At 68.9% G+C, this 57,174-nt stretch carries 58 protein-coding genes (2 of these 58 only partly in view); 15 read left to right on the top strand and 43 right to left on the bottom strand.

Going from position 1 to position 57,174, the window contains the following annotated elements; genetic code table 11:
* The 19 genes from secA to C8K38_RS06870 all read right to left on the bottom strand — a co-directional run.
* A protein-coding gene (gene secA, locus C8K38_RS06960; protein WP_097210563.1) for a preprotein translocase subunit SecA crosses the window boundary here: on the bottom strand, nt 1-2,541 show its 5' portion. It extends 252 nt beyond the left edge of the window; the window shows 2,541 of its 2,793 coding nt (coding positions 1-2,541); the start codon lies at nt 2,539-2,541; its stop codon lies off the left edge, out of view.
* 111 nt (nt 2,542-2,652) lie between these two features.
* Entirely contained in the window at nt 2,653-3,327 is a 675-nt protein-coding gene (gene hpf, locus C8K38_RS06955; RefSeq protein ID WP_097210562.1) for a ribosome hibernation-promoting factor, HPF/YfiA family, read from the bottom strand.
* A gap of 171 nt (nt 3,328-3,498) precedes the next feature.
* Entirely contained in the window at nt 3,499-4,158 is a 660-nt protein-coding gene (locus C8K38_RS06950) for a ComF family protein (RefSeq protein ID WP_097210561.1), read from the bottom strand.
* A gap of 30 nt (nt 4,159-4,188) precedes the next feature.
* Nucleotides 4,189-5,940, bottom strand: coding sequence for an MtrAB system accessory lipoprotein LpqB (gene lpqB, locus C8K38_RS06945; RefSeq protein WP_097210560.1), 1,752 nt, complete (start codon nt 5,938-5,940; stop codon nt 4,189-4,191).
* Complete coding sequence (mtrB, locus tag C8K38_RS06940; protein WP_097210559.1) at nt 5,937-7,670, bottom strand: MtrAB system histidine kinase MtrB; 1,734 nt, start codon at nt 7,668-7,670, stop codon at nt 5,937-5,939. The genes lpqB and mtrB overlap by 4 nt, the downstream gene beginning before the upstream one ends.
* Nucleotides 7,667-8,344 (bottom strand): MtrAB system response regulator MtrA, encoded by a 678-nt coding sequence (mtrA, locus tag C8K38_RS06935; RefSeq protein ID WP_097210558.1) that lies wholly within the window; start codon nt 8,342-8,344, stop codon nt 7,667-7,669. Before mtrA ends, mtrB begins: the two co-directional genes overlap by 4 nt.
* A gap of 65 nt (nt 8,345-8,409) precedes the next feature.
* The gene (locus C8K38_RS06930; RefSeq protein WP_097210557.1) at nt 8,410-9,051 is read right to left on the bottom strand and encodes a dTMP kinase; all 642 of its coding nucleotides are present in this window, start codon (nt 9,049-9,051) and stop codon (nt 8,410-8,412) included.
* Between the two features lie 11 nt (nt 9,052-9,062).
* Nucleotides 9,063-10,544 carry an adenosylhomocysteinase gene (gene ahcY / locus C8K38_RS06925; protein WP_097210556.1) on the bottom strand — a complete coding sequence of 494 codons (1,482 nt, stop codon included), beginning with the start codon at nt 10,542-10,544 and terminating at the stop codon, nt 9,063-9,065.
* 67 nt (nt 10,545-10,611) lie between these two features.
* Complete coding sequence (locus C8K38_RS06920) at nt 10,612-11,250, bottom strand: TetR/AcrR family transcriptional regulator (RefSeq protein WP_097210555.1); 639 nt, start codon at nt 11,248-11,250, stop codon at nt 10,612-10,614.
* Nucleotides 11,251-11,258: 8 nt separating this feature from the next.
* The gene (locus C8K38_RS06915; protein WP_257017107.1) at nt 11,259-12,497 is read right to left on the bottom strand and encodes an NAD(P)/FAD-dependent oxidoreductase; all 1,239 of its coding nucleotides are present in this window, start codon (nt 12,495-12,497) and stop codon (nt 11,259-11,261) included.
* Nucleotides 12,494-12,667: a rubredoxin gene (locus tag C8K38_RS06910; RefSeq protein WP_027500191.1), complete on the bottom strand. Its 174-nt coding sequence runs from the start codon at nt 12,665-12,667 to the stop codon at nt 12,494-12,496. Before C8K38_RS06910 ends, C8K38_RS06915 begins: the two co-directional genes overlap by 4 nt.
* Complete coding sequence (locus C8K38_RS06905) at nt 12,667-12,831, bottom strand: rubredoxin (protein ID WP_097210552.1); 165 nt, start codon at nt 12,829-12,831, stop codon at nt 12,667-12,669. Before C8K38_RS06905 ends, C8K38_RS06910 begins: the two co-directional genes overlap by 1 nt.
* Before the next feature lie 2 nt (nt 12,832-12,833).
* A complete protein-coding gene (locus tag C8K38_RS06900) occupies nt 12,834-14,048 on the bottom strand; it encodes an alkane 1-monooxygenase (RefSeq protein ID WP_097210551.1) in 1,215 nt (404 codons plus the stop codon).
* 204 nt (nt 14,049-14,252) lie between these two features.
* Entirely contained in the window at nt 14,253-15,782 is a 1,530-nt protein-coding gene (locus tag C8K38_RS06895) for an amino acid permease (RefSeq protein WP_097210550.1), read from the bottom strand.
* 83 nt (nt 15,783-15,865) lie between these two features.
* Nucleotides 15,866-16,786, bottom strand: coding sequence for a cation diffusion facilitator family transporter (locus C8K38_RS06890; protein ID WP_097210549.1), 921 nt, complete (start codon nt 16,784-16,786; stop codon nt 15,866-15,868).
* A gap of 65 nt (nt 16,787-16,851) precedes the next feature.
* A complete protein-coding gene (manA, locus tag C8K38_RS06885; protein WP_097210548.1) occupies nt 16,852-18,084 on the bottom strand; it encodes a mannose-6-phosphate isomerase, class I in 1,233 nt (410 codons plus the stop codon).
* On the bottom strand, nt 18,084-19,196 hold the full coding sequence (locus C8K38_RS06880; protein ID WP_097210547.1) for a tobH protein: 1,113 nt from the start codon (nt 19,194-19,196) through the stop codon (nt 18,084-18,086). Before C8K38_RS06880 ends, manA begins: the two co-directional genes overlap by 1 nt.
* 59 nt (nt 19,197-19,255) lie before the next feature.
* Nucleotides 19,256-20,620 (bottom strand): phosphomannomutase/phosphoglucomutase, encoded by a 1,365-nt coding sequence (locus C8K38_RS06875; RefSeq protein WP_097210546.1) that lies wholly within the window; start codon nt 20,618-20,620, stop codon nt 19,256-19,258.
* Nucleotides 20,621-20,691: 71 nt separating this feature from the next.
* Entirely contained in the window at nt 20,692-21,084 is a 393-nt protein-coding gene (locus tag C8K38_RS06870) for a DUF3499 domain-containing protein (RefSeq protein WP_097210545.1), read from the bottom strand.
* An 81-nt stretch (nt 21,085-21,165) separates the two neighbouring features.
* Here C8K38_RS06870 and C8K38_RS06865 point away from each other — a divergent pair, with 81 nt between their 5' ends.
* The gene (locus tag C8K38_RS06865; protein WP_077041018.1) at nt 21,166-21,660 is read left to right on the top strand and encodes a metallopeptidase family protein; all 495 of its coding nucleotides are present in this window, start codon (nt 21,166-21,168) and stop codon (nt 21,658-21,660) included.
* Between the two features lie 29 nt (nt 21,661-21,689).
* Here C8K38_RS06865 and C8K38_RS06860 read toward each other — a convergent pair whose 3' ends face one another.
* The gene (locus C8K38_RS06860) at nt 21,690-21,923 is read right to left on the bottom strand and encodes a WhiB family transcriptional regulator (protein WP_179800471.1); all 234 of its coding nucleotides are present in this window, start codon (nt 21,921-21,923) and stop codon (nt 21,690-21,692) included.
* 475 nt (nt 21,924-22,398) lie between these two features.
* On the opposite strand from C8K38_RS06860, the gene cofD reads away from it, so the two are divergent.
* The 3 genes from cofD to C8K38_RS06845 are packed head-to-tail and all read left to right on the top strand — an operon-like array spanning nt 22,399 to nt 25,258.
* Nucleotides 22,399-23,373, top strand: a complete 975-nt coding sequence (gene cofD / locus C8K38_RS27540; RefSeq protein ID WP_097210543.1) for a 2-phospho-L-lactate transferase — start codon at nt 22,399-22,401, stop codon at nt 23,371-23,373.
* Entirely contained in the window at nt 23,370-24,713 is a 1,344-nt protein-coding gene (locus tag C8K38_RS06850) for a coenzyme F420-0:L-glutamate ligase (RefSeq protein ID WP_097210542.1), read from the top strand. Before cofD ends, C8K38_RS06850 begins: the two co-directional genes overlap by 4 nt.
* Nucleotides 24,710-25,258, top strand: a complete 549-nt coding sequence (locus C8K38_RS06845; RefSeq protein WP_097210541.1) for an NUDIX hydrolase — start codon at nt 24,710-24,712, stop codon at nt 25,256-25,258. The genes C8K38_RS06850 and C8K38_RS06845 overlap by 4 nt, the downstream gene beginning before the upstream one ends.
* Before the next feature lie 25 nt (nt 25,259-25,283).
* On the opposite strand, the gene C8K38_RS06840 is transcribed toward C8K38_RS06845, so the two are convergent.
* Nucleotides 25,284-25,931, bottom strand: a complete 648-nt coding sequence (locus C8K38_RS06840; RefSeq protein ID WP_097210540.1) for a CoA transferase subunit B — start codon at nt 25,929-25,931, stop codon at nt 25,284-25,286.
* The gene (locus C8K38_RS06835) at nt 25,928-26,674 is read right to left on the bottom strand and encodes a CoA transferase subunit A (RefSeq protein WP_097210670.1); all 747 of its coding nucleotides are present in this window, start codon (nt 26,672-26,674) and stop codon (nt 25,928-25,930) included. Before C8K38_RS06835 ends, C8K38_RS06840 begins: the two co-directional genes overlap by 4 nt.
* Nucleotides 26,675-26,875: 201 nt before the next feature.
* On the opposite strand from C8K38_RS06835, the gene pcaH reads away from it, so the two are divergent.
* From pcaH to C8K38_RS06805, 6 genes are read left to right on the top strand one after another with little or no spacing between them, the layout of a single operon-like run.
* On the top strand, nt 26,876-27,598 hold the full coding sequence (gene pcaH / locus C8K38_RS06830; protein ID WP_097210539.1) for a protocatechuate 3,4-dioxygenase subunit beta: 723 nt from the start codon (nt 26,876-26,878) through the stop codon (nt 27,596-27,598).
* Complete coding sequence (gene pcaG / locus C8K38_RS06825) at nt 27,591-28,238, top strand: protocatechuate 3,4-dioxygenase subunit alpha (protein ID WP_097210538.1); 648 nt, start codon at nt 27,591-27,593, stop codon at nt 28,236-28,238. The genes pcaH and pcaG overlap by 8 nt, the downstream gene beginning before the upstream one ends.
* Before the next feature lie 13 nt (nt 28,239-28,251).
* Nucleotides 28,252-29,592 (top strand): lyase family protein, encoded by a 1,341-nt coding sequence (locus C8K38_RS06820; protein ID WP_097210537.1) that lies wholly within the window; start codon nt 28,252-28,254, stop codon nt 29,590-29,592.
* Complete coding sequence (gene pcaDC / locus C8K38_RS06815) at nt 29,589-30,764, top strand: bifunctional 3-oxoadipate enol-lactonase/4-carboxymuconolactone decarboxylase PcaDC (RefSeq protein ID WP_097210536.1); 1,176 nt, start codon at nt 29,589-29,591, stop codon at nt 30,762-30,764. The genes C8K38_RS06820 and pcaDC overlap by 4 nt, the downstream gene beginning before the upstream one ends.
* A 2-nt stretch (nt 30,765-30,766) precedes the next feature.
* On the top strand, nt 30,767-31,579 hold the full coding sequence (locus C8K38_RS06810; protein ID WP_097210535.1) for an IclR family transcriptional regulator: 813 nt from the start codon (nt 30,767-30,769) through the stop codon (nt 31,577-31,579).
* 22 nt (nt 31,580-31,601) lie between these two features.
* A complete protein-coding gene (locus tag C8K38_RS06805) occupies nt 31,602-32,813 on the top strand; it encodes an acetyl-CoA C-acetyltransferase (protein WP_097210534.1) in 1,212 nt (403 codons plus the stop codon).
* A 140-nt stretch (nt 32,814-32,953) separates the two neighbouring features.
* On the opposite strand, the gene C8K38_RS06800 is transcribed toward C8K38_RS06805, so the two are convergent.
* From C8K38_RS06800 to rfbD, 4 genes are read right to left on the bottom strand one after another with little or no spacing between them, the layout of a single operon-like run.
* Nucleotides 32,954-33,742 carry an SGNH/GDSL hydrolase family protein gene (locus C8K38_RS06800; RefSeq protein WP_097210533.1) on the bottom strand — a complete coding sequence of 263 codons (789 nt, stop codon included), beginning with the start codon at nt 33,740-33,742 and terminating at the stop codon, nt 32,954-32,956.
* A 43-nt stretch (nt 33,743-33,785) separates the two neighbouring features.
* Nucleotides 33,786-34,880, bottom strand: coding sequence for a sugar phosphate nucleotidyltransferase (locus tag C8K38_RS06795; protein ID WP_077041012.1), 1,095 nt, complete (start codon nt 34,878-34,880; stop codon nt 33,786-33,788).
* A complete protein-coding gene (locus C8K38_RS06790; protein ID WP_097210669.1) occupies nt 34,870-35,763 on the bottom strand; it encodes a glycosyltransferase family 2 protein in 894 nt (297 codons plus the stop codon). Before C8K38_RS06790 ends, C8K38_RS06795 begins: the two co-directional genes overlap by 11 nt.
* A gap of 10 nt (nt 35,764-35,773) precedes the next feature.
* Entirely contained in the window at nt 35,774-36,634 is an 861-nt protein-coding gene (gene rfbD / locus C8K38_RS06785; RefSeq protein ID WP_097210532.1) for a dTDP-4-dehydrorhamnose reductase, read from the bottom strand.
* Nucleotides 36,635-36,740: 106 nt separating this feature from the next.
* Between rfbD and C8K38_RS06780 the strand changes: the two genes are divergently transcribed.
* Complete coding sequence (locus tag C8K38_RS06780; RefSeq protein ID WP_097210531.1) at nt 36,741-38,243, top strand: LCP family protein; 1,503 nt, start codon at nt 36,741-36,743, stop codon at nt 38,241-38,243.
* A 38-nt stretch (nt 38,244-38,281) separates the two neighbouring features.
* Complete coding sequence (locus C8K38_RS06775) at nt 38,282-38,986, top strand: TIGR03089 family protein (protein WP_097210530.1); 705 nt, start codon at nt 38,282-38,284, stop codon at nt 38,984-38,986.
* On the opposite strand, the gene C8K38_RS06770 is transcribed toward C8K38_RS06775, so the two are convergent.
* From C8K38_RS06770 to C8K38_RS06720, 11 genes are all read right to left on the bottom strand, one after another.
* Nucleotides 38,970-39,221, bottom strand: coding sequence for a hypothetical protein (locus tag C8K38_RS06770; RefSeq protein WP_209928834.1), 252 nt, complete (start codon nt 39,219-39,221; stop codon nt 38,970-38,972). The two genes, C8K38_RS06775 and C8K38_RS06770, sit on opposite strands and share 17 nt — an antisense overlap.
* 106 nt (nt 39,222-39,327) lie before the next feature.
* Entirely contained in the window at nt 39,328-39,657 is a 330-nt protein-coding gene (locus C8K38_RS06765) for a hypothetical protein (protein WP_097210529.1), read from the bottom strand.
* A 96-nt stretch (nt 39,658-39,753) separates the two neighbouring features.
* Nucleotides 39,754-42,204, bottom strand: coding sequence for an ABC transporter permease (locus C8K38_RS06760; protein WP_097210528.1), 2,451 nt, complete (start codon nt 42,202-42,204; stop codon nt 39,754-39,756).
* On the bottom strand, nt 42,198-42,953 hold the full coding sequence (locus C8K38_RS06755; RefSeq protein ID WP_097210527.1) for an ABC transporter ATP-binding protein: 756 nt from the start codon (nt 42,951-42,953) through the stop codon (nt 42,198-42,200). The genes C8K38_RS06760 and C8K38_RS06755 overlap by 7 nt, the downstream gene beginning before the upstream one ends.
* A gap of 103 nt (nt 42,954-43,056) precedes the next feature.
* Nucleotides 43,057-43,752 carry a response regulator gene (locus tag C8K38_RS06750; protein ID WP_097210526.1) on the bottom strand — a complete coding sequence of 232 codons (696 nt, stop codon included), beginning with the start codon at nt 43,750-43,752 and terminating at the stop codon, nt 43,057-43,059.
* Nucleotide 43,753: 1 nt separating this feature from the next.
* Nucleotides 43,754-44,944, bottom strand: a complete 1,191-nt coding sequence (locus C8K38_RS06745; RefSeq protein ID WP_097210668.1) for a sensor histidine kinase — start codon at nt 44,942-44,944, stop codon at nt 43,754-43,756.
* 68 nt (nt 44,945-45,012) lie between these two features.
* Nucleotides 45,013-46,173, bottom strand: coding sequence for an acyl-CoA dehydrogenase (locus C8K38_RS06740; protein WP_077041003.1), 1,161 nt, complete (start codon nt 46,171-46,173; stop codon nt 45,013-45,015).
* A gap of 124 nt (nt 46,174-46,297) precedes the next feature.
* Nucleotides 46,298-46,972, bottom strand: a complete 675-nt coding sequence (locus tag C8K38_RS06735; RefSeq protein WP_097210667.1) for a TetR family transcriptional regulator — start codon at nt 46,970-46,972, stop codon at nt 46,298-46,300.
* Between the two features lie 81 nt (nt 46,973-47,053).
* Nucleotides 47,054-48,160 (bottom strand): hypothetical protein, encoded by a 1,107-nt coding sequence (locus C8K38_RS06730; RefSeq protein ID WP_097210525.1) that lies wholly within the window; start codon nt 48,158-48,160, stop codon nt 47,054-47,056.
* Between the two features lie 99 nt (nt 48,161-48,259).
* Entirely contained in the window at nt 48,260-48,778 is a 519-nt protein-coding gene (gene purE / locus C8K38_RS06725) for a 5-(carboxyamino)imidazole ribonucleotide mutase (protein ID WP_097210524.1), read from the bottom strand.
* Nucleotides 48,762-50,042, bottom strand: coding sequence for a 5-(carboxyamino)imidazole ribonucleotide synthase (locus C8K38_RS06720; protein WP_097210666.1), 1,281 nt, complete (start codon nt 50,040-50,042; stop codon nt 48,762-48,764). Before C8K38_RS06720 ends, purE begins: the two co-directional genes overlap by 17 nt.
* A 71-nt stretch (nt 50,043-50,113) precedes the next feature.
* Between C8K38_RS06720 and C8K38_RS06715 the strand changes: the two genes are divergently transcribed.
* Nucleotides 50,114-50,674 carry a GtrA family protein gene (locus tag C8K38_RS06715; protein ID WP_097210523.1) on the top strand — a complete coding sequence of 187 codons (561 nt, stop codon included), beginning with the start codon at nt 50,114-50,116 and terminating at the stop codon, nt 50,672-50,674.
* A gap of 2 nt (nt 50,675-50,676) precedes the next feature.
* Here C8K38_RS06715 and C8K38_RS06710 read toward each other — a convergent pair whose 3' ends face one another.
* From C8K38_RS06710 to C8K38_RS06690, 5 genes are read right to left on the bottom strand one after another with little or no spacing between them, the layout of a single operon-like run.
* Entirely contained in the window at nt 50,677-51,960 is a 1,284-nt protein-coding gene (locus C8K38_RS06710; protein ID WP_097210522.1) for a sensor histidine kinase, read from the bottom strand.
* Nucleotides 51,961-51,972: 12 nt separating this feature from the next.
* Nucleotides 51,973-52,650, bottom strand: a complete 678-nt coding sequence (locus C8K38_RS06705) for a response regulator transcription factor (RefSeq protein ID WP_097210521.1) — start codon at nt 52,648-52,650, stop codon at nt 51,973-51,975.
* Nucleotides 52,651-52,659: 9 nt separating this feature from the next.
* On the bottom strand, nt 52,660-53,199 hold the full coding sequence (locus C8K38_RS06700; RefSeq protein ID WP_077040997.1) for a PH domain-containing protein: 540 nt from the start codon (nt 53,197-53,199) through the stop codon (nt 52,660-52,662).
* A 16-nt stretch (nt 53,200-53,215) separates the two neighbouring features.
* Nucleotides 53,216-54,427, bottom strand: a complete 1,212-nt coding sequence (locus tag C8K38_RS06695) for an AI-2E family transporter (RefSeq protein ID WP_097210520.1) — start codon at nt 54,425-54,427, stop codon at nt 53,216-53,218.
* Nucleotides 54,424-54,885 (bottom strand): DUF6069 family protein, encoded by a 462-nt coding sequence (locus C8K38_RS06690; protein WP_097210519.1) that lies wholly within the window; start codon nt 54,883-54,885, stop codon nt 54,424-54,426. The genes C8K38_RS06695 and C8K38_RS06690 overlap by 4 nt, the downstream gene beginning before the upstream one ends.
* Before the next feature lie 155 nt (nt 54,886-55,040).
* On the opposite strand from C8K38_RS06690, the gene C8K38_RS06685 reads away from it, so the two are divergent.
* Entirely contained in the window at nt 55,041-55,442 is a 402-nt protein-coding gene (locus tag C8K38_RS06685) for a DUF7144 family membrane protein (protein WP_097210518.1), read from the top strand.
* 53 nt (nt 55,443-55,495) lie between these two features.
* Here C8K38_RS06685 and C8K38_RS06680 read toward each other — a convergent pair whose 3' ends face one another.
* A complete protein-coding gene (locus C8K38_RS06680; protein ID WP_097210517.1) occupies nt 55,496-56,338 on the bottom strand; it encodes a biotin--[acetyl-CoA-carboxylase] ligase in 843 nt (280 codons plus the stop codon).
* A gap of 136 nt (nt 56,339-56,474) precedes the next feature.
* Here C8K38_RS06680 and C8K38_RS06675 point away from each other — a divergent pair, with 136 nt between their 5' ends.
* Nucleotides 56,475-57,174, top strand: partial view of an acyl-CoA carboxylase subunit beta gene (locus C8K38_RS06675; protein ID WP_097210516.1) — the 5' portion only. The gene runs 941 nt beyond the window's last position; only the first 700 of its 1,641 coding nucleotides appear in the window; it begins with the start codon at nt 56,475-56,477; its stop codon lies off the right edge, out of view.

Raw genomic sequence — 57,174 nt, 5'->3', positions numbered from 1 at the left:
CGAGTGCTCCGGTTCGGCCGCGGGCGCGGCCTCGACCTGAAGGTTGAACAGGAATCCGACCGACTCCTCCTTCAGCCCCTCCAGCATTGCGGTGAACATGTCGAAGCCCTCGCGCTGGTATTCGACCAGCGGGTCACGCTGGGCCATCGCCCGCAGGCCGATGCCCTCCTTGAGGTAGTCCATCTCGTAGAGGTGCTCACGCCACTTGCGGTCGAGAACCGACAGCAGCACGCGACGCTCGAGTTCACGCATCCCGTTCTCGCCTGCGATCTCGTCGATCTGTCGCTCGCGCGCGTCGTAGGCCGCCCGCACGTCCGCCAGCAGCGCCTCGCGCAGTTCCTCGCGGGTGAGATCGCCGCGCTCGCCGATCTCGGTCTCGCCGGTCAGCTCCTTGTGGTCGATGCCGACCGGGTACAGCGTCTTGAGCGCCGTCCACAGCTGCTCGAGGTCCCAATCCTCCACATAGCCCTCAGCAGTGGCGCCGTCGACGTAGGCGGTGACCACGTCGGTGATCATGCCCTCGACCTGGCCCTCCATGTCCTCGCCCTCGAGGATCTGGCGACGCTCGGCGTAGATGACCGTGCGCTGCTGGTTCATCACCTCGTCGTACTTCAGGACGTTCTTGCGGATCTCGAAGTTCTGCTGCTCTACCTGCGTCTGCGCGCTCTTGATGGCCTTGGAGACCATCTTCGCCTCGATCGGCACGTCGTCGGGAAGGTTGAGGCGCGTCATGATCGACTCCAGCGCGGCACCGTTGAACCGTCGCATCAGCTCGTCGCCGAGCGACAGGTAGAAGCGGGACTCGCCCGGGTCGCCCTGGCGGCCGGAACGGCCTCGGAGCTGGTTGTCGATGCGGCGCGACTCGTGCCGCTCGGTGCCGAGCACGTACAGTCCGCCGGCCTCGCGCACATCCTCCGCGTCGGCCTTGACCTGGGCCTTGACCTCCTCGAGGGCGGGCTCCCACGCGGCCTCGTACTCGTCGGGGGTCTCGACCGGGTCCAGCCCCTGCTTGCGCAGATGCAGGTCGGCGAGGATGTCGGGGTTTCCGCCCAGCACGACGTCGGTGCCACGGCCGGCCATGTTGGTGGCCACGGTGACCGCACCGGTGCGGCCGGCCTCGGCGACGATGGTCGCCTCCTGCTCATGGAACTTCGCGTTGAGGACGCTGTGCGCGACGCCGCGCTTGGTGAACTGCTTCGACAGGTACTCGGAGCGCTCGACGCTGGTGGTACCGATGAGGACCGGCTGGCCCTTCGCGTGGCGCTCGGCGACATCGTCTACGACGGCGGCGAACTTCGCCTCCTCGGTCTTGTAGATCAGGTCGCCCTGGTCGACTCGGACCATCGGACGGTTCGTCGGGATCGGGATCACGCCGAGGCCGTAGGTCTGGTGCAACTCGGCGGCTTCCGTCTCGGCCGTACCGGTCATGCCCGAGAGCTTGTCGTAGAGACGGAAGTAGTTCTGCAGGGTGATCGTGGCGAGCGTCTGGTTCTCGGCCTTGATCTCGACCTTTTCCTTGGCCTCGATGGCCTGGTGCATGCCCTCGTTGTAGCGGCGTCCGACCAGGATGCGTCCGGTGAACTCGTCGACGATGATGACCTCGCCGTCGCGGACGATGTAGTCCTTGTCCTTCTGGTAGAGCTCCTTGGCCTTGACGGCGTTGTTCAGGTAGCTGACCAGCGGCGAGTTCGCGGCCTCGTAGAGGTTGTCGATGCCGAGCTGATCCTCGACGAGTTCGACGCCCGCCTCGTGCACGCCGACAGTGCGCTTCTTGATGTCGACCTCGTAGTGCACATCGCGCTTGAGCAGCGGCGCGATGCGGGCGAACTCGCCGTACCACTTGCTGGAGGCGTCGGCCGGGCCGGAGATGATCAGCGGCGTGCGGGCCTCGTCGATGAGGATCGAGTCGACCTCGTCGACGATGGCGAAGTTGTGGCCGCGCTGCACCAGGTCGTCGAGGCTGTGCGTCATGTTGTCGCGCAGGTAGTCGAAGCCGAACTCGTTGTTGGTGCCGTAGGTGATGTCGGCCGCGTACGCCGAGCGCCGCTCGGCCGGGGTCATCCCCGACAGGATCACGCTGGTGTCGAGTCCGAGGAAGCGGTGCACACGGCCCATCCACTCGGAGTCGCGCTTGGCCAGGTAGTCGTTGACCGTGACCACGTGCACGCCGTCGCCCGCGATCGCGTTGAGGTAGGCCGGGAGCACACAGGTGAGGGTCTTGCCCTCACCGGTCTTCATCTCGGCGACGTTCCCGAAGTGCAGCGCCGCGCCGCCCATGACCTGGACGGTGTAGTGCTTCTGGCCGAGCACCCGCCAGGAAGCCTCCCGTGCCGCGGCGAACGCCTCGGGCAGCAGCTCGTCGAGGGTCTCCCCGCGGGCGTACCGCTCCCGGAACTCCGCAGTCTTCGCGTGGAGTTCGGCGTCGGACAGGGCCTCCACGTCGGGCGAGAGGGTGGATACGTGCTCGGCGATGTGCTTGAGCCGCTTGACCATGCGACCTTCACCAACACGGAGCAGCTTCGAAAGCGACAACGACGGCACGGGCTTAAACGTCCTCAATCCTCGGCGGGCAGGTGGTGTACATGGTGGAGCCGGTCGGGAGAGTTCTCTCCCAACCGGCTCCATGGTAGGCGTTAACTCAATTGACCGGGGTCAGGCCAGTCGGATCAGGCCATAGTCGAACGCGTGTCGCCGGTAGACGACAGAGGGCCGATCCGATTCCTTGTCGTGGAACAGGAAGAAGTCGTGGCCGACCAGTTCCATCTCGTACAGGGCGTCATCGACGCTCATCGGTGCTGCGGTGTGCACCTTGGTCCGCACGACCTGACCTGGGCCGTCGGGCGGCGCGGTCTCGGATTCGAGTGACAGGTCGGGCGAAATCGCCAGGGAATCGTCCTCGGCGAGCGCCGCGGTCGCCTCGGCCACCGAGACCGGTGTCTTGTCGCCGTAGTGGACGCGGCGCCGATCCTTGGTGCGGCGCAGTCTGCTCTCCAGCTTGGTGGTCACGCCCTCGAATGCCGCGTAGAAACTGTCGGCGGTGGCCTCAGCCCTGGCGACGGGGCCCTTGCCCCTGGCGGTGATCTCGACGCGCTGGCAGCTCTTGGCCTGCCGTCGATTGCGCTCGTGATAGAGCTCCACATCGAAGAGGTAGATCGTGGGATCGAAGCGCTCGAGCCGAGCCAGCTTCTCTGAGACATACACACGGAAGTGGTCGGGGACCTCGACATTGCGGCCCTTCACCACAATGTCGGCGCGCGGGCCGTCAGGCTGCCCGGCCGAGTCCGTCTCTTCTTCGAAAAAAACCGAGGCTTTTGAAGGGTTCGTCACGGTACCTCCAGGTTACGGCCGTGTCACCGCGGTGACAGTCGGCGGGTGATCTGCGCCGGGAGGGGACCGCCCGGCGCCAGGTTTGGGGTATCACCTCCCGCCCGTGTCGTCGGTTGTGTTGGCGACGCTAGTCCGAGTTGGACGCGAGTGCCAGCGTTCTCCCCGATTGATTCATGCGGCGCCGATCACAAGCACGGCATCGACCCTGACACCGCTCCCGGCGAGCACCCGCACGGACTCCGCGGCCGTCGCCCCGGTCGTCAGAACGTCGTCGACGAGCACCACGCAAGCAGACCGGCCGGTTCGCGCACCGGGGGCCACCACGATCCGACCCGACAGGTTCTCGACGCGCGCCCGCGCCGAGAGTCCGACCGAATCCCGAACTCCCCGAGCAAGTTTCAGAATCGGCAACACCGCAACCGGTTCGGGCGACAGCGCCGACACCGCCGCGAGCGCCGCCCGGGTCACCGGGTCTCCCCCACGCACCCGCGCCGCCCTCGCCCGGGTCGGCGCCGGCACCAAGGCCAATCCGGCGAGTTCCGGCGGGTCGATCTCGCCGAGTTCTCGAAGCCGCCCAAGAGCACCGGCCAGCGCCTGCCCCAGCGGCCTCGCCAGGTCCCGGCGTCCGCGCTCCTTGGCGGCGATCACCGCGCTCCGTCGCGGACCCGTGTACCGCCCCAGCGCCCAGGCCGGAACCCCCGGATCGAGCCGGGGAGCGAGCCGCACCGGATCGCCCGACAGCTCCGCCCGGCAGCGGTCACACCAATCGGTGCCGACCGCCCCGCAGCCGCCGCACTCGCGGGGCAGGATCAGGTCGACGAGCGCGCGCATGCACCGCAGTGTGCACCCGCGCTACGACAGTCAGCCGGGCAGCACGGGGGTGGCCTTGACACCGGTCAGTCCGGGCACCTCACGCCAGTACCGATCGGACGCCGGGTCGTTGTTGTTGAGCTGGAACACCCCGCGCGCGTCTCCGACGAACACCGTCGTCGGGGAGGCGTCGACGGAGTCCACCGGCGACGTCAGGTTCCGGCTCGGCAGCGCGTCCATCCGGGAGCCGTCCTGCGACACCATGACCACCGGGATCTCGGACGCCGCCCGGACCACCACCACGGAGTCGGCACCACTCCAGTCCAGAGCCACCGCCGGGCTGCCGAGACCGACCGCGGCCGGCCGTGGATTCGTGAGCTGATACTGGCCGTCCGGACGACGCTCTGCGGTCGCCACGTACACCTTGCCGTCGACGATGATCGCCGCCCGCACCCCGTCTCGGGACAGCCGCAGTTCGGTGATGGACCCGCCCAGCCCGGCGATCGCGGCCGAGTCGACGGGCTGAACGGACATCTGGCCTGCCGGGTCCCGCTCGGCGCGCACCACCCGGGAACCGTCCACCACCGCCCAGATGGACCCGTTGTCGGGCGACCAGGTGGGCCTGGTGATGGACCCGCCCTGGAGCAGCGGCACCGCGTCACCGTCGATCGGTCCCGCCATCAGCGTCCGGACCGTCCCGGACGCCCGTCCCGCCGCCGACACGCCCGCAGCCCATCTGCCGTCCCGGGACAACGCGATCGACTCGAGGCTCGTCGCCGAGCCGAAGTAGCCGGGCCTCGGCGACACGCCGGTATCGGTCACGCTGACCAACGCCCCGTCCCGCAGCGCGTTCAGCCCGACGACCCCGCTCACCGAGGCGGTCGGGTTGGTCGAGGCGACGTCGGCGGTGCTCCATCCCTGCGGGAACCGCTCGTCGAGCGGCTTGCCGTCCGCGAGCAGCACATACGGCCCGGAGATCTCGGCCGTGGCGAGGGTCCACACGACCTGCGCCGCCAGCAGCTCGCGCTGGTGCTGGTCGAGTCCCTGCGCGCCCTGGAAGTCGATGCGGACGCCGCCGAACCCGATGCCGACGCCCTCGGTGCGGCCGTCGGCCTTGGTGACCGGCCCGCGCCGCGACAGGCCTGCCAGCTCGTTCTCGACCGCGTTCGCCAGCACCGCCTTGGGGCCCGCGATCAGCAGGTCCACCAGCCGCTCCGGGAGGTTCTCCTGGCGCGCCGAGATCCAGCGCAGGTCGGGAACCACCATGTTCTCGCCGGGAGCGACGAAGTACAGGGCGTTGCGCTGATAGGTCTTGAGAAACTGCGGCCGGTCCATGATCACGCCGGGCGGGAGTTCGTCGATCCGCCACTGACCGTCGGTTCGGTGCAGGTGGACCTTGGCCTCGAAACTCCCCTCGGTCGCCTGATAGGAGCCGCCGGGTTCGAGCTGACCGACCTTGTTCGCGCGGATGGTGAAGGTGGCCGTGTCGCCATTGCGCTGTTCCTCGAGCACGTCCACCTTGTCGACGATGGTCGTGCTCGCGGCGTCGTCCCAGCGCTCCGCCGCAGCCGGGGTCAGGAACTGGCGTGCCGCGGCATGCCGGTTCAGCGGGTCCGTGCTGGCCGCGAAGAAGTCCCGCAGCAGCAGGTTCGGCTCGCGGCCGGGCAGCGGCACCGGCACCTCCCCGGTGACAGGGCTGGGCGCGATGGTGCCGATCGCCTGCGGGGTGGACGAGTCGGGGAGGCTGGCGCAGCCGGCAAGCAGGAAAACCGACGCCAGCGCCGCGGCGATTCGTACCCTCATGGCCGCTCCCTGAGCATCGGCACGCTGCTCGCCTCATCCGGGTCGAGCGACTCGCTCCGCGTCTCGAGCCCGTCGTTGGATCGGGCGGTCCCCGGAATCGGCTGACCCTGAGCGTGTTTGCGGGTCGACGGCTTCAGCGGCAGCGGACTGCTGGTGATCTTGTGGCCGCGCACCAGGGGCAGCGTCAACCGGAAGCATGCGCCCTCCCCCGGCTCGCCCCACGCCTCGAGTCGGCCGTCGTGCAGCCGCGCGTCCTCGAGGCTGATGGCCAGGCCGAGCCCGGTTCCCCCGGAGCGGCGCACCCGGGATGGGTCCGACCGCCAGAACCTGTTGAACACCAGCTTCTCCTCGCCTGGGCGAAGTCCGATCCCCTGATCCCGCACGATGAACGCCGCCGCGTCGGCATCCGCGCGCAGCCGCAGCAACACCGGCTTGCCCTCCCCGTGGTCGATCGCGTTGGCGAGCAGGTTCCGCAGGATGCGCTCGACCCGGCGCGGATCTACGGACGCGATCACCGGCTCGTCCGGCAGATCGAGGATCAGCTCGGTCGAGGACTCACGGGCGAGATGACGGATCGTCGACACCGCGGCCCGCGCGCTCATCCGCAGGTCGAGTTGTTCGTTGGACAGCTCGGCGACGCCCGCGTCGTGGCGGCTGATCTCCAGCAGGTCGTTCAGCAGCGACTCGAACCGGTCCAGCTCGGCGACGAGCAGCTGGGAGGAACGCCGCATCGCCGGATCCAGGTCCGCACTGCCGTCGTGGATCAACTCGGCGGCCATCCGCACGGTGGTCAGCGGGGTCCGCAGCTCGTGGCTCACATCCGAGGTGAACCGCTTCTGCAGGTTGCCGAACTCCTCGAGCTGAGTGATCTGTTTGGACAGGCTCTCCGCCATGTCGTTGAAGGAGACGGCCAACCTGGCCATGTCGTCCTCGCCGCGGACCGGCATCCGTTCCTTGAGCCTGCCGTCCGCGAAGCGCTCCGCGATCCGCGAAGCCGACCGGATCGGGAGCACCACCTGACGCGCGACCAACATCGAGATCGCGGCCAGCAACACCAACAGCACCGCGCCGCCGATGAGCATCGTGCCGCGCATCAGCGACAGGCTCTTCTCCTCGGCCGCCAGCGGGAACACCAGGTACAGCTGCAGGCCGGCAACGTCGGACGCCACCGGGCTGCCGACGATCAGCGCCGGACCGGAGTAGCCCTCCGGATCCGAGACCGTCGCGAACTGGTAGCTGACCTGATCCTTCCTGACGAACTCTCGGAGGTTGTCCGGGATCTGCCCGATCGGGCCGCTCGACTCGGTTTGATGTGGCGGCACAGCCGGTGCCACCAGGACGGGAGTGAAGGTGCCCGCGGCGCCCGAGGCCGCGCCCGCATCACTCTCCCGATTCGTCAGCGCCGCGCGCGCCCCGTCGAGCTGGGTCTCGAGCGAGGTGCCGTCGTCGGCTCCCGCCAACTCGTTCTGCACGGTGCTTCGCGCACGGTCCATCTCCTCGGTGGCGGCGGTGATCTTCGCCTCGAGCAGCCGATCGGTGATCTGGCTGGTCAGCACCACGCCGAGAATGGTGATGACCACCAGCGACAGCGTCAGGGTCGAGACCACGACCCGGAGCTGCAGGGAACGCCGCCACAGATGCCCGAGCAATTGACTCAGGTCCTTGCAACGACGCAGCAGCGGCGTGAACGTTCCGTTGATACGCCGCCGCGTACGAGAGAATCGGATCACGGCGGTCCGGCCTTGTAGCCGACCCCCCTGACCGTGAGCACCACTTCGGGATTCTCAGGATCGGTTTCGACCTTGGCGCGCAGCCGCTGGACGTGGACGTTGACCAGGCGGGTGTCGGCGGCGTGGCGATATCCCCACACCTGCTCGAGCAGGACCTCGCGGGTGAAGACCTGGCGGGGCTTGCGGGCCAGGGCGACGAGGAGGTCGAACTCGAGGGGCGTGAGGGCGATGAGCTGGCCCTCACGGGTGACCTTGTGGGCGGGCACGTCGATGACGATGTCCGCGATGCTGAGCAGCTCGGCCGGCTCGTCCTCGGTGCGCCGTAGCCGGGCCCGCACGCGGGCGACGAGCTCCTTCGGCTTGAAGGGCTTCATGATGTAGTCGTCGGCACCCGACTCGAGCCCGAGCACCACATCGACGGTGTCCGTCTTGGCGGTCAGCATCACGATCGGGACCCCGGAATCGGCACGCAGCACCCGGCACACGTCGATGCCGTTCATCCCCGGCAGCATCAGGTCCAGGAGCACCAGGTCGGGTCGGATCTCTCGGACCGCGGTCAGCGCCTGCGTGCCGTCCCCGACGACGAAGGGCTCGAAGCCCTCCCCACGGAGCACGATGGTGAGCATCTCGGCCAGAGCCGTGTCGTCATCGACAACCAGAATGCGTGGCTTCATATCCCTATCGTGTCATCTCGGGACGCCGGAACCCGTCGTTGCGTGGGGTCCGGCGCAGTGTGTCGTCATATCCACTGTGCCAGATCCGCGGCGAGTGCCGCCGGATCGACGTTCGGGTCGATCAGCTTCCAGCTCGAGACCCACTCCCGCTTCGCCAGTCCCCGGTACACCGCACCGGTCCTGGTCTGCAGGTCCGAGTCCCGCTCATAGGCGTCGAGTTCGCGGGTCGAGTCGGAGGCCTCCCTGGCCAGCGCCCGCGCCCGCGCCAGTTCGACCGGCACGTCGAGCAGCATCTGCAGCGCCGGCCGCGGCAGGCCGAGGCGATCGAACTCCAGCTCGCGCACCCAACGGACGAACTCGCCGTCCGGCCCCTGCCGCAGGCGGGCCGCACCGTAGGCCGCGTTGGAGGCCACGTACCTGTCGAGCAGCACGATGTCGTGTCGCTCAAGCAGGTCCGTCAGTTCCGCCACCGCGCCGCCTCGGTCGAGTGCGAAGAGCACGGCCATCGCGTTGACCGACTCGGCCAGGTCACCGTGGGCGCCCTTCAGCGCCTCGGCGGCGAGATCCGCGTGGATCGAGACGCCGTAGCGGGGAAAGGTGTCCACAGCGACGCGGACGCCGGCCGACGTGAGCTCGGAGACGAGCTTGTCGACCAGCGTCCGCTTGCCCGCGCCATCGAGACCCTCCAGCGCGATCAGTGTTCCCACTGCGGTGTTGCTCAGTACCGGTAGTGCTCGGGCTTGTACGGGCCCTCGACGTCCACGCCGATGTACTCGGCCTGGTCCTTGGAGAGCTTGGTCAGGGAGCCGCCGAGCGCCTCGACGTGGATCTTCGCGACCTTCTCGTCCAGGTGCTTGGGCAGGCGGTAGACCTCGTTGTCGTACTCGTCCGGCTTCGTCCACAGCTCGATCTGGGCGATGACCTGGTTGGAGAAGCTGTTGCTCATCACGAACGAGGGGTGGCCGGTGGCGTTGCCCAGGTTCAGCAGGCGTCCCTCGGACAGCACGATGATCGAGTGGCCGTCCGCGAACGTGAACTCGTCGACCTGCGGCTTGATGTTGATGCGGGTGACGTCGGCCGCCCGCTCCAGACCTGCCATGTCGATCTCGTTGTCGAAGTGACCGATGTTGCCCAGGATCGCCTGGTGCTTCATCTGCTTCATGTGCTCGAAGGTGATGATGTCCTTGTTACCGGTCGAGGTGATGACGATGTCGGCCCAGCCGATCGCCTCCTCCACCGTCTTGACCTCGAAGCCGTCCATCAGCGCCTGCAGGGCGTTGATGGGGTCGATCTCGGTGACCGCGACCCGCGCGCCCTGGCCGCGCAGCGCCTCGGCGCAGCCCTTGCCGACGTCGCCGTAGCCACAGACCAGCGCCGCCTTGCCGCCGATCAGCACGTCGGTGCCGCGGTTGATGCCGTCGAGCAGCGAGTGCCGGGTGCCGTACTTGTTGTCGAACTTGCTCTTGGTGACCGAGTCGTTGACGTTGATGGCCGGGAACGTGAGCTCACCGGCCGCGGCCACCTGGTACAGGCGCAGCACGCCGGTGGTGGTCTCCTCGGTGACGCCCTTGACGGACTCCGCGATGGTCGTCCACTTGGACTTGTCCGCCTCGAGCGACTGACGCAGCAGCGCGAGGAACACCTTGTACTCGTCCGAGTCGTGCTCGTCGTCGGTGGGCGGCACGACGCCCGCCTTCTCGAACTGCGCGCCCTTGAGCACCAGCATGGTGGCGTCGCCGCCGTCGTCGAGGATCATGTTCGCGGGCTCGCCCGGCCAGGTGAGCATCTGCTCGGCGGCCCACCAGTACTCATCCAGCGTCTCGCCCTTCCAGGCGAACACGGGGATGCCCTTGGGCTCCTCCGGGGTGCCGTGCGGGCCGACGACGATCGCGGCCGCGGCGTGATCCTGGGTGGAGAAGATGTTGCACGAGGCCCAGCGGACCTCGGCGCCGAGCGCGGCCAGCGTCTCGATCAGCACGGCGGTCTGGATCGTCATGTGCAATGACCCGGAGATGCGGGCACCCTTGAGCGGCAGGACCTCGGCGTACTCACGACGAAGGGCCATCAGGCCCGGCATCTCGTGCTCGGCGAGACGGATCTCCTTGCGGCCGAACTCGGCGAGCGAAAGGTCCGCCACCTTGTAGTCGATTCCGTTGCGGGTATCCGCCTCGAGCTTGTTCTCAGACACTGAGGTCGTCATCTGCCTCTCCTGGTTGCCGATATCTCGGGTAAGGCTATCGGGTTTCCTCCTGGGGCGGGCGCGCGAGTTACGCCTCGGCGGCGCCGACGATCGCCTCGATGAAGGGCACGAAGATCCGGGCCAGGTCCTCGGCGACGTTGCGATCGGAATCCGGCGGCATCGAGATGTAGCTGATCGCCAACCTGACGATCCCCCGACTGAGGACTCCGGCATCGGCAGGCGAAGCCTGAATCCAGCTGCGCTCCAATGTTTCCGCGAGCCTTGCCGAGGCGTGGTCGAGCAGCGGGGCACTGTCGGTGGTGATCAGCCGCAGCAGGTCCGGCTTGGCTTCCCCGGTGAGCAGCGACTGGACCAGCGGATCGGAGGCACTCTGCTGGAAGAACGTGGTGAACGCCTCGACCAGCCCCACGTGCGGCAGACCCACGTTGCCGTAGATGGAGTCCTCGATGGCCCCGACGAAGCGGTCCGCCAACTGCAATGCGTACGCCTGCGCGAGACCCTGCCTGGACTTGAACTCGTTGTAGACGGTCTGCCTGCTGACCCCGGCTTCGGCCGCGATGTCGGTCATGGTCACCTCGGACCAGTCCTTGACCGACAGCAGATCCCGCATCGCGCCGAGAACCGAATCCCGCAGCAGTGTGCGGGTCGCCTGTTGGAACGGGATTCGGTTCGTCGGTGCCATGGTGGCGAGAGTGGCAGCATGCATCCGGGCCGTCAAACAGGAACCCGCTGACTCAACGCCGTGAGGTCCTGGCTCTCATCCGCCAGGAGCGCCGGATCGATCGTCGGGTGCTCGCCGATCAGGACTCGCGCGGCGCGGAGGTCCTTGGGCCTGCCGAGGGTCACCGCGCCGACCAGGCGGCCGTCCCGCCGCGCGAGCAGGGTGAAATCACGCCCGGCGATGCTGCCCCGAACGACGGTGTCGTCGTCGGCCTGCGGCCACCCCGCGATCTGGAGATTGAGCCCGTACTGCGAGGACCAGCACCAGGGCACCTCGCGGGCCGGAGCGGGCTCCGCGCCCGCCAGGCCCGCGAGCATTGCCCGCGCGGCCCCGGCGCCCTGGGTCTGCGCGGAGTTCCAGTGCTCGGTTCGATGCCTGCCGCCCAGCACGAGATTCGGGCAGTTGGCCACGTCCCCCGCCGCATACACACCGGGCTCGGAGGTGGCGTGGCGCTCGTCCACCACGATTCCGTCCGCGGTGGCGAGCCCGGCCCGCTCCGCGAGGAGCGTGTTCGGCACCATTCCGACCGCGAGCAGCGCCGCGCCCGCGGACCACACCGTCCCGTCGTCGGCGGTGGCACGCACCCCGCCCGCGCCGTCCGAGGCGAGCTCGGCGAGCCGCACCGAGGTGTGCAGCGCCACGCCGTTTTCGCGGTGGATCTGCTCGTACAGCGCGCCGACCTGCGGCGGGAGTACCCGGTGCAGCGGCGCGGGCGCCGCTTCGAGCATCGTCACCTCGGCACCGAGGCCCCTGGCGGTGGCGGCGACCTCGGAACCGATCAGGCCCGCCCCGATCACCAGGATCGAATTGGTCCGGTCGATGGCGGCACGCAGCGGTGCCACGTCGTGCATCGACCGCAGCGCCAGCACCGCGTCACCGGCCGAGTGCTCGATGCCGCGCGCCCGGCCGCCGGTCGCGAGGAGCAGGGCGTCGTACGGCAGCTCCTCGCCGGTGTCGAGCCGGACCGATCGGCCGGCCAGGTCGATCGAGATGACGGCCACCGACGTGCGGAACTCGATCGCTCGCTCGGTCCAGTAGTCGGCCGCGCGGAGCCGGGCCTTCTCCGCGGGCATCGTCCCGAGCAGCAAGTCCTTCGAGAGGGCGGGCCGGCGGTACGGATGCGCGGGATCGTCGCCGATCACGGTCACCGCTCCCGAGAAGCCCTCCGCCCGTAGCGTTTCGGCAGCGGTGATCCCGGCTACCCCGGTGCCCACGATCACGATGGAGCTCACGAGCGGGCAACCTCGACCATCTCGAAATCGGCCTTGGCCGCGCCACAGTCGGGACAGCTCCAGTCATCGGGAATGTCGTCCCAGCGGGTGCCGGGCGCGATGCCGTCCTCGGGCCACCCCAGTTCCTCGTCGTACTCGAAACCACACTGGACACAGCGGTAGAGCTTCATCATTCAGTCCTCTCGAAATCGATCTTCTCCCGCACTCCGCAGTCCGGGCAGCACCAGTCGTCGGGAACCGAATCCCATGGGGTGTTTGCCGGGAATCCTTCTCGCGGGGCACCTTTCAGTTCGTCGTAGCGGTAGTCGCACACCGGGCACTGATAGGCAGCCATGATCACGCCGCCCCGTAGCGGGCGAGGATCCGCTCACGCTTGGCCGGCTGGACGTTCACCCGGGTGATGTCGCCGTCGTAGTGGTCGAGGACACGCTTGTCCATCACCTTGCGCCAAACCGGCGGGAAGTACGCGAGGGAGATCATGCTGGCGTAGCCGCTCGGCAGGTTAGGGGCGCCGTCCATGCTGCGCAGCGTCTGGTAGCGCCGCGTCGGATTGGCGTGATGGTCGCTGTGCCGCTGCAGGTGGTACAGGAAGATGTTGGTGCAGATGTGATCCGAGTTCCAACTGTGCACCGGGGCGCAGCGCTCGTAGCGGCCACTGGCGGTCTTCTGACGAAGCAGTCCGTAGTGCTCGAGGTAGTTCACGGTCTCGAGCAGCGAGAATCCGTAGACGGCCTGCAGTAGCAGGAAGGGCAGCACCTCCCAGCCGAACCCGGCGACGAGCGCGACGTACAGGACGGCGGACATCAGCCAGGCGTTGAGCACGTCGTTGTGGATGCTCCACGCGCTCTTGCCGAGGCGCTCCATGCGGGCCTTCTCCAGCTCCCACGACGACTTCAGGCTGCCCCAGACGCTGCGCGGCAGGAAGGACCAGAAGGTCTCGCCGAATCGGGCACTGGCCGGGTCCTCCGGGGTGGACACGCGAACGTGGTGGCCGCGGTTGTGCTCGATGTAGAAGTGCCCGTAGAAGGTCTGGGCCAGGGTGATCTTGGACAGCCAGCGCTCGAGCTCGTCCTTCTTGTGACCGAGTTCGTGGGCGGTGTTGATGCCGATGCCTCCCATCACCCCGATGCTGAGCGCGAGTCCGATCTTGGAGGCGAGCCCCAGGCCGCCCTCGATACCCAGCCAGGCGAGGTTGTCCGCGGTCCACAGGTAGCAGGCGAACACCAGGCTCGCGAGCTGGAACGGGATGTAGACGTACGTGCAGTACCGGTAGTACTTGTCGTTCTCGAGCCGCTCCATCACCTCTTCCGGCGGGTTCTGGCCGTCCGGCCCGAAGAAGATGTCGAGCACCGGCAGCAGCCCGTAGACGAGGATCGGCCCGATCCACCACCACACCGGCGAGACCGCGGACCAGCCCAGCTCGTTGAATCCCCAGACCAGTCCGGCCGCGAGGAAGACGGCGGTCGGCGGGATCAGCCCCAGCAACCACAGATGCCGCTTCTTGTCTCGCCACTGCTCGGCGGGTGCCTGCGCCCCCGGATCGACCTGCATTGCCACGACTGCCTCCTCTGGGAACGGGGCCCGGCGCTGTGAGGTGGGCCACGTAGAAATAGACGATATGCCACCTTCCGTCTGCTGTCTATACAAATCGAATGATTTGTACACGCGAGGGAATCCGACCGATGAACGCAGAACACCCCGCCGGGATCCGGCGGGGTGTTCGCAGCACAACGGTTCGGCCTGGTCGGCCAGGGGTCAGAGCCCGACCCCGCCTGGCCCCTCCGGACCACCGAGGTGACCGAGTGCCTCGGCCTCCACCCCCGGCTGGGGCCTGCCACGTAGGCCCACCATCGAATGCCGGTACCCGTAGAGGAAATAGACGACGATGCCGATCGCCATCCAGACGACGAAACGGATCCAGGTCTCCACCGACAGGTTGAGCATCAGCCACAGGCAGGCCAGCACCGCGAGGATCGGCACCAGCGGGACCAGCGGGACCCGGAAGCCGCGCGGCAGGTCCGGCCGGGTACGACGCAGGACGATCACGCCGAGGCACACCAGCACGAACGCGAACAGGGTGCCGATGTTGACCATCTCCTCGAGGGTCCCCATCGGGAAGAAGCCGGCGAGCAGCGCGGAGACGACACCGACGATGACGGTGATCCGCACCGGGGTCCCGTTGCGCCCGGTGTGCGCCAGTTGGCGCGGCATCAGCCCGTCCCGCGACATCGCGAACAGCACCCGGGTCTGGCCCAGCAGCATCACCATCACCACGGTGGTCAGGCCGGCCAGGGCACCCAGGTTGATCACCCACTGCGCCCAGGTGATGCCGTGGTACTCGAACGCCGTCGCCAGCGTCGAGTTCTCGCCCGCGAGGTCGGTGTACTTGACCATGCCGGTGAGCACCAGCGTCACCGCGACGTACAGGACGGTCACGATCAGGAGGGAGGCGATGATGCCTCTCGGCAGCGCCTTCTGCGGGTTCTTGGTCTCCTCCGCCGTGGTGGCCACGACGTCGAATCCGATGAACGCGAAGAACACCAGGCTGGCGGCGGCAAGCAGGCCGTACCAGCCGTAGGTGCTGCCACCCGCGCCCGTGAGGTAGGAGAACAGCGACTGGTGGATGCCCTCGCCGGTACTGCCCGGCTGCGACGGCGGGATGTACGGCGAATAGTTGTCCTTGTTGATGTAGAAGGCACCGACGACGATCACCAGCAGCACCACGCCGACCTTGATGCCGGTGATCACTGCGGACACCCGCGATGACAGCTTGGTGCCGGTCACGAGGATGACGGTCAGGGCCGCGATCAGCAGGATCGAACCCCAGTCCATGTCCACCGGCCCCATCGAGATCACCGTCGACCCTTCGGCGCCGATCACATTGCCTAGGTACAGCGACCACCCCTTGGCCACCACCGAGGCGGCAAGGGCGAATTCCAGGATGAGGTCCCAGCCGATGATCCAGGCGACGAACTCGCCGAACGTGGCGTAGGAGAAGGTGTACGCGCTGCCGGCGACCGGGACGGTCGAGGCGAACTCCGCGTAACACAGCGCGGCCAGTCCACACGCGATGGCGGCGAGCACGAACGCCAGCGAGACCGAAGGCCCGGCAACATTGCCCGCGGTGCGCGCGGTCAGCGTGAAGATGCCCGCACCGACGACCACCGCGACGCCGAAGACCGTCAGGTCCCAAGCCGTGAGATCCTTCCGGAGCTTGCTGTCCGGCTCGTCGGTGTCCGCGATCGACTGCTCGACCGACTTCGTTCTGAAAATCCCGGATCCCATCGCTACCTCCTCGTGAGGGAATGCGGCCAAGCCTATTGCGCCCGGCACCCCTCACACGAGGTTTCGCCGCGGTGGCGCGTCGGCTACGAGGCGGGTTCCCGGTACAGGTCAGGCTCGAGGTAGATGACCCGGGCCAACGGGACCGCGGCGCGCACCCGGGCCTCTGCCTCGTCGATCGCGGCCGCGACGGTCTCGATATCGGATCCGGGCGCGATCGCCACCTTCGCGGCGACGAGCATCTCCTCGGGACCGAGGTACTGGGTCTTGCAGTGGATGACCCGGTCGATCTGCTTGCCGTCGACCAGCGCGGCCAGGATCCGCTCCTCGTCGTCCTCCGTGGCACCCTCGCCGATCAGCAGGCTCTTCATCTCGATGATCAGGATGACCGCGATGATGCCGAGCAGGACACCGATGCAGAGCGTGCCGATGCCGTCGAAGACCGGGTTCCCGGTGAGCATCGACAGGCCGACACCACCGAGCGCGAGGACCAGGCCGACGAGCGCGCCGGTGTCCTCGAGCAGCACGACGGGCAGCTCAGGGCTGCGCGAGGTCCGGATGAAGTGCCACCAGCCGGCCTGCCCCTTGAGCGGACGGGATTCCTTGACGGCGGTGAGGAAGCTGAAGGTCTCCAGCCCGATCGCGATCACCAGGATGATCACGGCCACGATCGGGGACGTCAGGTCCTCCGGATGCTGGATCTTGTGGATGCCCTCGTAGATGGCGAACATCGAGCCGAGGGTGAACAGCACCAGGGCCACGACGAAGGAGTAGAAGTAACGGTTGCGGCCGTACCCGAACGGATGCAGCCTGGTGGCCGCCCGATTCGCCCTGGCCTGCCCGAACAGCAGCAGACCCTGGTTCGAGGTATCCGCGACCGAGTGCACCGACTCGGCGAGCATCGACGAGGAACCGGTGATGAGGAAGCCGACGAACTTCGCCACCGCGATACCGGCGTTCGCGAGCAATGCCGCGACGATCGCCTTCTTGCCACCATGAGCGGACACAGCAGTTCTCCTCTCCCCGATCGCATCTGCGACCCGGGCATCGATCAAACCTGACTAGGGGGTGTTCACCCGACAGCGGCGCTGAACACCTGCGCGGTCGAGGTCCGGGCGACGGCCACGAGCTCGGGATCCGAGGCCGCGATCCACGCCGCGCCGCCCTGCTCGAGATCCAGGGTCTTTCCGCCGCTCCGAAGTGTGACAGATCCGGAGGTGCACAACAGTATCCGCGGTCCGGCGAGTTCGAACTCCACCGAGGCGGGGTGCCGATCGCCGGATCGGTCCAGGTCCACCCGCGTCAGCGCGAACTCGGGGGCGGGCGTCTCGTAGACGACGGTGGCGGCACCGGGGACCGCGGACGGCGTCAGCACCGGCCCGGTGAGCGGCTCGAAGTCGAGCACCCGTAACAGTTCTGGCACGTCGACGTGCTTGGGGGTGAGCCCGCCACGCAACACGTTGTCCGAGTTCGCCATCACCTCGACAGCGAGCCCGTGCAGGTACGCGTGCAGGTTCCCGGCCGCGACGTAGAGGCCCTCGCCCGGCTGCAGGGTGATCCGGTTCAACAGCAACGAGGCCAGCACGCCCGCGTCGCCCGGGTAGGACTCGCCCAGACCGAGCACGGTCCGCAGCTCCGCGGTGTACGCGCGCGAGCCGGGCCCACCCGACAGGTACCGAACACAACCCTCGAGAATCTGTGGGAGCAGCGCTTCGAGCGCGGGCGGGGGCAGCGTGATCCAGGTGGTGAACAGCGCCCGCAAACCCGACGAATCGGGCTGTCCCGCAAGGAGAGCGATGTAGTGATCGAGCGCGGGCACCTCGAGTGCCATGAGCAACTCGATGGTCCGATGCGGATCCCGGAACCCGGCGAGCACCTCGAACCGGGTCAGCGCCACCACCAGTTCCGGCTTGTGACTGTCGTCGCGGTAGTTGCGTACCGGTGAGTCGAGCGGAATCCCGGCGGCCTCCTCGCGCTGGAAGCCCTCCTTGGCCTGAATCGCGCTCGGGTGGGCCTGCAGCGACAGCGGTTCCTCGGCGGCGAGCAGCTTGAGCAGGAACGGCAACCGGTCACCGAACTCGGCCCGCGCCCGGTCACCGAGCTGGCCGGCCGGGTCGGCGTCGACCGCCTCGAGCAGCGAGACCGGGTCCGCGCCGCCGAGCAGACGTGCCGGGTCGGCCGGATGGGCGCCGAGCCAGACCTCGGCCTCCGGATGGTTCGACGGCACGGGCCTGCCACACAGTTCGGCGATAGCGGTGCGCGAACCCCAGGCATAGGTGCGCAGCGCGCCTTCGAGCAACTGCACTAGCTACCGCCGATCAACTGCAGATAGGCCGCGGCCATCTCCAGGCGCACGGCCGTCACCGCCAGCTGCTCGATCTCGGTGCGCTCCCCAGCCATCTCCCGGCCCCCCTTGTCGATCTCTTCGTCGTCCTCCACGGCGAGCACCAGCTCGGCATCGCGCAGGACCGCGATCCTGCGCGATGCCGCGGCCTTGGTGGCCGCGCTGGACAGCACGAAGACCCGCACCGGATTGCTCGGTGGCGGACCGTCGAGTTCCTCGTCATGGAAGATCGGATCGTATCCAGCCGCGTCCGCGACGGATCCGCCGGACGCGAATCGTGTGGCCGAGGCCACCACATCGCTGAGGTCGGCCGCCGCGACCACCGCGCCCGCGGTGCGCATGAGCACCTCGGCTCCGTGCCGTGCGAGCGCGCCGGTTGCCGGGCCGTCTCCGGCGAGCACCACCCGGCGTCCACCCATGCGGACAGCCAGTGACTTCGCGGGATTGTGGAACACCTCGTTGGCCGGGTGCCCGCGCAGCGCCTCCGCGTCGACCGCGTCGGCGAGTTCGTGTAAGTCAGGCAGCAGGTTGTCGGTGCGCGACGGCCCGAGCACGGTCAGCACCGCGAGACCGGCGGACAGGTACCGCAGGAACCCGTGCTGATCGGCGACGCGAATGCGCGGCGGCAGCTGCATCGCCCGTCCGGCACCCGCTGCGCGGAGCGGCCCCTCGTCCGGCGCGGCGATCACTACCTCGGCGCCCCGGCGCAGAGCCGAATCGACCGCGGACAGCAACAGTGGATCCCCCGCGTCCTCGCCGGCGACGACCACGACATCGAGCGAGCCGACCCACGGCGGGACCGCGGGCAGGTGCAGGATCGGCACGCCGATCCGGGCGCCGAGCGCACCGGTGAGCACCGAGGCGGCCCGGCCTGCGCGGCCACCGCCCGTCACCAGGACGATGCTGCGCGGGCGGAGATCCCTGATCCGATCGAGGGCGCCCTCGTTGACCGACTCCGCGGTGGCCCGCACCTGCGCGCCACCGAGCGCGGCGGACCGCAGCGATCCCTCGGAATCGGCTGCGGTGACGCTTGCGGAGTCATCGAGGTCGAGAAGGTGTGACGGAGCCGTCATGGCGTCCTTCCTCTCTCGCTCTGCCCGGGGCAAGAATTCTACGGCTCTTCCCGTGTCCGCTAGGCGCGCACGACACCAAGTATCTCAGCCACCAGCGCTTCGACCTCTTCGACCGTCCGTGCTTCCACGTTCAGCCGCAGCAAGGGCTCGGTGTTCGAGGCGCGCAGATTGAACCACGCGCCCTGGCCGAGATTGACCGTGACACCGTCGAGGCGGTCGACGGACTTCGTGCGGCCCGAGAAGGCGGCGAGGACGGCGGCGGTCCGTTCGGCGGCGTCGGCGACCGTCGAGTTGATCTCGCCCGAGGCCTCGTAGCGCTCGTAGCTCTTCATCAGGTCGGATAGCGGTCGGTCCTGCTCGCCGAGCGCCGCGAGTACGTGCAGCGCGGCGAGCATGCCGGAGTCGGCGCCCCAGAAGTCGCGGAAGTAGTAGTGCGCCGAGTGCTCGCCGCCGAAGATCGCGCCAGTCTCCGCCATCTGCTGCTTGATGAAGGAGTGCCCGACCCTGGTCCGCACCGGAGTGCCGCCGAGCTCGGTCACCAACTCGGGCACCGCCCTGGAGGTGATGAGGTTGTGGATGATCGTGGCGCCGGGCTCCTTGGCGAGCTCCCGCTCCGCGACCAGTGCCGTCACCGCGGACGGGGACACCGGGTTGCCGAGCTCGTCGACGACGAAGCAACGGTCCGCGTCGCCGTCGAAGGCGAGGCCGATGTCCGCGCCGGTCTGCCGGATCCGCTCCTGCAGGTCGACCAGGTTCTTGGGGTCGAGCGGGTTGGCCTCGTGGTTCGGGAAGTTCCCGTCGAGCTCGAAGTACATCGGATCCACGCTCAGCGGCAGCGGTTCGAACACGGCCGGGACCGTGTGCCCGCCCATGCCGTTACCCGCGTCCACCGCGACCGACATCGGCTTCATCGACGACAGGTCGACGAGGCCTCGGACGAAGTCGGCGTACTCGGCGAGCACATCCTGCTCGCTGACCGAGCCCGCCTCACCGTCGTAGCCGGGCACGCCCTCGATGACCTCGGCCGAGATCGTCGCCAGCCCTGTGTCCTGTCCGACCGGCTTGGCGCCCGCACGGCACAGCTTGATCCCGTTGTACTTCGCGGGGTTGTGGCTCGCGGTGAACATGGCACCCGGACAATCGAGCAACCCCGACGCGAAGTACAGCTGATCGGTGGAGGCGAGGCCGATGAGGACGACGTCGAGCCCCTGGGCCGTCACTCCGTCGGCGAACGCGTTCGCGAGCTCCGGCGACGACTCCCGCATGTCGTAGCCGATGGCCACGCGGTCGGCGCCGGCGCGGACCAGGCGGGCAAACGCGCCACCGACATCACGCACGAAGTCGACATCGATCTGTTCGCCCACCACTCCGCGGACGTCGTATGCCTTGATGACGGCATGGACGGATTCGGCGGGACGTGCCACTGCGATAACTCCTGCGTTCGGGGACGGTCTTGATCGGTGCACCGCCAGCCTAGTGCCAGGTGCCGCGCGGGTCAGTTCGTGGGATCGGGCAGAACCCGCAGATGGCCGCGACGACCGGTGCGCGGGGCCGGGGCAGGCGCGTGTGCCGTTTCCACCGAACCCGACGCCACGGAATCGACGGATGCACGCTCGGGCATACCCGCCTCGCGGACGGCCTCGGCGAGTGCCGTGAGGTCGTCCTCGTCCGGGGTGGTGGTGGAGAAACCGCCCTCGTAGCGGACCAACTCCCAGCCCTTCGGCGCGGTGATCCGGGAAGCATGCGTCTCGCACAGATCCCAGGAATGGGGCTCGTCGACGGTGGCGAGCGGACCGACCACTGCCGTCGAGTCCGAATAGACATACGTCAGCGTCGCAACGGCGGGGTTCTTACACCCAGGCCGGCAGCATCGACGCAGTGCTCTCACGCTGATGAGGGTAGCTGGCAGACCCGCAGGCTCCTACTCGGACACACCGGAAGCCGATGGGTGTCGGTAGGATTGACCTTCATGCGCAGAGCCCGACACGGACGACCGTTGACCTCCCGATCGGCCGCTCGACGGGGACGCGGTATCCGCGGACCGGTGCTCCCGGCGAGTGTGCCCGCATGGCGCAGCCGGGCGGAGAAGTTCGACATGCTGGTCCTGGAGGCGTTCGCCCCGATCGACGCCCGCTGGCACGATCGGATCACCAAGCTCGACATCGCCGTCGACGAGGTGCCGAAGATCCGCGCGCTCGACCCCGATTCGGTCACCTGGCCGCCGGAGGTGGTGGCGGAGGGACCGGTGCCGCTCTCGCGACTGGTACCGGCAGGCGTTGACCGGCACGGCGCCGCCACGAGAGCGCGACTGGTCCTGTTCCGCCGGCCCCTCGAATTGCGCGCCAAGCGTCAGGAAGATCTCGTCGATCTGTTGAACGAGGTGTTGGTCCGGCAGGTCGCCACCTACCTCGGAGTCGACCCTGAAGTGATCGACCCGGAGCTCGGTGAAGACCCCGAGGACTGAAAAGTACTTGATCCGTAAAGGATCCGGCTCTAGACGATTCCGCGCTTGAGCCGACGACGCTCGCGCTCCGAGAGTCCCCCCCAGATTCCGAATCGCTCGTCATTGGAGAGCGCGTACTCGAGGCACTCGTCGCGAACCTCGCAACCGAGGCAGATTCGCTTTGCCTCGCGGGTCGAGCCACCCTTCTCGGGGAAGAATGCCTCGGGATCGGTCTGAGCGCACAGGGCGCGCTCCTGCCACTGATCTTCGATGTTCTCGAACATCTCATCAAATCCGGTGACCAGGCTCAGCTGAGGCCGTACCGGCTCCCTCTCCCCCAAAAGTTCGCCAACACCCTCCACTGCGTTCGCTGTGAAATCGGTCTGCGGTTCGTAATCAAGCGCGCTCAGAAGTCGTGATCCCTCGTACTGGTTGGGCATCGTTCCGCCTCCTCACCTTGGATTGCGCAGAAAATTCCGGTCACTTTCGTTCCCCGACAATGTCATCCACTCCGAACGAACGTTCGAATCAAGGTTCGCCACAACTGATCTCGGGTGGCGAAGGTTGAATGACATACCTGTGATTAGACACGGCACCGAGCGCTGGGGTCAAGCTGTTGGGCAATTCCCCTTACCACCACACACGGCGGAATCGCCTCGACGACGCATTCGTGCGCGTCACCAGCGTGTCGCACCGGCTGTCACCGATCGACCGGTGCAAGTCGGCTGCACCGGCGCAGGACGCCTAGGCTCTTGAGCTGTGAGAGTCACAGTATTGGTCGGCGGCGTCGGCGGAGCCCGTTTCCTGCAAGGTGTGCGGAGCCTGCTCGGAGAACCGGATGCCGCGGGCGCACACGAGATCACCGCGGTCGTGAATGTCGGAGACGACGTCTGGATGCACGGCCTGCGCATCTGCCCCGACCTGGACACCTGTATGTACACGCTCGGCGGCGGCATCGACCCCGAGCGGGGTTGGGGTCACGTCGGCGAAACCTGGAACGCGAAAGAGGAACTCGCGGCCTACGGCGCGAAGCCGGACTGGTTCGGTCTCGGCGACCGCGACATCGCCACACACCTCATCCGGACCCAGATGCTGCGCACCGGCTATCCACTGTCGGCGGTCACCGAGGCGCTGTGCAATCGCTGGCAACCCGGGGTGCAACTGCTCCCGGTGACCGACGACCGCAGCGAAACCCATGTGGTCATCACCGATCCGGCCGACAACGAGCAGCGGGCGATCCATTTCCAGGAATGGTGGGTCCGCCACCGCGCCCAGGTACCGACGCACAGCTTCGTGCACGTCGGTGCCGACAAGGCCACGCCTGCACCCGGGGTCATCGATGCGATCGAGAACGCGGACGCGGTGCTTCTTGCACCCTCCAACCCGGTGGTCAGCGTCGGCGCCATTCTCGCGGTGCCCGGGATCCGCGGCGCGCTGCGAACCGGCAAGGCAAAGGTCGTGGGCCTGTCGCCCGTCATCGACGGAAAGCCGTTGCGCGGCATGGCCGACGAATGCCTGGAGGTGATCGGCGTGGAGACCACCGCCGAGGCGATCGGCCGCTACTACGGCGCCCGCTCGGACACCGGGATCCTGGACGGCTGGCTCGTCCACGAGACCGACACCGCGCAGGTTCCCGGAGTCCAGGTCGAGGCGGTCCCGCTGCTGATGACCGACCCGGAGACGACGGCGGAGATGGCGCGGGCCGCGCTGCGCCTGGCCGGGATCACGGTGTGAACGGCGATCACGGAGCCGGCGGTTCCATCGAGATCCTCCCCGTGCCAGGACTTCCCGAGTTCCGGCCGGGCGATGACCTGGCCGCTGCGATCGCGGCTCAGGCGCCGTGGCTGGTGGACGGCGACGTACTGGTCGTCACGAGCAAGGTCGTCTCCAAGGTCGAGGGCCGAATCGTGGCCTCCCCCACCGATCCCGACGAACGCGATGCCGTTCGCCGACGCCTGGTGGATCAGGAAGCGGTCCGGGTCGTGGCCCGCAGGGGCCGCACCCTGATCACCGAGAACAGGCTGGGCATCATCCAGGCGGCGTCCGGCATCGACGGATCGAATGTGGACCCGGCGGAGCTGGCGCTACTGCCGGAAGACCCCGATGCGAGCGCTCGGCAGTTGCGTGAACGGTTGGCCGAACTACTGGGCGTGAGCGTCGCCGTGGTCATCACCGACACCATGGGACGGGCGTGGCGGGTCGGCCAGACGGACGCCGCGATCGGCGCATCGGGACTACCGGTGCTGCACGGCTACGCGGGATCGGTCGATGCGCAGGGCAACGAGCTCTACGTGACGGAGGTGGCGGTCGCGGACGAGCTCGCGGCGGCGGGCGATCTGGTAAAGGGCAAAGTCGGGAGCGTACCGATCGCCGTGGTCCGCGGGTTCGAGTTCGCGGACGACGGTTCGGTGGCGCGGGACCTGGTGCGGCCGGGCGAGGAAGACCTGTTCTGGCTCGGCTCCAACGAGGCAGTGGAGCGCGGCCGCCACGAAGCCCTGCTGCTGCGTCGCTCGGTGCGCGAGTTCTCCACCGAATCGATTGATCCGCAGTCCCTTCGGGATGCGATCGCGGAGGCCCTGACGGCCCCGGCACCGCACCACACCCGCCCGGTGCGGTTCGTGTGGATCCGCACGGCCGCGACCCGCAGGCGCCTGCTGAACGCGATGCGGGAGCAGTGGCGCTCGGATCTCACCGCGGACGGGCTGAGCCTGGAGAAGATCAACGCGCGGCTCGACCGCGGCAACATCCTGTTCGAGGCGCCGGAGCTGGTGATCCCCTTCTGCGTGCCCGAGGGCGCGCACCGCTACCCCGACGAGGCCAGGACCAGGTCCGAACAGACGATGTTCACCGTCGCCGCGGGCGCCGCCGTGCAGGGGCTGCTGGTGTCGTTGGCCACCAAGGGAATCGGTAGCTGCTGGATCGGTTCGACCATCTTCGCGGCGGACCTCGTCCGGGCCGAACTCGGCTTGCGCGCGGATTGGCAGGCCCTCGGCGCCATCGCCGTCGGGCATCCTCTCGAGCCCCTCGCGCCTCGCGTACCGAGCGAGCCCGGAGACCTGCTGGTGGAAATGTGAGTGCTCAGTCCCTGCACCGTTCGGCGCGCGAGGCGTTGCTGGGCTGGCAGACACCGAACGCTGCCGACGAGTCGTTGCGGCACACCATGCTCACGTTCCTCGACTCGGCGCCGCTGGGTTGCCTGCGCGAGCACGCCCCCGGCCACATCACCGCGTCGTCGCTGGTACTCAGCGAGGACCGGCGCCAGGTGCTGCTCACCCTGCATCCGCGGGTGGGCCGCTGGATCCAGCTCGGCGGGCACTGCGAGGCAGCCGACGAGACGGTCGTCGGCGCGGCACTGCGGGAGGCCACGGAGGAGTCCGGGATCGCGGGCCTGCGGATCGATCCGTTGCTGCTGTCGGCGCACACCCACCCCATCACCTGCTCGCTCGGGGTGCCCACCCGGCACCTGGACCTGAGATTCCTGGTGTGGGCCGAGGTGGGCGCCATGCCGGTGCGCAGTGACGAGTCGCAGGACCTGCGGTGGTGGCCGGTCGACGACCTGCCCGACGGCGCCGAGAAGGAGACGATCGACCACCTGGTCCGGCTGGCGAACGGGCGCTGAGCCCGTCCGCCGGCCGGCGGCGACGCTAGAGCAGCAGCGTCGCGGCGGTGGCGGCGACGACGTCGTCGACGCTGATGCCGGGCGCGGTCTCGACCAGGCGCAGGCCCTCGTCGGTGACGTCGAGGACGGCCATGTCGGTGATGATCCGCTGTACGCACGCCTTGCCGGTGAGCGGCAGGGCGCACTCGTCGAGGATCTTCGACTCGCCCTTCTTGGAGACGTGCTCCATCATCACGATGACGCGCTTGGCGCCGTGGACGAGGTCCATCGCGCCGCCCATGCCCTTGACCATGTGGCCGGGGATCATCCAGTTGGCGAGGTCACCCTTGGCACTGACCTGCATCGCGCCCAGCACCGCGACGTCCACCTGGCCGCCGCGGATCATGCCGAACGACTGCGACGAGTCGAAGTACGACGCACCCGGCAGGACGGTGACGGTCTCCTTGCCGGCATTGATCAGCTCGGGGTCGAGTTCGTCCTCGGTGGGGTACGGGCCCACACCCAGGATGCCGTTCTCCGAATGCAGGACCACCGTGATGTCCTCGGAGATGTAGTTCGGCACCAGCGTCGGCATACCGATGCCGAGGTTGACGTACTGCCCGTCGGAGAGTTCCTGCGCCACCCGCGCGGCCATCTGCTCGCGGGTCAGCTTCTGCACAATCGTCTGAGTCATGCTCGCACCGTTCGCTTCTCGATTCCGACAGTGACCTTGCCCACGTGCACGACGCGCTGCACGTGGATGCCAGGGGTGTGGATCTGGTCGGGATCCAGCTCGCCCGGCTCGACGAGGTGCTCGACCTGCGCGATGGTGATCCGGCCCGACGCGGCGGCCGGGGGGTTGAAGTTGCGGGCGCTGCGGCGGAAGACGAGGTTGCCGTGGCGGTCACCCTTCCACGCGTGGACGAGGGCGTAGTCGGCGACGATGCCCCGCTCCATGACGTACGTCTGCCCGTCGAACTCGCGGGTCTCCTTGGCCGGGCTCGCGACGGCGATGCCACCGTTGCCGTCGTAGCGGCGGGGCAGGCCTCCGTCCGCGACCTGGGTGCCGACGCCGGCCGGGGTGAAGAACGCGGGGATGCCGGCGCCGCCGGCGCGCAGCCGCTCGGCGAGGGTGCCCTGCGGCGTCAGCTCCACCTCGAGTTCACCGGAGAGGTACTGCCGGGCGAACTCCTTGTTGTCGCCCACGTACGAGCTGACGGTCCGGCGGATCCGGCCCTGCTCGAGCAGCACACCGAGGCCGAAGCCGTCGGTGCCGCAGTTGTTGCTCACCGTCTCGAGATCCGTCGCGCCCTGTTCCAGCAGCGCGTTGATGAGGATCTCCGGCACTCCTACCAGGCCGAACCCGCCGACCGCGATCGTCGCGCCGTCGGGCACGTCTGCGACGGCCTCGGCCGCCGTGGCAATGACTTTGTCCATCATGCGAGCCAGCATACGACGGTTCGTGCGTAATATGAACCCCCGTCCGCATTGCGAACAATTTGGGCACGGGCCGTTGATCGCGCCCGCGGAACGCACTACGGTTGTTCGCATAACGTAACTTCGTCCACATTCCGAACAGGGAAGGCCGAACAAGACTCGGTGCCCCTCACCCGGACCGTCCCCACACGAGGTCGTCACATGCTTCATCTGCCCCCGCAATACCGGCCGATCGGCGCCGACGTGAATGCGCCGCCGGACTTTGCCGACTACAAGACCACCGCGCTGCGCAGCCCCCGGCAGCCCCTCAAGCTGATCCCGCAGCGCCTCGGCGAGGTCACCGGACCCGTGTTCGGCGAGGACCGAGTCCAGCCCGGCGACGCCGACCTGACCATCGCCAACGGCGGCGAGGCCCAGGGGCAGCGCATCGTGGTGCACGGCCGGGTCCTCGACTCGGGCGGCAAGCCCGTCCCGAACACACTGCTCGAGGTGTGGCAGGCGAACGCAGGCGGCCGGTACCGGCACATCGGCGACAACTGGCCCGCGCCGCTCGACCCGCACTTCGACGGCATCGGCCGGTGTGTCACCGACGCCGACGGCCACTACACGTTCACGACGGTCAAGCCGGGCGCGTACCCGTGGCGCAACCACGACAACGCGTGGCGCCCGTCGCACATCCATTTCTCGCTGTTCGGCCAGGCGTTCACGCAGCGCCTGGTGACGCAGATGTACTTCCCGGACGACCCGCTGTTCTTCCAGGACCCGATCTACAACGCGGTCCCCGCCGCCGCCCGGCACCGCATGGTCAGCGTCTTCGACTACGACGCGACCGTGGCCGACTGGGCCCTTGGCTTCCGTTTCGACATCGTCCTGCGCGGACGCGACGCCACCCCGTTCGAGGACGACGAGGATCACGATGACTGACACTTCCCCCAAGAACTCCGGTGCACCGACCTACGAGGTCACCCCTGGCGACTTCACCACCGCCGAGTTCGGCGTCACCCCGTCGCAGACGGTGGGCCCGTACTGGCACATCGGCCTGCCGTGGGCGGACGGCCCCGACGCCGCCCCCGAGGGCACCCCGAACCGGATCACGCTGCGCGTCACCGTCATCGACGGCGCCCGCACGCCGGTCGCGGACGCGATGATCGAGACGTGGCAGGCCGACGCGGCGGGCCGATTCGCCCACGCCGACGACCCGCGCGGCGCGGCCGAGCCGACGCCCGCCGGGTTCCGCGGCTTCGGGCGGGCCGGGGCGGACGAGAGCGGTACCGCTGTGGTCCACACCGTCAAGCCGGGTCCACTGCCCGCCGAGAACGGCGCCGTCGAGGCCCCGCACGTCAACGTCGGTGTCTTCGCCCGCGGCATTCTCGAGCGCCTGTACACCCGGCTGTACTTCCCGGAGGACACCGATGCGCATGCCGTCGACCCGGTGTTGACGTCGCTGCCCGAGTCACAGCGGCCGAAGCTGATCGCGAACAAGACCGACGACGGCTACAGCCTCACGGTCTATGTTCAGGACAGCGATCCCGAGGGCGTCGAGACGCCGTTCTTCGAGCTGTGATCAGGAGCCTGGCGTGACACACACCCGCGGTGCACTGTTCGATCCTGTCTTCGGCGGCTCCGCTGTCGCCGAGGAGGTCTCGGATCACGCGTGGGTGGTCGCACTGCTCACGGTCGAGGCGGCCCTGTCACGGGCCGCCTCGACCGTGGACCTGGTGACGGTCGAGCACGCCTCGACCGTCACGGCCGTCGCGACCGGGCTCGCCGTGCCCGGCACACTCGACATCGCCGACCTCGGCCGCAGGTCCGCTGCCGGCGGCAACCCCGTCATCCCGTTGCTGAAGATCCTGCGGGCGGCCTGCGCCGACGAGGGGGTGCCCGCGTCGGCCGTTCACGTCGGCGCCACCAGCCAGGACGTGATGGACTCGGCGCTGATGCTGATCGCACGCAGGGCGGGTCACATCGTGCTCGCCGGAATGCGGGCGGCGGCGACCTCCGGTGCCGAACTCGCGCGAGCGCACCGCGCCACCCCGATGGTCGCGCGCACGCTCGGGCAGCAGGCCCTGCCCACCACCTTCGGCGCGCTCGCGGTGTCGTGGTTCACCGGCCTCGACGACGCGGCCGCCCAGCTCGAGCGGGCCCTGTCCGCGCTGCCCGTCCAGTTCGGTGGCGCGGCAGGCACTCTCGCCGCCGTCCACCCGCACGGCCTCGACATGGCCGACGCCCTCGCCGACGAACTCGGCCTGGCGCGGCAGGTGGCGCCGTGGCACACCACCCGCACTCCGGTCGCGGCCCTCGCGGCCGCGCTCGGCGTGGCCGCGGGCGCGGTCGCCAAGCCCGCCACCGACATCATCGCGATGGCCTCAACCGAGTTCGACGAGGTCGCCGAGGACGCGCCCGGCGGCTCGTCGGCCATGCCGCACAAACAGAATCCGGTGGCGGCCATCACCGCACGTGCCGCCGCCCGCCGGGCGCCCGGCCTGGTCTCGACCGTCCTGTCGTCGATGGACCACGAGTTCGCCCGGGCCGCGGGCGCGTGGCACGCCGAGTGGGAGACGGTCACCGACCTGCTCCGCCTGGCGGGCGGGGCGGCACACCAGTTGGCGTCGAGCCTCAGCGGACTGCACGTCCACGCCGACTCGATGGCCCGCAACCTCGACATCACCGGCGGGCTGATCCTTGCCGAGCGGGTCACCGGAGCCCTTTCCGCGCACACCGACTCGGCGCGCGAGATCGTCACCGCCGCGGCGGCATCCGGGATCCCGCTCGACCGTGCCCCCGAGATCACCGCGCACCTGTCCGCCGACGAACTGCGCGACCTGCTCGATCCCTCGAACTACCTCGGCCACGCCGTCGACCTCGTCGACCGTGCCCTCGCTTTCCGGCCCGCCCGAACCACCGGAGGACCCGCATGACCGTGGACCTGCACTACGAACGCCACGGCGACCCGACCGCGCCGCCGGTGCTGCTGCTCGGCTCGCTCGGCTCGGATCTGCACATGTGGGATCCACAGGTCCGTGCACTATCGAACCGCACACACGTGATCGCCGTCGACCACCGCGGCCACGGCGGCTCGCCGGCCCCCGCGGGCCCGTACACGATCGCCGACCTGGGCTGCGACGTCATCGCGCTGCTCGACACGCTCGGCCTCGACGCGGCGCACCTCGTGGGCCTGTCTCTCGGGGGGGCGGTCGGGCAGTGGCTTGCGGCGCACCACCCGCAGCGCGTGCAGACCCTGACCCTGCTGTGCACGGCCGCGCAGTTCGCGCCGGCCCAGCCATGGCTCGATCGCGCGGCCACCGTCCGCGCCGACGGCGTCGCGTCCATCGCGGAGTCCATCGTCGGCCGCTGGTTCACCCCCGAACTGGCGCAGCGTGATCCGGAACTGGTGGCCCGCCACGTCGCGATGGTCTCCGGCACCTCCGACGAGGGGTACGCCGCGTGCTGCGAGGCCCTCTCCCAGTGGGACGGCCGCACCGACCTGGCCCGCATCGCGGCGCCCACGCTGGTGATCGCGGCCGAGCAGGACGGCCCCACTCCGCCGTCCGCGCTGCGGACCGTCGCCGACGGCATCGCGGGGGCCCAGTTCCACGTGCTGTCCCCCGGCGCGCACCTGGCGAACGTCGAGCAGGCAGGCGCGGTGACCCGCCTGATCGAGGCCCACATCGCGGCGTCGACCCCGGTGGGTGTGGCCCGCCGCTCCGTCCACGACGTCGGAATGTCGGTGCGCCGTTCGGTTCTCGGCGATGCCCACGTGGACCGCGCGATCGGCTCCAGCACAGCGTTCACCGAGCCGTTCCAGGACTTCATCACCCGCACCGCATGGGGTGACATCTGGGCCCGCGAGGGTCTCGACCACTCCACCCGCCGGCTGCTGACCCTCGCGATCCTCACCGCCGTCGGCAACGAGCACGAGCTCGACCTGCACATCCGGGCCGCCCTCCGGGCGGGCATGGACCCCGAACAGCTCGTGGAAGTATTCCTCCATACCGCGGTGTACGCGGGTGTGCCGAACAGCAACCGTGCGTTCGCGCTCGGGAAGCAGGCTCTCGCCGACCTGGCGGGGGCCACCGAGGGGAGTACCTGACAGTGAGCAACTCGAGCGAGACGACTTCGACCGGGACCGAACCGATCGGGGCGTCGCCCGACTACGTGCAGTCGCTCGCGCGAGGACTGTCCGTCATCAAGGCGTTCGACGCCGACCATCCGCGGCGCACCCTGAGCGAGGTCGCCAAGCACACCGACCTGACGCGGGCGACCGCACGCCGGTTCCTGCTGACGCTCGCCGAACTCGGCTACATCCGCACCGACGGTTCGGTGTTCTGGCTGACTCCGCGAGTGCTCGAGCTCGGCTACAGCTTCCTGTCGAGCCTGTCGCTGCCCGAGATCGCCGGACCTCATCTCGAGGCGTTGTCCGAGCAGGTCCGCGAATCGACGTCGGTCTCGATCCTCGACCAGGACGACGTGGTGTACGTGGCCCGGGTCCCGGTCAGCCGCATCATGACCGTATCCATCAACATCGGTACCCGCTTTCCCGCCTTCGCCACCTCGATGGGCCGAGTCCTGCTCGCGGGGCTGAACAAGCCCGAACTCGACGAGTACCTCGCGCGGGTGACGCTGACACCCCTCACCGGCCGCACCATCGACACCCCGGACATGCTCCGCACCGAACTCGAGCAGGTACGCGCGGACGGCTACTGCGTGGTGGACCAGGAACTCGAGGAGGGCCTGCGCTCACTCGCCGCCCCCATTCGCGACCGCTCGGGCACAGTCGTTGCCTCCGTGAACATTTCGACGCAGGCGGCGCGGTACTCGATCGAGGACGTGTACAACACCCTCGTTCCCGCCGCCGTCGCCGCCGCGGAGGCCATCTCGGCCGATCTCGTCCGCACCCAGCATTGACCATCTCTGCAAGGAAGTAACCATGCCCGACGCAGTCATCTGCGAACCCCTCCGCACCCCCGTCGGCCGATTCGGCGGCGTGTTCCGCGACATCGCCCCCGAGGACCTCGCGGCCACCGTGATCACCGAACTCGTCACACGCACCGGCATCTCCGGAGCCGACATCGACGACGTGATCCTCGGCCAGGCCTCCCCCGGCGGCGAGGCACCCGCGATCGGCCGGATCGCGGCCCTCAATGCCGGTCTCGGCGTGGACGTTCCGGGCCTGCAGGTGGACCGCCGCTGCGGCTCCGGGCTGCAGGCGATCATCCAGGCCGTGATGCAGGTGCAGTCCGGCGGCAGCGACCTCGTCCTCGCGGGCGGTGTCGAGTCGATGAGCCAGGCCGAGTTCTACGCCACCGGAATGCGTTACGGCGTCCGCGGCGAGTCGCTGGCCCTCAACGACCGGCTGGCCCGGGCCCGCGTCACCGCCGGCGGACGGAACCACCCGGTGCCCGGCGGCATGATCGAGACCGCCGAGAACCTGCGCGCCGAGTTCTCCATCAGCCGCGCGGACCAGGACGCGCTCGCCGTGGCGTCCCACCAGCGGGCCGTCGCCGCGCAGCGCAGCGGCGTCTTCGCGCAGGAGATCGTCCCGGTCGCGGTGCCGCAGCGCAAGGGCGACGCCCTGATGGTCGACACCGACGAGCACCCGCGAGCCGACACCACCGTCGAGTCGCTCGCGAAGCTGCGCCCGATCCGCGGCAAGGTCGACCCCGACTCCACCGTCACCGCAGGCAACGCCAGCGGCCAGAACGACGGCGCCGCAATCGCGATCGTCACCACGCCGGAGAGGGCCAAGGCCCTCGGGCTGCGTCCGCTCGCCCGGCTCGCCAGCTGGGCGGTGGCCGGTGTGCCGCCGCGGACGATGGGCATCGGGCCGGTGCCGTCCACCGAGAAGGCGCTGAGCCGCCTGGGCCTGTCGCTGTCCGACATGGACGTCATCGAGCTCAACGAGGCGTTCGCCGCGCAGGCCCTCGCCGTCCTGCGCACGTGGGACCTCGAGGCCGACGACCCGCGCCTGAACCCCAACGGCTCGGGCATCTCCCTCGGCCACCCGGTCGGCGCGACCGGCGCCCGCATCCTCGCGACGTTGCTGCGCGAGATGGACCGTCGCGAGGCTCGCTACGGCCTCGAGACGATGTGCATCGGTGGCGGTCAGGGTTTGGCGGCGGTGTTCGAGCGGATCGCCTGACACCGAGCACAGACAGACGAAATGGCTGGTCCTCGTCCGGGACCGGCCATTTCGGTGCACCAAGAGCGAACCCGGCGACAGCGGATCAGGCATCCACAAGGGCCGACCGGGATTCCCGGTCGGCCCTTGTGCAGCCTGTGTCAGAGGCCCTGTGCAGAGATCGACTCCAACACAGGACGTCTCGCCGCCACGGTGTCACCCGAGGACTTTCCGGTCAGTCGGCGCCCGATCCACGGCCCGACGAAGTCCTTGGTCCAGATGTAGTTCACCCGACGCCGCTCGGCCTTGCTCAGCACCGGAGCCGGCCCCAGATCTGGCCCCTCGAGCTCGTGGCTGACACCGAGCGCATCGAGGGTCTCGACCGCCATCCGATGATGCCCGGCAGTCGACATGTGCAGGCGGTCCCAGTCCCACATCCGTTCGTCGTCGTAGCCGTCGAACCGCCAGAAATCGACAACCACCGCACCGTGCCGGTCCGCGACCTCGCGGACCAGTTCGTTGTAGATCGCGATGCGCCCGCGGATCTTGCCGAACACGGCCGACCACCCCGCGTCGTATGCCGTCCACAACGCCACCGTCGCCCCGCTCGCGGTGAGCTTGCCGATCGCCTCGTCGTAGCGGTCCACCATCGCGTCGATGTCCACCGACGGACGCATCAGGTCGTTCCCGCCGCCGTAGATCGTGACCAGATCCGGCCCAAGGGCGAGCGCCTGATCGACCTGGTCGTCGATGATCTGCCCCAGCAGCTTTCCGCGGACCGCGAGGTTGGCGTACCGGAAGTCCTCGCTCTTGCCCGCGAGCTGCTCGGCGACGCGATCCGCCCAGCCCCGCAGCCCGTTCGGCCGCGCCGGGTCGTGATCGCCGAGCCCCTCCGTGAACGAATCCCCGAGGGCGACGTAACGATTGAAGACAGGTTCCGGCGAATTCATCGCATAGATTTTGCCAGAATGGGCCAGGTCACACCTGCACGGGTTACACGTCGGTGGAGAACCGGACCCCGCCGTCGGGCAGGGCAACGCCCGGCCAGACCCGCGCACCGCGGAGCAGTTCGCAGCGGGCGCCGACGTCAGCGCCGTCGCCGATCACCGCATCGCGCACCAGCGCCCGGGGCCCGATCCGCGCGCCGAATCCGACGATCGACCGTTCCACCGTCGCGCCCGCTTCGATGACCGCGCCGTCGAAGACGACCGCACCGTCGAGCCGTGCGCCCGCGCCGATCTCGGCGCCGCGTCCGACCACCGTGCCGCCGATCAGCACCGCGCCGGGCGCGATGCCCGCGCCCGGGTGCACCAGCGACTCTCCCCGCGGGCCCTCGAGCGCGGGTGAGGGCGCGATGCCGCGCACCAGATCAGCGGACCCGCGGACGAAGTCCTCCGGCGTGCCCATGTCGCGCCAGTAGGCCGCGTCGACATGCCCGAAGACGCGTCGCCCCTCGGCCAACAGCCCGGGGAACACCTCACGCTCCACCGAGACCGGACGCCCGGCCGGGATCTTCTCGATGATCTCGCGCCTGAAGACGTAGCAACCGGCGTTGATCTGGTCGGTCGGCGGATCCTGGGTCTTCTCGAGGAAGTCCGTGACGCGGCCGTCGTCGTCGGTCGGCACGCATCCGAAGGCCCGCGGATCCCCCACCCGGACCAGGTGCATCGTCACGTCCGCCTCGGTGGTGCGGTGCGTATCCAGCACGGCCCGAAGGTCGGTGCCGCCGAGCACGTCGCCGTTGAAGACGATCACGTTGTCGGCCCTGAGCTTGGGCAGCACGTTCCTGATGCCGCCACCGGTGCCGAGCGGCTCGGTCTCGGTGACATAGTCGATCTCCAGACCCATCGACGACCCGTCGCCGAAGTAGTCCTCGAAGACCTCGGCCTTGAACGAGGTGCCGAGCACTACGTGTTTGATCCCGGCCGCGCCGATGCGCGCCAGCAGGTGCTGCAGGAAGGGCAGGCCCGCCGTCGGCAGCATGGGCTTCGGCGCGGAGAGCGTCAGCGGCCGCAGCCTGGTGCCCTTACCGCCGACGAGAACCACCGCGTCCACGTTCGGTTCGCTCGTCACTTGGTCATTCACCATCGTCTGCAGTCCCCTCGTTCTTCGCCCTGTTCCGTACCGCGGCCGCGACGGCCACCTTCGACCGCACCGCGAGACCGCCGCGTAGCGCCCACCGAAGCGGCGCCTGCCACCAATGCGGATGCCGATCGGCCTGGAAGCGGTAGGCGCTCTGGTGATGTGCCGGCAGCATCAACTCGGGATGGCGCCCTGCCGCATGTCCCTTGGCGTGGGTCACCTCGGCCGAGGGCACGAACACGTTGTGCCAGCCCGCGCGGCCGAGTCGATCGCCGAAGTCGACGTCCTCCATGTACATGAAGTACCGGGAGTCGAACCCGTTGATCGAGTCGAATGCGGCGCGACGCACCAGCAGGCAGGACCCGGAGAGCCACCCCACAGGGCGCTCGGACACCTGCTCGTTCTCCTGGCGGTACCGCTGGGTCCACGGATTGGACGGCCAGACGGTGCCGAGGAGGGCGTGGCCTGCGCCCGAGACGAGCCCGGGAACCTGGCGCGCCGACGGGTAGACGCTGCCGTCGGGTTCCAGCACCATCGGACCGAGTGCGCCCGCGCGGGGCCAGCGCTGAGCCGCGTCGAGCAGCACGTCGAGGGAGCCGGCGCCCCAGCGGAGATCGGGATTCGCGATCACCACGAACTCCACATCGGGGTCCAGCTCGGCCACCGCGCGGTTGATGGCACCGCCGTAGCCGATGTTCCCGCCCGTGCGCAGCAGGCGCACGTTGGAATTCTGTTCGAGGGCCGCCTCGGGAGCACCGTCTGTCGACCCGTTGTCGGCCATGACGACCTGGGTCTCCAACGTCGTGGCTTCCTCGAGGGTGTCGAGGAAACTCTGAAGGTGCTTGCCCGGCGAATAGGTCACCGTCACCACGGCCAGCTGCGAACTCACGCCGGCAACCCTAGTCGCTGGCCGGCGGCAACTGCGCCAGGGCCGCCGTCAGCGCCTCCTGCCACGGCCGCAACGGGGTCAGGCCGGCGTCCACCCAGGATGCCTCCGACAGCACCGAGTACGCCGGCCGCGGCGCTGGCCGCACGAACTGGGCACTGGTGCAGGGGCGGACCCTCTCCCGATCCGCACCGACACCGGCGAACACCGCCCTGGCGAGGTCGAACCAGCTCGCCTGGCCGGCGTTCGTCGCGTGCAGCACCCCGCCCGGCACCTCAGGCGAACCGGCCAGCTGCAGCAGGCCGTCGGCCAGGTCACCCGCATAGGTCGGCGACCCGATCTGGTCGTCGACCACGTCGACCGTGTCGCGCTCGCGTTCCAGGCGCAGCATCGTGGCCACGAAGTCCGCGCCCACACCGGTGTAGACCCACGCGGTCCGCACCACGAGGGCGTTCGGGTCGGCGGCGAGCACCGCGCGCTCGCCGTCGAGCTTCGTCCGCCCGTAGGCGGTCCGCGGCCCGGTCTCCGAGTCGGTCTCATATGGGCTGGCCGCGTCGCCCGCGAACACGTAGTCCGTCGACACATGGATCAGTCGGGCGCCGACACGCGCGGTCGCCGACGCCAGATTCCGTGGGCCGAGCACATTCACCCGCTCGGCGGCCTGCTCGTCGGATTCGGCCGCATCGACGGCGGTGTATGCAGCGCAGTTGATGACGACGGTGCCGGGCTCGACGAGCCTGTCGACCGCCTCACCATCGGTGATGTCCAGGTCTCTTGACCCGAATCCGACGATGTCGAGACCGGCCGCGGAACCGCGACGCAGCAACTGCGTGCCGAGCTGGCCACCGGCCCCGGTCACAAGGATCTTTCTCACACAGGAAAGTCTGGCACGCCGGTCCGCGGACACCGGAACCACGCGTCCCCACCAGTAGCCTGGACCCCGGTCGGGGTGAACCACATGCAGAGTTAGGGGGCATCAGGTGCCGGACAACGAGGGAGCTCCGACGGCGAGGCGTACCGCCTTCGGTCGGGGCCAGATAGCCGTCGCGGCCGCGTCGGTCCTCGTCCTCCTCATCACCGGATTCGCGTGGCGCAGCGTCGATGCCCTCACGTCGAACCTCGCAACCGCGCGACTCGAGCTGGGCGACGGCGGCAAGGACGGCGCGGTCGACATCCTCATGGTCGGCACCGACAGTCGCACCGACGCGCACGGCAATCCGCTCTCCGCCGACGAACTGGCCTCGCTCAGGGCAGGCGAGGCGGAGGCAGACAACACCGACACCATCGTGCTCATCCGGGTCCCCACCGACGGCGGCTCTGCGACGGCCGTCTCGATCCCACGCGATTCGTATGTCGAGGTCCCCGGCATCGGCCATTCGAAGATCAACGCCGCCTTCGGGGCCACCCGGGCCACCGAGCAGCAGCGGTTGCTCGACGAGGGCGAGTCCGAGGACGAGGCCGACAAGGCATCGACCCAAGCCGGCCGTGAGGCCCTGATCAAGTCGGTAGCGAACCTCACCGGCATCACCGTCGACCACTACGCGGAGGTCGGGCTGCTGGGATTCGTCCTGCTCACCGACGCCGTCGGCGGTGTCGATGTGTGCCTGAACAACCCGGTCGACGAGTGGATGTCCGGTGCGAAGTTCCCAGCGGGCGAACAGACCCTCAGCGGGTCCAACGCATTGTCCTTCGTCCGGCAGCGACACGACCTCCCGCGCGGCGACCTCGACCGGATCGTCCGCCAGCAGGTGTTCATGGCGTCGCTGGTGCACGAGGTCATCAGCGCCAAGACGCTGAGCAATCCCGGCAAGCTCGCGCAGCTGAGCTCCGCGGTGCAGCGTTCGGTCGTGCTCGACGACGACTGGGACATCATCGATTTCGCGAAGCAACTGCAGGGCCTCGCGGGCGGCGAGGTCAAGTTCCAGACCATCCCGGTCGTCGACCTCAACGCGATGACCGACTACGGCGAGTCGATCGTGCAGGTGGACCCGAAGGCCGTCCGCACGTTCGTTGCCGGCCTGGTGGGCGAGCACGACAGCGGCAGCGAGGCCACCGGCACCGGCGAGGCGCCGTCCATCGACACCTCGAAGGTCACCGTCGACGTGTCCAACGACAGCGGGATCGGCGGGCTCGCGTCCCGGGTGTCCGAGGCACTGACCGAGCAGGGCTACGTGCAGGGTGAGGTCGGGAACAACACCGGCACCACGGTGAGCACGAGCCGCGTCCTCGCGGCCGACCCCGATTCCGACGCGGCGAAGGCCGTCGCGGCCGCGCTCGGCGGCCTGACGATCGTCGGCGACAGCTCGCTGTCCGCGGGCACGGTGAAGGTCCTGATCGCGGCCGATTACACCGGCCCCGGTTCCGGCTCCGACTCCACCTCGGAGCCGACCTCGGATATCGTCGACATGGGCACCAGCCCCACCCCCGCGCCCCCTGGCCCGGCGATCGACGCCGGGAACAAGGGCCCGCGGTGCGTCAACTAGCGAGAACGGCGGCGGAAGTGCCCGACCCGAACACATCCGTGACCAACCTGAGCGCGGCATTTCTCGATCCGATCCTGCAGCAGGATCCGGCCGGCCCGCGCATCACCTACTACGACGATGTCAGCGGCGAGCGGATCGAACTGTCCGCGCTCACCCTCGCCAACTGGGCCGCCAAGACCGCCAACCTGATTCGCGACGAGTTCGGCCTGCTGCCGGGCGCCCGGATCTGTGTGCTGCTCCCCGCGCACTGGCAGAGCGCCGCCGTGCTGCTCGGCTGCTGGTGGGCCGGCGCCGAGGTGCTGCTGGCGCCCGCGGACGACGCGGAGCTCGCGCTGGTCGCGGCAGACCGGCTGGCCGAGGTCGAGGACGTGCCCGAGGTCGCGGTGCTCTCGCTCGACGCGTTCGGTCGCCCCGCCGAGGGGCTCCCGATCGGCGTCACCGACTACGCCACCTCGGTTCGCGTGCACGGCGACCAGTTCCGGCCGGACGCCGGAGCGTCGTCGGCTCTCGACGGCATGTCGATCGCCGAGGTGCTCACCGCGGCAACGGACTCCGCCGCGGCCCAGTCCATCGGCCGCGCGGATCGCGTGCTCTCGAGCTCAGAGTGGGGCACCACGACCGAACTGATCGACGGCCTGCTCGCGGTGCTGGCGGCCGGCGCCTCGCTGGTGCAGGTCGCGCGCCCCTCCGACGACGCGATGGCCAGGCGGATGGGCACCGAGAAGATCACGATCCGACGCTGACCCGATCGCCTGCGTGATCGACGGTCCAGATCCGGCTGCGCAGATCCCCTCCCCGAATCACCTGGATTCGCCAGGGATCAAGGCGCAGGACGTGTAGTTCGGGATCGTCGGGCGACCGCCAGAAGTTGCCCAGGTCGTATCCCGCCCCACGCGGGCTGGTCCGGCGATAGAGGTCCCACACCCGGCGCCTGGTGTCGCCGTCGTCGACCCATTCCGCGACCGTGTCGACCGCCACCGAATTGTTGCCGGGCGCCCAGTACGAGAAGTTCGTGTGCGGGTTCCCGCGCGGGTGCGCGGCTTTGACCGGGGTCCGGTAGGTGGCCAGCCAACCGACGTCACCTTCATGCCACTCTCCCGACGTATCCGCCGTCGACCAGTCCGGCCTCGATCTCGAATCGGTTGCGGTGCATCGGATGCCGAACCTCTTCGATGAGGTAGCGGACAACGAATCCGAGACCGTACCGGGCCCACTGCTCGGCATGGACCGCCTCGTGACGCAGGGTCGCGGCGCCGGTGTTTCGCCCGGTCAGGTAGGCCCCACCGATCGTGGTTCCTCCCCGCGCGAAGCCGAACCGCATCCCGGCACAGACGAAAGGGGCGAACTCCTCGTCGAAGGCGATCCTGGCACGCAGCGCCGCCGCGTACGCCAGCGCCGCCACTGTCGCCACCATCGACCCCGCGCTGCCCCGCGAGGCCCGGGCCAGTCGGAGTCGACCGGCCCGGGCCTCGCGGGGCAGCGAACTCGGTCCCGCAGGCACCCCTCCAGATTAGGCCGCCATGGCCTCGACGGGCGTCACCTTCGCGGCGCTCCTCGCCGGCAGCAGCGCCGCGATCACCCCGGCGATCCCGCCGACCAACACCGTCGCCACCAACTCCGGCCACGGCAGCGAGGGCAGCACCAGATCGTCGACACCGAACACCGAGGCCGTACCCGCCAGCCCGAAGGCCAGCCCGAGCACCACTCCGAGCACCGACGCGACCACCGACACCAGGACCGCCTCGTAGATCAGCAGGGTTCGCAGCCCGGCCCGGGTGACACCGATCGACCGCAGCAGACCGCTCTCCCGCCGACGTTCGATCACCGACAGCGCCATCGTGTTGCCCACCCCGATGACCGCGATCAGGATCGCCACCGACAGCAGTCCCACCACGATCATCAACATGGTGTCCAGGACCGAGTTCAGTGCCGCTCGCATGGACACCGCCCCGCCGATCTCCGCGGTGGGAACGATGTCGGTGGCCAGCGCGGTGACCTCACGTTGCGCGGTCGCGATCTCGTCGTCGGTCAGGCCATCCGCGATCCGGATCCACAACGAATCCGCGGCCGGGTTCGCCGTCACCGCGGCCAGGTCCTCACGGACCATGAGCGGCGGCGGACCCTCCGTGCCTTCCACAACAGTCAGGCTCCGGGTGGTGCCCGCGCCCCGGACGTCGATCGGCTCGCCTGCGCGCGCGCTGAGCTCCTGGAGGAGCTCCGGCGGAATCACGATCTGGCCGGACCTCGGCAGCGTGATCGGCACCCGCAACACCGCGGCTGCCTGCGCCGGATCCACCCCGGTCACGGTCAGCTCCTTCCCCGCAGCGGTGCTCACCTCGCCGCGTGAGAGCTCCGCGACCGCGGTCACCCGGTCCACGCCGCCGATCCGCTCGCCCATCGTCACCGGCAGCGCGGAGCCAGCGGCACCGTCCACCGAGACATCGACGGGGAACTGCTCGTCCAGCGCGCCCGGGGCGCTGGCCTTGACGGTCGCGATCCCGACGATCATCGTCGCGGTCACGGTGACGCCGATCAGCAATGCCGTTGCCGTTGCCGTGGTGCGGCGGGGATTGCGGCCCGCGTTGCCTGCCGCCAGCTCCCCCAACGGACCCGACACACGTCCCAGCCCCCTACCGAACGCCGCAACCGCGGGCGGGATGATGTACCGGCACAACAGGATCACCGCCACGAAACAGACCAGCGCACCCCCCGCCGCCACCAGTACCTGCTTGCCCAGCACACCGGCGGTCAGCACCGCGACGCCACCGATCAGGCCCACCACACCGACGAGCCGTCGCACCCGCGACGCCGTGACGGGTTCGGGCTTCGCCTCGGCCGGGGTCAGGGCGGCGAGCGGCGACACGGTGGTGGCAGCCCGCGCGGGCGCGACCGCCGCCAGGTACGTGACGACGACCCCGACCAGCAGACCGACCGCGAGCGCACCGGGCGAGACGGAGAGGTTGTCCAGCGGGATGGGAACATCAAGCGCGCCTGCGACTTCGGTCACGCCCGCAGCCAGGGCCACGCCGGTCGCAAGGCCGGCGAGCGAGGCCAGCAGCCCCACCACCAGCGACTCGATGCGGACGCTGCGGCGAATCTGATCGCTCGTCGCGCCGACGCAGCGGAGCAACGCCAGCTCCTGGGTCCGCGCCGCCAACAGCACCGCGAACGTGTTCGCGATGACCAGGCCGGACACCACCACCGCGAGCGCACCGAATGCGAGCAGCACGTTGCGCAGCATGTCGCTGCTGCCGAGGAAGCTCGCCGAGACGTCCTCGGCCTTCTCGGCGCCTGTGATCACCGTCGCGCCTGGCGGCAGCGCGGCGGCGACGGCCTCGCGGTCACCGCCCGCCACCCGCATCTCCCTGGCGGCCTGACCGTCGGTCCATGCCTCGATGTCCGCAGCGGTGCCATAGACCGAGATCCCGTCCATCCGCTGCGCGGTGCCGTCGAGGTCCACCGTGCCCACGACCGTCGCCTCGCCCGCCTCCGGGCCGGTGCTCTCGCCCAGCGCGGTCACCGAGACTCGTGTCCCGATGGGTAGGTCCGAGTTCGAGCCGACCGCGATCTCGCCTGCCGCGCTCGGAAATCGACCGTCCGACAGTTTCTGCCAGCGCAGACCCGCATCCGCGGCCAACGAGGTGGCCGTGCCGAACGACTTGTCCGAACCCGCCGCCGTCACCTTCACCGGCGTGGAGACGTCGGTGGTCACCGCCCGCACCCCTGCTGCCGACCGGACGGCACCCGCGGCCCGCTGCGCCTGGAGGCCGTCCCCGAGATCGGAGACCACGAAGTCGGTACTCCGATACTGTCCGGCAAGGGAATTGGTGACGCCCGCGGTGGCCGTCGAACTGAGCACCAGGGTCGCGACGACAAAGGCAACCGCGATGAGCACCGCGAGCATCGCGGCCAGGTATCGCCCGAAGTGCGCGCGCGCCTGTGCGAGGGTGAGCCTCAGCATGCCCGGGTCCCGAGTTCGCGCATCGTCTCGATCACCGAATCGGTCGTCGGGCGATCGATCTCACCGGCGATCCGTCCGTCGGCGATCAGCACCACCCGGTCCGAATAGGACGCCGCCACCGGGTCGTGGGTGACCATCACGACCGTCTGCCCGAACTCTCGGACGCTGGAACGGAGCAGCTCGAGAACCTCGGTGCCCGAGCGTGAATCGAGGTTTCCCGTCGGCTCGTCCGCGAAGATGACGTCGGGCCTGGGCAGCAGGGCCCGGGCGACCGCGACGCGCTGCTGCTGGCCGCCGGACAGCTCGTGCGGCAGGTGTCCGAGTCGCTCGGTGAGACCCAGTCTTCCGACGACCTCCGCCATCCACTCCGGATCTGGGTCCACTCCGCCCAGTCGCATGGGCAGCAGCATGTTCTCCTCCGCGGTGAGCACCGGCAGGAGGTTGAAGGCCTGGAACACGAATCCGATTCGGTGCCGACGCAATTCGGTCAGCTCCCGGTCGCTCAGCCCGGTCAGCTCGGTGTCCCCGAGGTACACCAGCCCGGACGTCGCCGTGTCGAGCCCGGCCAGGCAGTGCATCAGGGTGGACTTGCCCGACCCCGACGGTCCCATGATCGCGGTGAAGGCCGCGCCCAGGAACTCGGTGTGCACACCGTCGAGGGCGCGCACGGCCGCCTCGCCCTCGCCGTAGCTCTTGCTCAGGCCGACGGCGCGGACCGCGGCGGTTCGTGTGATGGTGGGTGCATTCATGTCCTCGACGCTACGAACGACACCCACTCGGCGCGTCGGCGTGCGGACGGATCCTCGCTGCGGCCGCGTCATACCTGGGTAGGACGGCTGCCTCTCCCCGGTCCTACCCGCCCAGCAGATCCTCCGGCTGCACCAGCCCGGTCTGGTACGCGAACACCACCGCCTGCACCCGGTCCCGCGATCCCGTCTTCGCCAGCACCCTGCCCACGTGCGTCTTCACGGTCGCCTCGGAGACGAAGAACTTCTCCGCAATCTCGGTGTTGGACAATCCGTGCGCCATCGCCTCGAGCACCTCCACCTCACGGGGCGTCAGGTCGTCGGGCAGTTGCGGGCGCTCGACGGTGGACGCGCCTGCCAGCATCGGACCCACGTGCTGGAGCAGCCGACGCGTCGAGCGGGCCGCGATCACCGCATCCCCCCGGTACACGGTCCGCAGCGCGGCGAGCAGGTCCTCCGGCTGCGCGTCCTTGAGCAGGAAGCCGCTGGCACCGGCGGAGATCGCGGCGACCACGTATTCGTCGTTGTCGAAGGTGGTGAGCACCACCACCTTCGGCGAGTGCTCCAGCGCGGTCAGGCGGCGGGTGGCCTCGATGCCGTCCAGGTTCGGCATCTGCACGTCCATCAGCACCACATCGACCGGAACCCGCGCGAGCTCACGCAGCGCCTGCTCGCCGTCCGAGGCCTCGACCTCGACGCTCATGTCGGGCTGGGAGTCGATCACCATCCGGAAGCCCGCTCGGACCAGCTGCTGATCGTCGACGATCGCGATCCGGATCGGATCCGTTGTGGCATCGGACATGTCATTCACCTCTCGAATATGGCAGCGCGGTGTGCACCCGGTAGCCGCCGCCTGCGGCGGGTCCGGCCTCGAATCTGCCGCCGTACAACTCGGCCCGTTCGCGCATGCCGAGCACACCCTGCCCACCCGCGGAGGGCGCGACCAGGGCGCCGGACGCTCCCCTGCCGTCGTCGACGACAGTCAGTTCCAGCGCACTGTCGGTCCAGCGCTCGGTGACCTCGACACTCGCCGCAGGACCCGCGTGCTTGAGCACGTTGGTCAGCGATTCCTGCACGATCCGGTACGCCGTCAGCTCGGCGCCGGTGGACAGCACGCGTCGCTCCCCGTCGGTGGTGAGCTGCACGTCGAGGCCGCCCTTGCGGACCTCTTCGATCAGCGTATCGATATCCGAAACCCCTGGCGTCGAGGAGTACTCGCGTGGCCGGTCCTCCCTCAGCACGGATAACAGCGCGCGCATGTCAGTCAGCGCCTGCCGCCCGGTCTGGGAGATGGTCTCCAGCGCCGTGACCGCCGCGGCGGGATCGGCGGCCGCGCTGTACCGACCACCGTCGGCCTGCGCGATCACGACGGTCAGCGAGTGCGCGACGATGTCGTGCATCTCCCGCGCGATCCGGGTGCGCTCATTGATGGCGGCGATCTCCGCCTCCTGCGCGCGTTCGAGTTCGAGAAGCCGGGCCCGCTCGGTGAGCCCCTCGAGTTCCTGGTTACGCACCCGGCGCAGGTCGCCGAACGCCCACACCGCGGTGACGTACACGATGAGGAACGCGATCAGGAAAGCGTGGGCCTGCCATGTGGACTCCGCACCGCCGAAGTACCGGAGGCCCGCCGCGATCACGCCGAGGATGGCCGCCGCCAGGCCCCATCCGCTCGCCCACCTCGGTCCGTACGCCGCCAGCGCGTACAGCGCGATCGGAACGCAGATACCGGGCATGACGAGGTTGGTCTGGTCACTCGAGATGATCAGATACGCCACCGAGAAAAACGCGACCACGGCGGCGGCCGCGACCGGCCGGATGCGACGCCAGGCCAGCGGCACGGTGAGTCCCAGCGCGATCACCACGTCGACCCACCCGACGGCCACCGACGCCGCCACCCCGATGAGCGCGAAGAAGGCCGCGACACTGCGATCGATCCCGACGACGTGATCGGCGCTCCAGCGGTACCAGCGCTCACTCAGCGGGAATCGGGGCATGGCCCCCAGGGTAAACACCTGTGGCCGGTGAGCGAGCTCACCGGCCACAGGTCGACTCACGCGTCAGCTCACTTGAGCAGCGCGCGCGACATCACGACTCGCTGAATCTGGTTGGTGCCCTCGTAGATCTGGGTGATCTTGGCGTCGCGCATCATCCGCTCGACCGGGAAGTCGGTGGTGTAGCCGGCGCCACCGAACAGCTGCACGGCGTCGGTGGTCACCTCCATCGCGACGTCCGAGGCGAAGCACTTGGCGGCGGCCGAGATGAAGCCGAGGTTCTTCTCGCCACGCTCGGCGCGGGCGGCCGAGGTGTAGACCATCAGACGAGCGGCCTCGACCTTCATCGCCATGTCGGCGAGCATGAACTGCACGGCCTGGAAGTCGGAGATCGACTTGCCGAACTGCTTGCGGTCCTTGGTGTACGCGAGGGCCGCGTCGAGCGCGCCCTGCGCCAGGCCGACGGCCTGGGCACCGATGGTCGGGCGGGTGTGGTCCAGGGTCTGCAGAGCGGTCTTGAAGCCGGTGCCGGGCGCGCCGATGATGCGGTCGCCGGGAATACGGCAGTTCTCGAAGTACAGCTCCGCGGTGGGCGAGCCCTTGATGCCGAGCTTCTTCTCCTTCGGGCCGACGACGAAGCCCTCGTCGTCCTTGTGCACCATGAAGGAGGAGATACCGTTGGCCCCCTTGTCGGGGTCGGTGACGGCCATGACGGTGTACCAGGTCGACTTGCCGCCGTTGGTGATCCAGCACTTGGAGCCGTTGAGGATCCAGTCGTCACCGTCGGCCTTCGCGCGGGTGCGCATGCTGGCGGCGTCGGAACCCGCCTCCCGCTCGGAGAGCGCGTAGGAGGCCATCGCCTCGCCCGAGGCGAGCGACGGGAGGACCTGCTGCTTGAGCTCCTCGGAGCCGTTGAGGATCAGGCCCATGGTGCCGAGCTTGTTGACGGCGGGGATCAGCGAGGACGAGCCGCAGACGCGGGCCACCTCCTCGATCACGATGCAGGTGGCCACGGAATCGGCGCCCTGGCCGTCATAGGCCTCGGGGACGTGGATCGCGTTGAAGCCGGAGTTGACGAGTGCCTTGAGCGCCTCCTCGGGGAACCGGGAGTTCTCGTCGACATCCTTCGCGTAGGGCGCGATCTCCTTCTCCGACAGCGCGCGGATCGCGGCCCGCAGCTCATCGTGCTCGTCGGCGAGCTTGAACAGGTCGAAGTCGGGGTTGCCAGCCATCTGGTTGCTCCTCGTGGAAGTCTCGGGGCGCGGCACTCAGTGCCATTCACGGGCAATCATACCGCACCGACCCGACGAGAAGCCGGTAAGACGTGCCACACTGCGGCACCGAGTGCCACCTCCCCTACTCGCCCTCCTCGAGCCTGCGGCGCAGCAGCTCCGCCACCCGGCGCGGTGCGGTGCCGCGCGGGAACACCGCCACCACCATCTCGCCGTCGCCGTCGGCGACTGAGGCATCGGGTCGGCCGACCCCGCGGCGGATATCGGCCAACGCCGCGCGCAGGTCCTCGGAGGTGGTCCGGGCGCCGTCGCGCACCATCCGGCGCAGCAGGTAGTTGTGTGTGGCGGTCACCGAGGCGGAGAACTGCACCATCGACAGGTCCGGCTCGCCGGGCAGCGCGCGGCGCAGGTAGTCGACGAACAATCGCTCGTACCGGAATCCGGTGACGATCTCCCTGTCCCGCAGCGCGGGCACCTCGTGCACCACCGCGTAGCGCCGGGTCGCCATGTCGTTCCACTGCGAGAACCGTTCGAAGACGATCATCGCGGCGTCGCAGACCGCATCCCACGGGTCGTCATGATCGGCGGCGAGATGCTCCTGCGCCTGGGCCAGCAGGATCTCGTGGTCGGCGAACACCACGTCTTCCTTGGAACGGAACTGCCGGAAGAAGGTGCGACGCGAGATGCCTGCCGCCTCGGCTATCTCGTCGACGCTGGTCGCCTCGTAGCCCTTCTCGGAGAAGAGCCGCAACGCCTCCGACACCACGTGGAGACGGAAACGGTCAGTGTCGTCGGGCATGAGCACAGCGTAGGCGGCTGCGCCACCCGTGCGCGGTTGACGAGTCCCTGCACCCGTCAACCGCGCACGGGCGCGCAGCGCCTACTGCGCCACCGAACCCCAGTCCACGAAGCCGGTCGGATCGTGCCTGCCCATGCTCGCGTGCTCGAACATGCCTGCACCCGGAACACCGTTGCAGGTGACACTGGACGGATACTCGTTGACGCCGTAGGGAATTCGTGCCGCGATCGCGGGGTCGGTGAGGTCGTACACCGACCGGGAAGTCCAGTTGCGGCCGCGCCATTGCCCGTGCGTCCACTCCGGGTCGCCGCCGTATCCCGCACCGACATGCAACGCGAGACCGTCGCGCGGGGCCACCTCGACGGTCAGCGGGCTGCCGTCGGAGGCGGTCAGGTGCAGCGTCGCCGCGAACGGCCTTCGGGTACCGGGGTGGTACTTGATGTCGTAGCGCGGCCAGCCGAGCTGCTCGATCCGGCCGTCGTTCCAGACCCGGGTCGCATCGTTCAGCGTCCGGTAGCCGTCGGGGTTCTCCTGCAGGATCACGATGATCGAGAACTCGTCGAAACGCAGCGGCACGTACATCCACCAGAAGCCCTCGGACGGCTCGTCGGCGAGCCTGCCCGCCGGGTCCCCGTCGCCGACAGGGCGGATGCCCCAGGAACGATCGCGGCTGCCGATCCACCGATCCGGGCTCACCACGACGTCCTCGCCGTCGACCGACAGCACGCCGGTCCACGTGCCGGTCTGTGCGAAACGACTCGCGTCCAGGGTCGGCCGGAACTTGCTCATCAACAGGTGCGGCTGCTCCGAGATCGCCGGGCCGGAACCCTCCCACGTGAGGTCGAACCCGAGCCCGCCCTCGCCGTCGCCCTCGCAGACCATCCGCAGCCTGCGCAGCGGCTCGAGCACCTCGATCCGATACCCGCCGACGGCGAGATCCATCGACCGCTCCTCGAGCGCATCGGAGAACTTGACCGCCCACTGCCGCTCACCCTTGCGGATGGTGGCGAACGCGTCGGTGACACCGAGGTTCGGGTACACGCCGAAGCCGCTCACCAGGAACAGCTCGCCCTGGGTGTCGATCGCGTTGAAATAGGACCGGTCGTAGAAGTTCTTGTCACTGGAGGCGACCCGGGCCATCGAGAGCGGCGTCTGATGGATCGGGTATTCGTCAAGCGGCGCAGGCATGGGGACACTCCCTGAGGATTCGTTACAGCGTCAAACGTAATCCGGACGACGCCATTTAACCCCGGAAGATCCGCTCAAGTGAGCCGATTGGCAGAACTCTCAGTCCAGCAGCTTCGCGCGCAGCGCCGCGTCCTTCTCCAGCACCATCGCCTCGAGTCCGGCCTGGAACGTCGCCATCGCCGCACGCAGCGCGGGGTCCGAGGCGCCGAGGATCCGCGCCGCCAGCAACCCGGCGTTGCGCGCGCCACCGATCGACACCGTCGCGACCGGCACGCCCGCGGGCATCTGCACGATCGACAGCAGCGAGTCCATGCCGTCGAGGTACTTGAGCGGCACGGGCACGCCGATCACCGGGAGCGGCGTCGCCGAGGCGACCATGCCCGGCAGGTGCGCCGCCCCACCCGCGCCCGCGATGATCACCTTGATGCCGCGATCGGCGGCGTCACGGGCGTAGTCGAGCATCCGCTGCGGGGTCCGGTGCGCCGAGACGACACCGACCTCGAACCGGATCCCGAACTCGGCGAGCGCCTCGGCGGCCGCCTCCATCGTCGGCCAGTCCGAGTCGCTGCCCATGATCAGGCCGACAACGGGCCCATTCGAATCACTCACCGTGCACATCCCATCCGTCGGTCCATTCCCCGTGCGAGAGCCAGTGTGCCGCCCGCTCGGCGCGCTCACGCACCGCCGCGACGTACGCCTCGTCGGCGATCGAGCCCTGCGCGCCGCCGACCACGTTGACGTGCCCGATCTTGCGTGCCGGCCGCTCGCCCTTGTCGTAGAGGTGCACCTTCGCGTCGGGCATACGGGCGAACAGGTGGTGCAGGCGCTCGTCCATGCTCATCTCCGGGGCCGACTCCGCGCCCAGCACGTTCGCCATCACGGTGACCGGCGCGATCGGCGCCGTGTCGCCGAGCGGATAGTCGAGCACCGCCCGCAGGTGCTGCTCGAACTGCGACGTCCGCGCCCCGTCCTGGGTCCAGTGCCCGGAATTGTGCGGCCGCATCGCCAGCTCGTTCACCACCAGCCGTCCGTCGGTGGTCTCGAACAGCTCCACCGCCATCGACCCGACGACGCCCAGCTCGGCGGAGATGCGCAGCGCCATCTGCTCGGCCTCCATGGCCAGCGAATCGGACAGCTCGGGGGCGGGGGCGATCACCACCGCACACTGCCCGTCGCGCTGCACCGTCTCCACGACCGGCCAGGTCGCGCCCTGCCCGAACGACGACCGAGCGACCATCGCGGACAGCTCACGCCGCATCGACACCTTCTGCTCGACCATCAGGGCGACGCCCTTGTCGAGCTGCTCGGTCACGATGGCCTCCGCCTCGTCGGAATCCGCGGGCATCCACACACCGCGCCCGTCGTAGCCGCCCCGAACCGCCTTGATCACGATCTGCCAGTTGTGCTCGTCCCCGAAGCGCACGACGTCGCCCGCCCAGGTGATCTCCGCGAACGCGGGCACGGGCGCGCCCAGCTCCGCGAGCTTGCGTCGCATGGCGAGCTTGTCCTGCGCGTAGATCAACGCCTGCGGCGGCGGCTGGACGTTCACGCCCTCCGCGACGAGGACCTCGAGGTGCTCGGTCGGGACGTGCTCGTGGTCGAAGGTCAGGGCGCTGGCCCCGGCCGCGACCTCCCGGAGCGCGTCGAGGTCGGTGTGGCTGCCGATCACGACATCCGCGCACACCTTGGCGGCCGGCTCGTCGGGGCCGCCGGAGAGCACCCGGAGGCACTGACCGAGTTCGATGGCGGCCTGATGGGTCATCCGGGCCAACTGCCCGCCGCCGATCATCGCGACCACCGGCAATCCGGCATTCGGGCCGCGGGGGGTGCTTGGGCGGTGCTGGGATCCGGAATCGACGCTCACGGCAGTCAATGGTGTCATGACGGCCTTCGAACCCACGATCGGAGTGTCAGTTCGTCGGATCGGCATCCTCTTTCGTACACTCAGTCGTTGTGTCTTTAGTCGATCAGGCGGTCAGCCGCGTACCCCAGCCCTACCGGGACGTGGTCCTTCGCCATCACGAGCTGATCAAGTTCGCGATCGTCGGCGGCACGACCATGGTCTTCGACCTCGCGATCTTCTACTCGCTGAGCCTCACGATCCTCGAGCAGAAGCCCGTCGTCGCCAAGATCATCTCCGGCGTGATGGCCACGATCTTGAGCTACATCCTCAACCGAGAGTGGTCATTCAAGAACCGCGGCGGCCGCGAGCGCCACCACGAGGCGTTGCTGTTCTTCACCATCAGCGGCATCGGCGTCGTCATCGCCGCAGCCCCGCTGTTCATCGCCAACAACGTCTTCGACTTCCGGTCAACGGCGAGCCTGACCACGCTGGTGATCGTCGACTTCATCCTCAACTACGTCATCGGCAACGTGCTGCAGATGGTCTTCCGATTCTGGGCACTGCGCCGGTTCGCGTTCCCCGAGGAGAACGCCAGGGGCACGGCGGCCGGGTCCACCGGCTTCGACCCGACGCCCGAGGAACTCGCCGAGGAAGAGCTCGGACACAGCTAGCGCTAGCGCGGCTCCGCATCGGGCGCCATCGGCAGGAACGCCGCGAACAGCGCGGGTCGCCTGCGCTGGAGATCGAGCCGGCCGCCGTCCGCCTCGACCAGGGCCCTGGCCAACGCCAGCCCCACCCCCGTCGAGCCACCGCCGGAGAACCCGCGGTCGAAGATGTGCGGGGCCAGTTCGTCGCTGACGCCATCGCCCTCGTCGCCGACCTCCACGCAGACCATCGCCTCGCGCTCCGCCGTCCCCGGCACCGACCGGACTGCGACGGTGCAGGTGCCCCCGCCGTGCATGAGCGCGTTGTCGACCAGCACGGACACGGACTCGCGCAGTCGCGAGGACCTGGCCGTCGACATCACCGCGGCCTCGCCCCTCAGCACCAGGTCCCGTCCCGCGTCCCGATAGGGCCGCTGCCAGTCCGAGACCACCCCGGCGAGCTCCCGGACCACCGCGACGGGTTCAGGGAGCTCGCCTGCCATCCGGGACGACCGCACCAGCTCGTCGATCGCCACCGTCAAACGGTCCACCTGGGCCAGCGCCTCCGTCGCCTCGTCGACCACCGCGGGATCCGGGTGCACCGACAACTCGTCGAGCCGCAGCCGCACGGCGGTGAGCCTGCTGCGGAGCTGATGGGAGACGTCGCCGACCAGTGCCCGCTCGCGCTGCAATCGCCCGGCGATCTCGACGGTGACCGCGTCGAGCACGTCGGACACCCGGTCCAGTTCGGCGATCCCGTGCCTGCGCGGGTCCTTGCGGAAGTCGCCCTCCGCCAGCCGGGCGGCGCGGCCCGCGACGTCCCGCAGCGGATCCGCGAGCCGCCTGGCGGTCACCGTCGCCACCGCCGCGCCCGCGCCGAGTGATGCCAACACCACCAAGGCGACCGCGCCGACCGCCTGCTGCTGGAGCGATCGCATCGAATCCGACGGTGCCTCGAGACGCAACGAACCGGAGCGGCCCATGGAGAGCGACTCGCTCAGTGGCTGCTCGACCGCGGGCTCGCCGATGTCGACCTGCACCTCGCGATCGCCCGGGGTCGGATAGATCACGGTGAGTTTGGCGCCTGCGGGGACCACCAACCGCAGTGGCGCCGTGTCGAGGCCGTCCACGATCACGCCCTGCTCGCCCTCCTGCGAGACGATCTCCGCCGCCATCCGGTCAAGCCTGGCCTGCAGATCGCTCCTGGTGAGGTCCTCGACCCACAACCAGGCGGTGTACATCAACGGCAGCCCCAGCAGGAGCGCGATGAGGATGACGACGGCCAGGATGGAGAGCAGGATTCGGCGGCGCACGGCTGCGCCCGGCTAGGTGTTCAGCCGGAAGCCGACGCCCCGCACGGTCGCGATGCGCCGCTCGGCGACCGGACCCTCGTCGCCGATCTTCCGGCGCAGCCACGACATGTGCATGTCGAGGGTCTTGGAGCCGCGCAGATCCGCGTCACCCCACACCTCCTGCAGGATGACGTCGCGCGAGACCACCTCGCCCGCCCGGTCGAGCAGGACCTTGAGCAGCTCGTATTCCTTGTTCGCGAGGATGACCTCGGAGCCACCGACCAGCACGCGCCTGGCGGCGGGTTCGAGCCTGATGTCCCCCACCGCGATGGCGGTGTCCTCGGAGCCACCTCGGCGGCGCATCAAGGCGCGGACCCGCGCCATCAGCTCGGCCAGCCGGAACGGCTTGCCCACGTAGTCGTCGGCGCCCGCGTCGAGCCCCACCACGAAGTCCACCTCGTCTGTGCGCGCCGTCAGCATCAGTACCGCGAGGTCGGAGCCGCCTGCGCGTAGTTGCCTGCACACCTCCAGCCCGTCCATGCCGGGCAGGCCGAGGTCGAGAACCAGCAGATCGAATGACCCGCTCAGAGCGAGCTCGAGGGTCCCGGGACCGGTCGGTTCGACGGTGACCGTGTAGCCCTCACGGCCAAGGGCACGGGAGAGCGGGGCGGCAATGGCCTCGTCGTCTTCGGCAAGCAGTACGGCTGTCACGACCCCAGCCTACGGAGCGGCCCCACCGTACTCCGTCGGCGGACCGGAATCGAGATTCATCGCGTCGAACACCTGGTGATACAGAAGCGAATGCACCCGCTGCACATCGGGGATGTCGTCGAACTCCAGCGGATCGTCGGCCGCCGACGCGATCACCAGGGTGCCGGTCCGCAGCATCCGGTCGATCAGTCCGTGCCTGAACTGCACGTTGCTGATCCGCCCCATCGGGATGTCGATCCCCGTGTGGGTGATCACGCCGTGCCGGATCAGCACCCGTCGGTCCGTGACGATGAAGTGGGTGAACTTCCACCTCAACAGCGGTCCGACACAACGCCACCCGACGATCCCGACCCAGGCCACCGCAACCACGATCAGCGCGACGGAGCGGGCGGTCCCGTCGAGCCGGTCCTGGGCCAGTCCGAGCGCGAACCCGGCGAGCGCCGTCGCCACGATGAACGTCAACGCGGGTAACACCAGCATCTTCCAATGCGGGTGTCGGTGCAGCAGCAGCTCCTCGTCCGTGGCGAGGGCGTCCTCCGGATATCCCATCAGGAAAGCGTATCGACTACTTCACTTTCTCGACCGCACCCTCGATTTCGGACTCAACCGCATCCTCGACCTCGGATTCGGCCTCCGCGTGCAGCTCCGCTGCCTTCTCTGCGGCGTCGGCCTCGGCCGTCGCCAGCTCCTCCGCGGTTGGTGGGGAGCCCGTGATCAGTGCGTTGGCCCACCGGGTCGACGGATCGATGTCGAGCAGGAGCGCCTTGGCCAGCAGCGTCATCGGAATGGCGAGCAGCGCACCGAGCGGCCCGATCACCCACGCCCAGAACACCAACGCCAAGAACGTGAGCGTCACCGACAGCCCGACGGCATCGCCGACGAACTTCGGCTGGATCACCGACTGGATGATGACGTTGATGACGCTGTAGACGACGATCACCCACAGCATCAGCATCGGACCGCCCTCCAACAGTGCGATCAGTGCGGGCGGGATCACTCCGATGACGAACCCGATGTTGGGGATGTAGTTGGTGATGAAGGAGAGCAGTCCCCACAGGATCGGCAGCGGGATGCCCAAAGCCCAGAGCGCGCCCGCGTCGATCACGGCGACGATGAGGCCGAACACCGTCGAGACGATGAGGTAGCTGCGGGTACCGCTGGCGAAGGAGGAGAACGCGTAGGCGATGTCCGCGCGGGAGTAGGCCATCGCGCGCATCCGCTCGCCGAACGAGCTCGCGTCCATCGCCATGAAGATCAGGAGAGCCAGGATGAAGAAGAGATTCGAGAAGACACCCAGCAGCCCGAGCAACACGTCGTCGACGACACCGATGATCTTGCCGAGATCGACGCTCGAGAGCGCCTTCTCCACCTGTTCGGAACCGATGTTCAGCTGGGCGAACTGTTTCTGCACGTTGGCGATCAGCTCGTCGGCCTTGTCCGAGTACTGCGGCAGCAGCGTTGCCAGCTGGGCGATCGAGACGACGAGCGCCGCAACCAGACCGAGCAGGATCAGGTAGATGGCCGTCAGCGTCGAGATCACCGCGACCCATTTGGGCGCGCCCTTGCGCTGCAGCCAGTCGCCAAGCGGCTGCACACCCACCACCAACATCAGCGCCAGGAACACCGGCCCGATGATCCCGGCGAAGGCCTTGGTGCCGGCAATCGCGACCACGGCGCCCGCGAGGCCGAGCAGCACGATCAGCCCGCGCGGCAGGGTCGAGGGGGGCACCGGGGACGACGGGGTGGGCACGAGCACTGTGGCGACGGATCGACTCATTTCCACACCGCGGCTCGACCGGCGACACCGGGCAACAGCCCGAGGATCGGCAGGCCGATGGCGAGGTGGACCAGACTCGTGGCGATCCGGTCACCCATCACCGCGTCATAGGCGAAGGGCAAGATGGCCAGAGCAAGCGTGATCAGGCCGATGATCCAGCCGAAGAACGAGTCGCCGCCCGGGGTGGTCAGCAGCAACAGATAGAGAAGCCCGGCGGCGATGAGCGCCCCGACGAACCCGATGATCGCGAACCGGACCGCGACGGTGGTCTCGGGCATCCAGTTCGGCGAGAGCGGCATCAGGTCGAAGACCCGGAGGATCACCGTGGCCACCAGCGCGCTGAGCGCGGTGACCAGCGCGGCCGCGGCGGCACCCGCCCAGAACTTGCCCACTGCGATGCCGCGCGTTGGCGCTCCTTGGGTGCCGGACATGCCCGGCTGTCCCTGATAGTTCGTCATTGCTGCTTTCCTCCCTCGATCTCACAGTCGATCACAGTGAGCGTCGCACCTACCGCGCCGTGCACGCTTCACCCACGACGGATGAGGCACAAGTGTCTAACGGGACTCACACTGCTTGTCGAAGCACCACTCCCATTTCTGAGAGAGGAACAGCTATGACGGCAAACCGCGCGGACAACAGCGTCAAGCAGGGATTCGCGGCCGGAGGCTCGATCGCGGCAGCGGTCCTGCTGCTGACCGTGGGCATCCTCCAGGTCTTCCAGGGAATCTCCGCGCTCGCCAAGGACAGCGTCCTGATCGTCGGGCCGGAATACTCCTACGCGCTCAACACCACGGGCTGGGGCTGGATTCACCTCATCGTGGGAATCCTCATCGCGCTGACCGGCTTCGGTCTGCTCACCGGTGCGACCTGGGCGCGGATCGCGGGCATCTTCCTGGCCGCCCTCTCGATCATCGCCAACTTCATGTGGCTGCCCTACTACCCGTGGTGGTCGATCCTGATCATCGCCCTCGACGTGGTCGTCATCTGGGCCATCGCGACGTGGGACAACGACTAGCCACGACGCTGTGCTGAAGAGGGTGCGGGCCATGGGCCCGCACCCTCTTGTCGTCATTCCTGCGGGCGCAGGTGCGTGATGTCGCCTGCCGAGACCGCGACCGGTTCCCTGCCACCGTCCGGGCTGATCACGATCCGGCCCTGCGCATCGATCCCGCTCGCGGTGCCCAGCAGTTCGCCGCCGCCCGGCAGTTCCGCGCGGACGCGCTGCCCGATCGTGGCGCACCGATCCCGGTACGACTCGGCGAGCGCCTTTGTGTCCCAACCATTCCGCTGCCATTTCGTCCACTCCGCCGCCAGCGCACGGAGCAATGCGCGCACCACGGTGTCCCGATCGGTTGTGGCGGCACCCGCGAGCGCGAGCGAGGTGGCGGTCGGCACCGGCAGTTCCGACTCGGTGAGGCTGACGTTCAACCCGATTCCGAGCACGACCGACGGGACCGGTGCGGTCGCGGCGACCTCGGCCAGGATGCCCGCCACCTTCTTGCCACCGATCAGGACATCGTTCGGCCACTTCAGCACGGCATCCACCTCGGCGACCGATCGCATTGCATCGACCACCGCGACGCCCGCGAGCAGCGGGAGCCACCCCAGATCGGCGGGATCGATCCCCGGCATCCGCAGCAACACCGAGACGGAGACAGCCGACCTCGGCGGTGCCACCCAGGAGCGGGCGTGCCTGCCCCGGCCGTGGTCCTGGAACTCCGAGATCAGCACCGCGCGGTCGAGGGCGGAGTCCGCCGCCCTGGCCAACAGGTCGGCGTTCGTCGAACCGGTCTCGGTGACGACGTCGAGACTCGAGTAGAAGGCGTGGGGGTCGCCGCCTGCCATCCCACGCACCAGCGCTCTGCGCAGTGCGTCGGCGACGAGCGGGGGCCGATTCAGATCGGTGTACATGCCGATCAGACTATGGGCTCCGGCCGCTGCGGCGGGGATCACAATTTCGTACTGGCCAGTAGCTTGGGTTCAATGATTGAACGCAACCTGACCTCGGTCAACAGGCACCGAGAGCGGCTGGATAAGCTCTGTCCTCATGACCAGTGTCCAGGAGCCCACTGCGCCAGAGGCGACAAACACCCCTGATATCCACACGACGGCTGGAAAGCTCGCCGACCTGCGTAGACGTCAGGAAGAGGCGAAGTACCCCAGCGGCGAAGCCGCCGTCGAGCGGGTGCACGCGAAGGGCAAACTGACCGCCCGTGAGCGCATCACCGCGCTGCTCGACGAGGGCTCCTTCGTAGAGCTCGACGCTCTCGCCCGGCACAGGAGCGTGAACTTCGGTCTCGCCGACAACCGCCCGTTCGGCGACGGCGTGGTGACCGGCTACGGCACCATCGACGGCCGCGACGTGTGTGTCTTCTCCCAGGACGCCACCGTGTTCGGCGGCAGCCTCGGCGAGATCTACGGCGAGAAGATCGTCAAGGTCATGGACCTGGCACTCAAGACCGGCCGCCCGCTCGTCGGCATCAACGAGGGCGCGGGCGCCCGCATCCAGGAGGGTGTGGTCTCGCTCGGCCTCTACGGCGAGATCTTCCACCGCAACGTGCAGGCCTCCGGCGTCATCCCGCAGATCTCGCTGATCATGGGCCCGGCCGCAGGCGGCCATGTCTACTCCCCCGCGCTGACCGACTTCGTCGTGATGGTCGACCAGACCAGCCAGATGTTCGTCACCGGCCCCGACGTGATCAAGACCGTCACCGGCGAGGACGTCACCATGGAGGACCTGGGCGGCG

The sequence above is a fragment of the Rhodococcus sp. OK611 genome (genome assembly GCF_003050885.1).
In the GTDB taxonomy this organism is placed as follows: Bacteria; Actinomycetota; Actinomycetes; order Mycobacteriales; family Mycobacteriaceae; genus Rhodococcus_G; species Rhodococcus_G oryzae.
The sequence above is the reverse complement of the archived record's forward strand: the minus strand, read 5'-3'. Positions and strand labels throughout refer to the sequence as shown.

Bases quoted from the DNA above. Each gene is read 5' to 3' on its own strand.
- C8K38_RS06950 (WP_097210561.1), bottom strand. From the start codon at position 4,158: ATGCGCGCGCTCGTCGACCTGATCCTGCCCCGCGAGTGCGGCGGCTGC.
- lpqB (WP_097210560.1), bottom strand. From the start codon at position 5,940: ATGAGGGTACGAATCGCCGCGGCGCTGGCGTCGGTTTTCCTGCTTGCC.
- mtrA (WP_097210558.1), bottom strand. From the start codon at position 8,344: ATGAAGCCACGCATTCTGGTTGTCGATGACGACACGGCTCTGGCCGAG.
- ahcY (WP_097210556.1), bottom strand. From the start codon at position 10,544: ATGACGACCTCAGTGTCTGAGAACAAGCTCGAGGCGGATACCCGCAAC.
- C8K38_RS06920 (WP_097210555.1), bottom strand. From the start codon at position 11,250: ATGCATGCTGCCACTCTCGCCACCATGGCACCGACGAACCGAATCCCG.
- C8K38_RS06910 (WP_027500191.1), bottom strand. From the start codon at position 12,667: ATGAAGCTCTACCGCTGTGTCCAGTGTGGTTTCGAGTACGACGAGGAA.
- C8K38_RS06905 (WP_097210552.1), bottom strand. From the start codon at position 12,831: ATGGCTGCCTATCAGTGCCCGGTGTGCGACTACCGCTACGACGAACTG.
- C8K38_RS06900 (WP_097210551.1), bottom strand. From the start codon at position 14,048: ATGCAGGTCGATCCGGGGGCGCAGGCACCCGCCGAGCAGTGGCGAGAC.
- C8K38_RS06895 (WP_097210550.1), bottom strand. From the start codon at position 15,782: ATGGGATCCGGGATTTTCAGAACGAAGTCGGTCGAGCAGTCGATCGCG.
- C8K38_RS06880 (WP_097210547.1), bottom strand. From the start codon at position 19,196: ATGACGGCTCCGTCACACCTTCTCGACCTCGATGACTCCGCAAGCGTC.
- C8K38_RS06865 (WP_077041018.1), top strand. From the start codon at position 21,166: ATGCGCAGAGCCCGACACGGACGACCGTTGACCTCCCGATCGGCCGCT.
- C8K38_RS06860 (WP_179800471.1), bottom strand. From the start codon at position 21,923: ATGTTCGAGAACATCGAAGATCAGTGGCAGGAGCGCGCCCTGTGCGCT.
- C8K38_RS06840 (WP_097210540.1), bottom strand. From the start codon at position 25,931: ATGACTCAGACGATTGTGCAGAAGCTGACCCGCGAGCAGATGGCCGCG.
- C8K38_RS06835 (WP_097210670.1), bottom strand. From the start codon at position 26,674: ATGGACAAAGTCATTGCCACGGCGGCCGAGGCCGTCGCAGACGTGCCC.
- pcaH (WP_097210539.1), top strand. From the start codon at position 26,876: ATGCTTCATCTGCCCCCGCAATACCGGCCGATCGGCGCCGACGTGAAT.
- pcaG (WP_097210538.1), top strand. From the start codon at position 27,591: ATGACTGACACTTCCCCCAAGAACTCCGGTGCACCGACCTACGAGGTC.
- pcaDC (WP_097210536.1), top strand. From the start codon at position 29,589: ATGACCGTGGACCTGCACTACGAACGCCACGGCGACCCGACCGCGCCG.
- C8K38_RS06805 (WP_097210534.1), top strand. From the start codon at position 31,602: ATGCCCGACGCAGTCATCTGCGAACCCCTCCGCACCCCCGTCGGCCGA.
- C8K38_RS06800 (WP_097210533.1), bottom strand. From the start codon at position 33,742: ATGAATTCGCCGGAACCTGTCTTCAATCGTTACGTCGCCCTCGGGGAT.
- C8K38_RS06795 (WP_077041012.1), bottom strand. From the start codon at position 34,880: ATGGTGAATGACCAAGTGACGAGCGAACCGAACGTGGACGCGGTGGTT.
- C8K38_RS06765 (WP_097210529.1), bottom strand. From the start codon at position 39,657: ATGGTGGCGACAGTGGCGGCGCTGGCGTACGCGGCGGCGCTGCGTGCC.
- C8K38_RS06760 (WP_097210528.1), bottom strand. From the start codon at position 42,204: ATGCTGAGGCTCACCCTCGCACAGGCGCGCGCGCACTTCGGGCGATAC.
- C8K38_RS06755 (WP_097210527.1), bottom strand. From the start codon at position 42,953: ATGAATGCACCCACCATCACACGAACCGCCGCGGTCCGCGCCGTCGGC.
- C8K38_RS06750 (WP_097210526.1), bottom strand. From the start codon at position 43,752: ATGTCCGATGCCACAACGGATCCGATCCGGATCGCGATCGTCGACGAT.
- C8K38_RS06745 (WP_097210668.1), bottom strand. From the start codon at position 44,944: ATGCCCCGATTCCCGCTGAGTGAGCGCTGGTACCGCTGGAGCGCCGAT.
- C8K38_RS06740 (WP_077041003.1), bottom strand. From the start codon at position 46,173: ATGGCTGGCAACCCCGACTTCGACCTGTTCAAGCTCGCCGACGAGCAC.
- C8K38_RS06735 (WP_097210667.1), bottom strand. From the start codon at position 46,972: ATGCCCGACGACACTGACCGTTTCCGTCTCCACGTGGTGTCGGAGGCG.
- C8K38_RS06730 (WP_097210525.1), bottom strand. From the start codon at position 48,160: ATGCCTGCGCCGCTTGACGAATACCCGATCCATCAGACGCCGCTCTCG.
- purE (WP_097210524.1), bottom strand. From the start codon at position 48,778: ATGTGCACGGTGAGTGATTCGAATGGGCCCGTTGTCGGCCTGATCATG.
- C8K38_RS06720 (WP_097210666.1), bottom strand. From the start codon at position 50,042: ATGACACCATTGACTGCCGTGAGCGTCGATTCCGGATCCCAGCACCGC.
- C8K38_RS06700 (WP_077040997.1), bottom strand. From the start codon at position 53,199: ATGGGATATCCGGAGGACGCCCTCGCCACGGACGAGGAGCTGCTGCTG.
- C8K38_RS06695 (WP_097210520.1), bottom strand. From the start codon at position 54,427: ATGAGTCGATCCGTCGCCACAGTGCTCGTGCCCACCCCGTCGTCCCCG.
- C8K38_RS06690 (WP_097210519.1), bottom strand. From the start codon at position 54,885: ATGACGAACTATCAGGGACAGCCGGGCATGTCCGGCACCCAAGGAGCG.
- C8K38_RS06685 (WP_097210518.1), top strand. From the start codon at position 55,041: ATGACGGCAAACCGCGCGGACAACAGCGTCAAGCAGGGATTCGCGGCC.
- C8K38_RS06680 (WP_097210517.1), bottom strand. From the start codon at position 56,338: ATGTACACCGATCTGAATCGGCCCCCGCTCGTCGCCGACGCACTGCGC.